This window comes from Humitalea sp. 24SJ18S-53 (genome assembly GCF_050632385.1).
Lineage (GTDB): Bacteria > Pseudomonadota > Alphaproteobacteria > Acetobacterales > Acetobacteraceae > Humitalea.
In genome coordinates this window covers 2,074,139-2,129,333 of sequence record NZ_CP192599.1, presented here as the reverse complement: position 1 = coordinate 2,129,333, position 55,195 = coordinate 2,074,139, and the positions used below count along the sequence as shown (strand labels likewise).

At 68.1% G+C, this 55,195-nt stretch carries 56 protein-coding genes, 1 tRNA gene and 1 pseudogene (2 of these 58 cut by a window edge); 24 read left to right on the top strand and 34 right to left on the bottom strand.

From position 1 onward, the window contains the following. The 11 genes in view from ACQW02_RS10335 to ACQW02_RS10285 are tightly spaced (at most 23 nt apart) and all read right to left on the bottom strand, a layout consistent with a single transcriptional unit that may run on beyond the window. A protein-coding gene (locus ACQW02_RS10335; protein ID WP_431285159.1) for an acetyl/propionyl/methylcrotonyl-CoA carboxylase subunit alpha crosses the window boundary here: on the bottom strand, positions 1-510 show its 5' portion. 1,416 nt of this gene lie to the left of the window's left edge; only the first 510 of its 1,926 coding nucleotides appear in the window; its start codon is at positions 508-510; its stop codon lies off the left edge, out of view. Beyond that, positions 507-2,090, bottom strand: coding sequence for a carboxyl transferase domain-containing protein (locus tag ACQW02_RS10330; protein WP_431285158.1), 1,584 nt, complete (start codon positions 2,088-2,090; stop codon positions 507-509). The genes ACQW02_RS10335 and ACQW02_RS10330 overlap by 4 nt, the downstream gene beginning before the upstream one ends. Beyond that, positions 2,087-3,262 carry an isovaleryl-CoA dehydrogenase gene (locus ACQW02_RS10325; protein ID WP_431285157.1) on the bottom strand — a complete coding sequence of 392 codons (1,176 nt, stop codon included), beginning with the start codon at positions 3,260-3,262 and terminating at the stop codon, positions 2,087-2,089. The genes ACQW02_RS10330 and ACQW02_RS10325 overlap by 4 nt, the downstream gene beginning before the upstream one ends. Positions 3,263-3,264: 2 nt before the next feature. Then, positions 3,265-4,845 carry an acyl-CoA synthetase gene (locus ACQW02_RS10320; protein WP_431285156.1) on the bottom strand — a complete coding sequence of 527 codons (1,581 nt, stop codon included), beginning with the start codon at positions 4,843-4,845 and terminating at the stop codon, positions 3,265-3,267. After that, complete coding sequence (locus tag ACQW02_RS10315; protein ID WP_431285155.1) at positions 4,842-6,029, bottom strand: phenylacetate--CoA ligase family protein; 1,188 nt, start codon at positions 6,027-6,029, stop codon at positions 4,842-4,844. The genes ACQW02_RS10320 and ACQW02_RS10315 overlap by 4 nt, the downstream gene beginning before the upstream one ends. Further along, positions 6,026-6,826: an ABC transporter ATP-binding protein gene (locus tag ACQW02_RS10310; RefSeq protein WP_431285154.1), complete on the bottom strand. Its 801-nt coding sequence runs from the start codon at positions 6,824-6,826 to the stop codon at positions 6,026-6,028. The genes ACQW02_RS10315 and ACQW02_RS10310 overlap by 4 nt, the downstream gene beginning before the upstream one ends. Positions 6,827-6,830: 4 nt before the next feature. Beyond that, on the bottom strand, positions 6,831-8,105 hold the full coding sequence (locus ACQW02_RS10305; protein WP_431285153.1) for an ABC transporter substrate-binding protein: 1,275 nt from the start codon (positions 8,103-8,105) through the stop codon (positions 6,831-6,833). A 23-nt stretch (positions 8,106-8,128) separates the two neighbouring features. Then, on the bottom strand, positions 8,129-9,196 hold the full coding sequence (locus tag ACQW02_RS10300) for a branched-chain amino acid ABC transporter permease (RefSeq protein ID WP_431285152.1): 1,068 nt from the start codon (positions 9,194-9,196) through the stop codon (positions 8,129-8,131). Further along, positions 9,189-10,082 (bottom strand): branched-chain amino acid ABC transporter permease, encoded by an 894-nt coding sequence (locus ACQW02_RS10295; RefSeq protein ID WP_431285151.1) that lies wholly within the window; start codon positions 10,080-10,082, stop codon positions 9,189-9,191. The genes ACQW02_RS10300 and ACQW02_RS10295 overlap by 8 nt, the downstream gene beginning before the upstream one ends. 10 nt (positions 10,083-10,092) lie before the next feature. Further along, entirely contained in the window at positions 10,093-11,970 is a 1,878-nt protein-coding gene (locus tag ACQW02_RS10290) for an AMP-binding protein (protein WP_431285150.1), read from the bottom strand. Next, positions 11,967-12,752 (bottom strand): ABC transporter ATP-binding protein, encoded by a 786-nt coding sequence (locus tag ACQW02_RS10285; RefSeq protein ID WP_431285149.1) that lies wholly within the window; start codon positions 12,750-12,752, stop codon positions 11,967-11,969. Before ACQW02_RS10285 ends, ACQW02_RS10290 begins: the two co-directional genes overlap by 4 nt. A gap of 106 nt (positions 12,753-12,858) precedes the next feature. On the opposite strand from ACQW02_RS10285, the gene ACQW02_RS10280 reads away from it, so the two are divergent. Together ACQW02_RS10280 and ACQW02_RS10275 are read left to right on the top strand one after the other, a co-directional pair. Next, positions 12,859-13,548 (top strand): NAD-dependent deacylase, encoded by a 690-nt coding sequence (locus ACQW02_RS10280; RefSeq protein ID WP_431285148.1) that lies wholly within the window; start codon positions 12,859-12,861, stop codon positions 13,546-13,548. After that, positions 13,545-14,123 carry a uracil-DNA glycosylase family protein gene (locus ACQW02_RS10275; RefSeq protein WP_431285147.1) on the top strand — a complete coding sequence of 193 codons (579 nt, stop codon included), beginning with the start codon at positions 13,545-13,547 and terminating at the stop codon, positions 14,121-14,123. Before ACQW02_RS10280 ends, ACQW02_RS10275 begins: the two co-directional genes overlap by 4 nt. Here ACQW02_RS10275 and ACQW02_RS10270 read toward each other — a convergent pair. Together ACQW02_RS10270 and ACQW02_RS10265 are read right to left on the bottom strand one after the other, a co-directional pair. Continuing rightward, complete coding sequence (locus ACQW02_RS10270) at positions 14,091-15,671, bottom strand: tetratricopeptide repeat protein (protein WP_431285146.1); 1,581 nt, start codon at positions 15,669-15,671, stop codon at positions 14,091-14,093. The two genes, ACQW02_RS10275 and ACQW02_RS10270, sit on opposite strands and share 33 nt — an antisense overlap. A gap of 14 nt (positions 15,672-15,685) precedes the next feature. Beyond that, positions 15,686-16,141 (bottom strand): metallopeptidase family protein, encoded by a 456-nt coding sequence (locus tag ACQW02_RS10265; RefSeq protein WP_431285145.1) that lies wholly within the window; start codon positions 16,139-16,141, stop codon positions 15,686-15,688. Between ACQW02_RS10265 and ACQW02_RS10260 the strand changes: the two genes are divergently transcribed. From ACQW02_RS10260 to ACQW02_RS10250, 3 genes are all read left to right on the top strand, one after another. Further along, positions 16,140-16,433: a 4a-hydroxytetrahydrobiopterin dehydratase gene (locus tag ACQW02_RS10260; RefSeq protein WP_431285144.1), complete on the top strand. Its 294-nt coding sequence runs from the start codon at positions 16,140-16,142 to the stop codon at positions 16,431-16,433. The genes ACQW02_RS10265 and ACQW02_RS10260 overlap by 2 nt on opposite strands. Next, a complete protein-coding gene (locus tag ACQW02_RS10255) occupies positions 16,430-17,011 on the top strand; it encodes a histidine phosphatase family protein (protein ID WP_431285143.1) in 582 nt (193 codons plus the stop codon). Before ACQW02_RS10260 ends, ACQW02_RS10255 begins: the two co-directional genes overlap by 4 nt. Before the next feature lie 85 nt (positions 17,012-17,096). Continuing rightward, the gene (locus tag ACQW02_RS10250) at positions 17,097-17,360 is read left to right on the top strand and encodes a DksA/TraR family C4-type zinc finger protein (RefSeq protein WP_431285142.1); all 264 of its coding nucleotides are present in this window, start codon (positions 17,097-17,099) and stop codon (positions 17,358-17,360) included. On the opposite strand, the gene gluQRS is transcribed toward ACQW02_RS10250, so the two are convergent. Then, a complete protein-coding gene (gluQRS, locus tag ACQW02_RS10245) occupies positions 17,353-18,189 on the bottom strand; it encodes a tRNA glutamyl-Q(34) synthetase GluQRS (protein WP_431285141.1) in 837 nt (278 codons plus the stop codon). The genes ACQW02_RS10250 and gluQRS overlap by 8 nt on opposite strands. A gap of 58 nt (positions 18,190-18,247) precedes the next feature. On the opposite strand from gluQRS, the gene ACQW02_RS10240 reads away from it, so the two are divergent. Continuing rightward, positions 18,248-18,922 carry an alpha/beta hydrolase gene (locus ACQW02_RS10240; RefSeq protein WP_431285140.1) on the top strand — a complete coding sequence of 225 codons (675 nt, stop codon included), beginning with the start codon at positions 18,248-18,250 and terminating at the stop codon, positions 18,920-18,922. A gap of 608 nt (positions 18,923-19,530) precedes the next feature. Continuing rightward, positions 19,531-20,121, top strand: coding sequence for an HNH endonuclease (locus ACQW02_RS10235; protein WP_431285139.1), 591 nt, complete (start codon positions 19,531-19,533; stop codon positions 20,119-20,121). Here the strand turns inward: ACQW02_RS10235 and ACQW02_RS10230 are convergent, their stop codons facing one another. Continuing rightward, positions 20,122-20,253: a hypothetical protein gene (locus ACQW02_RS10230; protein WP_431285138.1), complete on the bottom strand. Its 132-nt coding sequence runs from the start codon at positions 20,251-20,253 to the stop codon at positions 20,122-20,124. 309 nt (positions 20,254-20,562) lie between these two features. Between ACQW02_RS10230 and ACQW02_RS10225 the strand changes: the two genes are divergently transcribed. Then, entirely contained in the window at positions 20,563-22,125 is a 1,563-nt protein-coding gene (locus tag ACQW02_RS10225; protein WP_431285137.1) for a hypothetical protein, read from the top strand. Positions 22,126-22,138: 13 nt separating this feature from the next. On the opposite strand, the gene ACQW02_RS10220 is transcribed toward ACQW02_RS10225, so the two are convergent. Both ACQW02_RS10220 and ACQW02_RS10215 read right to left on the bottom strand, forming a co-directional pair. Further along, positions 22,139-22,687 carry a demethoxyubiquinone hydroxylase family protein gene (locus ACQW02_RS10220; protein WP_431285136.1) on the bottom strand — a complete coding sequence of 183 codons (549 nt, stop codon included), beginning with the start codon at positions 22,685-22,687 and terminating at the stop codon, positions 22,139-22,141. Next, complete coding sequence (locus ACQW02_RS10215; RefSeq protein WP_431285135.1) at positions 22,684-23,166, bottom strand: disulfide bond formation protein B; 483 nt, start codon at positions 23,164-23,166, stop codon at positions 22,684-22,686. The genes ACQW02_RS10220 and ACQW02_RS10215 overlap by 4 nt, the downstream gene beginning before the upstream one ends. 101 nt (positions 23,167-23,267) lie before the next feature. On the opposite strand from ACQW02_RS10215, the gene ACQW02_RS10210 reads away from it, so the two are divergent. The 3 genes from ACQW02_RS10210 (at position 23,268) to ACQW02_RS10200 (ending at position 24,396) form a co-directional block, all read left to right on the top strand. Beyond that, a complete protein-coding gene (locus ACQW02_RS10210) occupies positions 23,268-23,891 on the top strand; it encodes a glutathione S-transferase family protein (RefSeq protein ID WP_431285134.1) in 624 nt (207 codons plus the stop codon). Further along, entirely contained in the window at positions 23,888-24,262 is a 375-nt protein-coding gene (locus ACQW02_RS10205; RefSeq protein ID WP_431285133.1) for a cupin domain-containing protein, read from the top strand. The genes ACQW02_RS10210 and ACQW02_RS10205 overlap by 4 nt, the downstream gene beginning before the upstream one ends. A 49-nt stretch (positions 24,263-24,311) precedes the next feature. Beyond that, positions 24,312-24,396: transfer RNA gene (locus tag ACQW02_RS10200), tRNA-Leu, on the top strand. 102 nt (positions 24,397-24,498) lie between these two features. Here ACQW02_RS10200 and ACQW02_RS10195 read toward each other — a convergent pair. Next, positions 24,499-25,452, bottom strand: coding sequence for a Bug family tripartite tricarboxylate transporter substrate binding protein (locus tag ACQW02_RS10195; RefSeq protein ID WP_431285132.1), 954 nt, complete (start codon positions 25,450-25,452; stop codon positions 24,499-24,501). A gap of 110 nt (positions 25,453-25,562) precedes the next feature. On the opposite strand from ACQW02_RS10195, the gene ACQW02_RS10190 reads away from it, so the two are divergent. Continuing rightward, entirely contained in the window at positions 25,563-26,672 is a 1,110-nt protein-coding gene (locus ACQW02_RS10190; protein WP_431285131.1) for an enolase C-terminal domain-like protein, read from the top strand. 112 nt (positions 26,673-26,784) lie between these two features. On the opposite strand, the gene ACQW02_RS10185 is transcribed toward ACQW02_RS10190, so the two are convergent. The 5 genes from ACQW02_RS10185 to ACQW02_RS10165 are packed head-to-tail and all read right to left on the bottom strand — an operon-like array spanning position 26,785 to position 31,279. Further along, positions 26,785-27,558: an HpcH/HpaI aldolase family protein gene (locus ACQW02_RS10185; RefSeq protein WP_431285130.1), complete on the bottom strand. Its 774-nt coding sequence runs from the start codon at positions 27,556-27,558 to the stop codon at positions 26,785-26,787. Between the two features lie 24 nt (positions 27,559-27,582). Beyond that, the gene (locus ACQW02_RS10180) at positions 27,583-28,551 is read right to left on the bottom strand and encodes a Bug family tripartite tricarboxylate transporter substrate binding protein (protein WP_431285129.1); all 969 of its coding nucleotides are present in this window, start codon (positions 28,549-28,551) and stop codon (positions 27,583-27,585) included. A gap of 40 nt (positions 28,552-28,591) precedes the next feature. Further along, positions 28,592-29,560 carry a tripartite tricarboxylate transporter substrate binding protein gene (locus ACQW02_RS10175; RefSeq protein WP_431285128.1) on the bottom strand — a complete coding sequence of 323 codons (969 nt, stop codon included), beginning with the start codon at positions 29,558-29,560 and terminating at the stop codon, positions 28,592-28,594. Positions 29,561-29,619: 59 nt separating this feature from the next. Further along, positions 29,620-30,279 (bottom strand): RraA family protein, encoded by a 660-nt coding sequence (locus ACQW02_RS10170; RefSeq protein WP_431285127.1) that lies wholly within the window; start codon positions 30,277-30,279, stop codon positions 29,620-29,622. Between the two features lie 31 nt (positions 30,280-30,310). Beyond that, entirely contained in the window at positions 30,311-31,279 is a 969-nt protein-coding gene (locus ACQW02_RS10165; RefSeq protein WP_431285126.1) for a Bug family tripartite tricarboxylate transporter substrate binding protein, read from the bottom strand. 88 nt (positions 31,280-31,367) lie between these two features. Between ACQW02_RS10165 and ACQW02_RS10160 the strand changes: the two genes are divergently transcribed. Further along, positions 31,368-32,321 carry a LysR family transcriptional regulator gene (locus ACQW02_RS10160; protein ID WP_431285125.1) on the top strand — a complete coding sequence of 318 codons (954 nt, stop codon included), beginning with the start codon at positions 31,368-31,370 and terminating at the stop codon, positions 32,319-32,321. Between the two features lie 177 nt (positions 32,322-32,498). On the opposite strand, the gene ACQW02_RS10155 is transcribed toward ACQW02_RS10160, so the two are convergent. Genes ACQW02_RS10155 through ACQW02_RS10125 form a run of 7 tightly spaced genes read right to left on the bottom strand, consistent with a single transcriptional unit; the run spans position 32,499 to position 38,806 of the window. Beyond that, complete coding sequence (locus ACQW02_RS10155; RefSeq protein WP_431285124.1) at positions 32,499-33,464, bottom strand: Bug family tripartite tricarboxylate transporter substrate binding protein; 966 nt, start codon at positions 33,462-33,464, stop codon at positions 32,499-32,501. A gap of 14 nt (positions 33,465-33,478) precedes the next feature. Continuing rightward, entirely contained in the window at positions 33,479-34,267 is a 789-nt protein-coding gene (locus ACQW02_RS10150; protein WP_431285123.1) for an SDR family NAD(P)-dependent oxidoreductase, read from the bottom strand. A 1-nt stretch (position 34,268) separates the two neighbouring features. Then, positions 34,269-35,357 (bottom strand): NAD(P)/FAD-dependent oxidoreductase, encoded by a 1,089-nt coding sequence (locus ACQW02_RS10145; protein WP_431285122.1) that lies wholly within the window; start codon positions 35,355-35,357, stop codon positions 34,269-34,271. Next, entirely contained in the window at positions 35,354-36,730 is a 1,377-nt protein-coding gene (locus ACQW02_RS10140) for an FAD-dependent oxidoreductase (protein ID WP_431285121.1), read from the bottom strand. Before ACQW02_RS10140 ends, ACQW02_RS10145 begins: the two co-directional genes overlap by 4 nt. Then, on the bottom strand, positions 36,727-37,011 hold the full coding sequence (locus ACQW02_RS10135; protein ID WP_431285120.1) for a (2Fe-2S)-binding protein: 285 nt from the start codon (positions 37,009-37,011) through the stop codon (positions 36,727-36,729). Before ACQW02_RS10135 ends, ACQW02_RS10140 begins: the two co-directional genes overlap by 4 nt. After that, positions 37,011-37,925 carry a dihydrodipicolinate synthase family protein gene (locus tag ACQW02_RS10130; protein WP_431285119.1) on the bottom strand — a complete coding sequence of 305 codons (915 nt, stop codon included), beginning with the start codon at positions 37,923-37,925 and terminating at the stop codon, positions 37,011-37,013. Before ACQW02_RS10130 ends, ACQW02_RS10135 begins: the two co-directional genes overlap by 1 nt. After that, the gene (locus ACQW02_RS10125) at positions 37,922-38,806 is read right to left on the bottom strand and encodes an SMP-30/gluconolactonase/LRE family protein (RefSeq protein WP_431285118.1); all 885 of its coding nucleotides are present in this window, start codon (positions 38,804-38,806) and stop codon (positions 37,922-37,924) included. The genes ACQW02_RS10130 and ACQW02_RS10125 overlap by 4 nt, the downstream gene beginning before the upstream one ends. Before the next feature lie 143 nt (positions 38,807-38,949). On the opposite strand from ACQW02_RS10125, the gene ACQW02_RS10120 reads away from it, so the two are divergent. Further along, on the top strand, positions 38,950-40,299 hold the full coding sequence (locus ACQW02_RS10120) for an aspartate aminotransferase family protein (protein ID WP_431285117.1): 1,350 nt from the start codon (positions 38,950-38,952) through the stop codon (positions 40,297-40,299). A gap of 22 nt (positions 40,300-40,321) precedes the next feature. Continuing rightward, positions 40,322-41,311, top strand: coding sequence for a tripartite tricarboxylate transporter substrate binding protein (locus ACQW02_RS10115; RefSeq protein WP_431285116.1), 990 nt, complete (start codon positions 40,322-40,324; stop codon positions 41,309-41,311). A 5-nt stretch (positions 41,312-41,316) separates the two neighbouring features. Here the strand turns inward: ACQW02_RS10115 and ACQW02_RS10110 are convergent, their stop codons facing one another. Further along, positions 41,317-42,144 (bottom strand): IclR family transcriptional regulator, encoded by an 828-nt coding sequence (locus ACQW02_RS10110; RefSeq protein ID WP_431285115.1) that lies wholly within the window; start codon positions 42,142-42,144, stop codon positions 41,317-41,319. 194 nt (positions 42,145-42,338) lie between these two features. Here ACQW02_RS10110 and ACQW02_RS10105 point away from each other — a divergent pair, with 194 nt between their 5' ends. The 8 genes and pseudogenes from ACQW02_RS10105 (at position 42,339) to ACQW02_RS10070 (ending at position 51,048) form a co-directional block, all read left to right on the top strand. Continuing rightward, a complete protein-coding gene (locus ACQW02_RS10105; protein ID WP_431285114.1) occupies positions 42,339-43,304 on the top strand; it encodes a Bug family tripartite tricarboxylate transporter substrate binding protein in 966 nt (321 codons plus the stop codon). Beyond that, complete coding sequence (locus ACQW02_RS10100; protein ID WP_431285113.1) at positions 43,301-44,497, top strand: CaiB/BaiF CoA transferase family protein; 1,197 nt, start codon at positions 43,301-43,303, stop codon at positions 44,495-44,497. Before ACQW02_RS10105 ends, ACQW02_RS10100 begins: the two co-directional genes overlap by 4 nt. 268 nt (positions 44,498-44,765) lie before the next feature. Continuing rightward, the gene (locus tag ACQW02_RS10095) at positions 44,766-45,062 is read left to right on the top strand and encodes an antibiotic biosynthesis monooxygenase (RefSeq protein WP_431285112.1); all 297 of its coding nucleotides are present in this window, start codon (positions 44,766-44,768) and stop codon (positions 45,060-45,062) included. A gap of 479 nt (positions 45,063-45,541) precedes the next feature. Beyond that, the gene (locus ACQW02_RS10090) at positions 45,542-47,923 is read left to right on the top strand and encodes a xanthine dehydrogenase family protein molybdopterin-binding subunit (RefSeq protein WP_431285111.1); all 2,382 of its coding nucleotides are present in this window, start codon (positions 45,542-45,544) and stop codon (positions 47,921-47,923) included. Continuing rightward, positions 47,920-48,900 (top strand): Bug family tripartite tricarboxylate transporter substrate binding protein, encoded by a 981-nt coding sequence (locus ACQW02_RS10085; RefSeq protein WP_431285110.1) that lies wholly within the window; start codon positions 47,920-47,922, stop codon positions 48,898-48,900. The genes ACQW02_RS10090 and ACQW02_RS10085 overlap by 4 nt, the downstream gene beginning before the upstream one ends. A 2-nt stretch (positions 48,901-48,902) precedes the next feature. Continuing rightward, positions 48,903-49,883 carry a hypothetical protein gene (locus tag ACQW02_RS10080; protein ID WP_431285109.1) on the top strand — a complete coding sequence of 327 codons (981 nt, stop codon included), beginning with the start codon at positions 48,903-48,905 and terminating at the stop codon, positions 49,881-49,883. A gap of 69 nt (positions 49,884-49,952) precedes the next feature. After that, positions 49,953-50,717: pseudogene (locus ACQW02_RS10075) on the top strand (IS5 family transposase). Positions 50,718-50,844: 127 nt separating this feature from the next. Continuing rightward, a complete protein-coding gene (locus ACQW02_RS10070; protein WP_431285108.1) occupies positions 50,845-51,048 on the top strand; it encodes a 4-oxalocrotonate tautomerase in 204 nt (67 codons plus the stop codon). A 699-nt stretch (positions 51,049-51,747) separates the two neighbouring features. Here ACQW02_RS10070 and ACQW02_RS10065 read toward each other — a convergent pair. Genes ACQW02_RS10065 through ACQW02_RS10055 form a run of 3 tightly spaced genes read right to left on the bottom strand, consistent with a single transcriptional unit; the run spans position 51,748 to position 54,912 of the window. Further along, positions 51,748-52,731, bottom strand: coding sequence for a Bug family tripartite tricarboxylate transporter substrate binding protein (locus ACQW02_RS10065; protein ID WP_431285107.1), 984 nt, complete (start codon positions 52,729-52,731; stop codon positions 51,748-51,750). 43 nt (positions 52,732-52,774) lie between these two features. After that, positions 52,775-53,953 (bottom strand): enolase C-terminal domain-like protein, encoded by a 1,179-nt coding sequence (locus tag ACQW02_RS10060; RefSeq protein WP_431285106.1) that lies wholly within the window; start codon positions 53,951-53,953, stop codon positions 52,775-52,777. Between the two features lie 29 nt (positions 53,954-53,982). Continuing rightward, a complete protein-coding gene (locus tag ACQW02_RS10055; RefSeq protein ID WP_431285105.1) occupies positions 53,983-54,912 on the bottom strand; it encodes a dihydrodipicolinate synthase family protein in 930 nt (309 codons plus the stop codon). A gap of 126 nt (positions 54,913-55,038) precedes the next feature. Between ACQW02_RS10055 and ACQW02_RS10050 the strand changes: the two genes are divergently transcribed. Continuing rightward, positions 55,039-55,195, top strand: the start of a protein-coding gene (locus ACQW02_RS10050; protein ID WP_431285104.1) for a LysR family transcriptional regulator. 740 nt of this gene lie beyond the right edge of the window; only the first 157 of its 897 coding nucleotides appear in the window; the start codon lies at positions 55,039-55,041; the stop codon falls past the right edge of the window.

The window sequence follows — 55,195 nt, the reverse complement described above, 5'->3', positions numbered from 1 at the left end:
GCCGCGCATGCCCCGCCCGCCGCCGCCGGCGGTGGCCTTGATCAGCAGCGGAAAGCCGATGCGGGCCGCTTCGTCGACCAGGCGCGCGTCGGTCTGATCCTCGCCATGGTAGCCAGGCAGGATCGGTGCCCCGGCCAGGGCCGCCAGGGTTTTGGCCGCCGCCTTGCTGCCCATGGCGCGGATGGCGGAGGCCGGGGGGCCGACGAACAGGATGCCGGCGGCGGCGCAGGCTTCGGCGAAATCGGCGTTTTCCGACAGGAAGCCGTAGCCGGGGTGGATCGCCTGGGCGCCGGTGCGGCGCGCGGCATCCAGGATGACGTCGCCGCGCAGGTAGGACTCCCGGGCGGGCGAGGCGCCGATCGGCACAGCCTCATCCGCCATCGCCACATGTAGCGCGTTGCGGTCGGCATCGCTGAACACCGCGATGCTGCGGATGCCCATGCGGCGCGCGGTGCGGATGATGCGGCAGGCGATTTCGCCGCGGTTGGCGATCAGCAAGGAAGCGATCACATCCGGAACAGTCCAAAGCGCGTTTCGGGGATCGGCGCCTGCAAGGCCGCGGCAAAGGCCAGGCCCAGCACGTCGCGCGTATCGGCGGGCGCGATGATGCCGTCATCCCAAAGGCGCGCGGTCGCGTGGTAGGGATCGCCCTCGGTTTCGTATTTGCGGGCGATCGGGGCCTTGAAGGCGGCTTCTTCCTCGGGCGCCCAGGTGCCGCCCTTGGCTTCGATATTGTCGCGCCGCAGGGTCGCCATGACGGCGGCGGCCTGTTCGCCGCCCATGACGCTGATCCGGCTGTTCGGCCAGGTGAAGAGGAAGCGCGGCGAATAGGCGCGGCCGCACATGCCATAGTTGCCCGCCCCGAAACTGCCGCCGATCAGTACGGTGATCTTTGGCACGGCTGTGGTGGCGACGGCGGTGACGAGTTTCGCGCCATCCTTGGCGATGCCGCCGGTTTCGTATTTGCGCCCGACCATGAAGCCCGAGATGTTTTGCAGGAACAGCAAGGGCACGCGCCGTTGGCTGCACAATTCAACGAAATGTGCGCCCTTTTCGGCCGATTCCGAAAACAGGATTCCGTTATTGGCGATGATGCCGACGCGGATGCCGTGGATATGCGCGAAACCGCAGACCAGGGTGGTGCCGTAGCGCTGCTTGAATTCGTCGAAGTCGCTGCCGTCCACGATGCGGGCGATGACGTCGCGTACGTCATAGGGGGTGCGGACATCTTCGGGGATCAGGCCGTCGAGTTCGGCCGGGTCATACAACGGCGGGCGCGAGGCGATGCGTTCGACAGCAGGCTGCGGCGGAAAGGTCGCGACGATGCGGCGGACGCGGCCGAGGGCGTCCAAATCATCGAGCGCAAAATGATCGGCGACGCCGGACAGGCGGGTGTGGACATCGGCGCCGCCGAGGTCCTCGGCCGTCACGATCTCCCCCGTCGCGGCCTTCACCAGCGGCGGGCCGGCCAGGAAGATCGTGCCCTGGTCTTTGACGATGACCGCCTCGTCACACATCGCCGGCACATAGGCGCCGCCTGCGGTGCAGGAACCGAGCACGGCCGCGACCTGCGGGATGCCCGCGGCCGACATATTCGCCTGGTTGAAGAAGATACGGCCGAAATGGTCGCGGTCGGGAAAAATCTCGTCCTGGTTCGGCAGGTTGGCGCCGCCGCTGTCCACGAGATAGATGCAGGGTAGCCGGTTTTGCGCGGCGATCTCCTGCGCCCGCAGGTGCTTTTTCACGGTCAGCGGGTAGTAGGACCCACCCTTCACCGTCGCATCATTGGCGACGATGACGCAGACGCGGCCGGCGACGCGCCCCAGGCCGGTGATCATCCCCGCACCCGGGACCTCATTGCCATACATCCCGTAAGCGGCGAGTGGTGAAAGTTCGAGAAAGGGCGCGCCCGGATCGAGCAGCGATTCCACGCGATCGCGCGGCAGCAGTTTTTTCCGCGCGACATGGCGATCGCGTGACGACGCCGGCCCGCCCAAGGCGGCGGTGGCGGCGCGTTCGCGCAAGGTCGCGACCAGCGCCCGCATATGCGCGGCGCGTGCCAAAAATTCCGGGGCGCGCGTATCGGTCATGCGGATTCGCGGAACAATTCGCGACCGATCAGCAGGCGGCGGATTTCGCTGGTGCCAGCGCCGATCTCATACAACTTCGCGTCGCGCAGCAGGCGACTGGTGGGATAGTCGTTGATGTAGCCATTCCCCCCTAGAATCTGGATCGCGTCGAGCGAGGCTTTCGTCGCGGCCTCGGCAGCAAAGAGGATCGCGCCCGCCGCATCCTTGCGCGTGGTCTTGCCCGCATCGCAGGCCCGCGCCACGGCATAGACGTAAGCGCGCGCTGCGTTCAACGCGGTGTACATATCCGCGACCTTGCCCTGGATGAATTGGAACTCCCCGATCGCCTGACCGAATTGCTTGCGTTCGTGGATGTAGGGCATGACCACGTCGAGGCAGGCCTGCAGGATGCCGAGCGGTCCGGCCGCCAGCACCGCGCGTTCATAGTCCAGCCCCGACATCAGCACCCGCACGCCACCGTTCAGCGCGCCGAGGATGTTCTCCTCCGGCACCTCGCAATCCGTGAAAACCAACTCACTGGTCGGCGATCCGCGCATCCCCATCTTGTCGAGCTTCTGGGCGGCGGAAAAACCCGGGAAGTCGCGTTCGACGATGAAGGCCGTGATGCCCTTGGGGCCTTCGGCGGGATCGGTCTTAGCATAGACGATGATCGTCTCGGCGTAATGCGCGTTGGTGATCCACATCTTTGTGCCATTCAGTACCCAGCGGTCGCCACGCTTCTCGGCCCGCAGTTTCATCGACACGACATCGCTGCCGGCGCCGGGTTCGCTCATCGCAAGCGCCCCCAGATGTTCGCCGCTGATGAGTTTCGGCAGGTAGCGCGCGCGCTGCGCGGGGGTGCCGTTGCGCTCGATCTGGTTGACGCAGAGGTTGCTATGCGCGCCATAGGACAGGCCGACCGAGGCCGAGGCCCGGCTGACCTCCTCCATCGCCACGCAATGCGCCAAATATCCCATGCCGCTGCCGCCGCGATCCTCGGCGACGGTGATCCCGTGCAGGCCAAGGGCGCCCATTTCGGGCCAGAGGTAGCGTGGGAATTCATCCGACCGGTCGATTTCGGCCGCGATGGGCGCGACGCGCGTGGCGGAGAAGCCGCGCACCGTTTCGCGCAGCATGTCCACATCCTCGCCCAGCATGTGGTCGAGTTGTGGGAAGGTGGAATTCTGCAGCATGGTCAGGCGCCTCCCGGCCCTGTGTTGTCGCGCGCGGCCAGGGTGGCGCGCAAGACGCCACGCATCACCTTGCCCGTCGCGGTCATCGGCAGGTCGGTGACAAAAACCACCTCCCGCGGGTAGGCATGGGCCGCGACGCGGCGGCGGACGTGGTCCTGGATCGCGGCGGCCAGGGCGGGGTCGGGCGAAAAACCCGGCTTTGGCACGATGACGGCGGTGACCCTTTCCGTCCGCAGCGGGTCCGGCACGCCGACCACGGCGGCCATGGCGACGGCGGGATGGCGCAGCAGGCTGTCCTCGATCTCGCCTGGCCCGATGCGGTAGCCGGCCGAGGTGATCACATCATCGTCGCGGCCGATGAAGAAGATGTTGCCCTGCGCGTCCATCCGCCCGCGATCGCCGGTCAGCAGCCAATCGCCCTGGTATTTTGCCGCGGTCGCGGCCGGATTGTTCCAGTAGCCGAGGAACATGACCGGATCGGGCGCGCGCACGGCGATGGCGCCCTCGGTGTCGGTGACCGGCTGGCCGGCGGGGTCCAGGATCGCCACGGTATGCCCCGGCACCGCGCGGCCCATGCTGCCCGGCACGGGCGGGAACAGTGAGGCGCAGCCGCTGACCACCAAATTGCATTCGGTCTGCCCATAGAATTCGTTGATCGGCACGCCAAAGGTCGCGCGGCCCCAGTCCAGCATCGCCGTGCCCAAGGATTCCCCGCCTGAGCCGATGCTGCGCGGCCGGGCGCCGAAGCGGGCGGCATCCGGGACCGTCGCCAGCATCTTCAGCGCCGTCGGCGGCAGGAAGGTGTTGCGCACGCCGTGCCTCGCCATCAGGGTCAGGGCGGATTCCGGATCGAACTTTTGCATCCGATGCGCCAGCACCGGCACGCCGTGGAACAGCGACGGCAGCAGCACGTCCAACAGCCCGCCGATCCAGGCCCAATCGGCCGGGGTCCACATCAGGTCGCCCGGCTTGGGGAAGAAATCATGCGGCCAGGCGACACCCGGCAGGTGCCCGCGCAGGACCCGGTGCCCGTGCAGCGCGCCCTTGGGGTTCCCGGTGGTGCCACTGGTGTAGATGATCAGCGCCGGGTCGTCCGGACCGGTCGCGGCCATCGCATGGCTGTCGCTGGCGCGTGCGGTTTCGGCGGCGAGGTCGAGCGCCCCTGCCCCGCCGCCCAGCGCCAGCACGCAGCGCAGCCCGAGGCCGGCGGTCTTCTCTGCCCCTTCCGTATCCGTGATCAGTGCCACAGCCCCACTGTCGCGCAAGCGAAAAGCCAAGGCATCCGGGCCGAACAGCACGAAAAGCGGCACGGCGATCGCGCCCATGCGATACGCCGCCAAGTGTGCCACGGCGGTTTCAGGGCCCTGCGGCAGCAGCACCGCCACGCGGTCGCCGGCGACGACGCCATATGCCAGTAAGGTATTGGCCAGGCGGGCCGAGGCGGCGCGCAGGCGGTCGAAGGACCAGGTCTCGACCCGGCCATCGGCGTGCAGATGGTGGATGGCGGCGCGGCCGGAGCCATCGGCCCAGCGGTCGCAGGCTTCCTCGGCCATGTTGCAACGGGCGGGGATGTCCCACGTCATGGCGCGGGCCGCTGGTCCTCGATGACGCGGCCGTCGTTCGGCAGGCTGCCGGGGGGCACGATTTCGACGGTGCCGCGCAGCTTGGTGGCATCGGCCAGGGCGGCGGCCAGCGCGTCGGCCACGGTTGTGTCGGTGGCTTCGGCACGCAGCAACATCACGTCCCGCGTCCCGTCCAGACTGATGATCAGCCGGGCGCGGGCGACGCTGGGCACGGCGCGCAGCGCGGCGGCGACCTGTTCCGGCCGCACGAACATGCCGCGTACCTTGGCCGCTTGGTCGGCGCGTCCCATCCAGCCGCGCAGCCGCATGTTGGTGCGGCCGCAAGGCGATTGGCCCGGCAGGACGGCTGAGAGGTCGCCAGTGGCAAAGCGCACCAAAGGCCAGGCGGTGGTGGCGGACAAGGTGGTGACCAACACTTCCCCGACTTCGCCATCCGGCACCACATCGCCGGTCCCGGGACGCACGATCTCGACGATCACGCCGTCATCGACCACCAGGCCGTCATTGGCCTCGGTTTCATAGGCGATCACGCCGGCATCGGCACTGGCGTAGGATTGTCGCACGGTCAGACCGCGCGCGGCGTAGAAGGCGCGCAAAGCCGGCAGATAGGCACCGCCGGAGACATGGCCCAGGCGTAGCGACGACACGTCCAGCCCGAGTTCATCGGCCTTTTCCAGAATGGCCTTGAGGAAATCCGGCGTCCCAGAATAGGCCACAGGACGAAGTGCGGCCATCGCCCGCGCCTGCTGGTCCGTATTGCCCGTGCCGGCCGGAAACACCGGGCAGCCGAGCGCATGGGCCCCACCCTCCAGCATGAAACCCGCCGGCGTAAAATGGTAGGCGAAGCAGTTGTGCAGCAGATCCCCTGCCCGCAGCCCCGTCGCGTGCAGCGCGCGGGCGAAGCGGAAGGGGTCCGGGCCAAAACCACTGCCCTCGACAATCGGGCCCGGCGAGACAAAGACCCGCGCGTAACCACCCATCGGCACAGGGTTCATGCCGCCAAAGGGCGGCGCGGCGGCCTGGGCCGCGATCAGGTCGGCCTTGCGGCTGACAGGCAGGCTGGCAAGCGGGCCATCCGGCAGATCGCGATACGCCGCTGCCCGCCGCGCATGCGCCAATGCGAGCGGCAGTTCGCGGAAAATGTCGGTGGCGCGTTGATCGGCGCTGCGGAACTCCGCGCTCACAGCCAACGCTTCCGGCGCTTGAAGGATTTCAGGTTGCGGAAGGATTTGCGCTCCGCGCCATGGCCGCCGAGGTAGAATTCCTTCACGTCCTCATTGTCGGCCAGCGCCGCCGCGGGTCCATCCAGCACCACCTTGCCTTGCTCCATCACATAGCCATAGGACGCGACGGACAATGCCATGCGGGCATTCTGTTCGACCAGCAGGATGGTGACGCCCAGGTCCTGGTTGATCTTCTTGATGATGCCAAAAACCTCCTTCACCAGCAGCGGCGACAGGCCCATCGAGGGTTCGTCCATCAGGATCAGCTTGGGCCGTGCCATCAGCGCGCGCCCGATGGCGAGCATCTGCTGTTCGCCGCCGGACAAATAGCCCGCCAGGCCCGTGCGTTCCTTCAGGCGAGGGAAATAGTCGTAGACGCGATCGATGTCCGACCCGACCTCCCGATCGCTGCGGGTGAAGGCGCCGAGGCGCAGGTTTTCCAGCGCCGTCATATCGGCGATGATGCGGCGGCCCTCCATCACCTGGAAGATGCCGCGACGCACGATCCGATGGGGATCGATGCCGTCGATGCGTTCGCCGGCAAAGCGGACTTCGCCGCGCGTGACCTCGCCATCCTCGGTCTTCAACAGGCCGGAGATGGCTTTGAGCGTGGTCGATTTCCCCGCGCCATTTGCGCCGAGCAGGGCGACGATCTCGCCCTGCGGCACGTTCAGCGACAAGCCGCGCAGCACCAGGATGACATCGCTGTAGACCACCTCGATGTTGTTCACCTCAAGCAGGGGCTGCGCGGCACTCATCACATCACCAGCCGAGCCAGTCGCGGCGCCGGTCGAGTTCGATGACTGTGACCGGCTCCAGTTTCATCGTGCCATTGTCCATCAGCTCGCCGACAGACCCCTGCGAGGTATTGCCGTTGACGACCGCACGATAGAGCGCCACCCGCATCGTGCCGCGATGATCCTCGGCCGTGAAGGTCGATGGGTTGCACAAGCCGGCAAATCCCTCGGGCACCCAGTTCTGACGAGCGTAGAAGCCGTCGCGGATACGTTCGCCGGTGATCGCCCCGCGATTCTGGGCCGCGGTCTCCATCGCCTCCACCATCAGCATCGCCGCGCACATGCCGGACAGGTAGTGCACCGTGCGATAGGCGTTCGGATCGGTCGTGCGGCTGATTGCCTGCGCCGTCACCATGCCTGGCGCCGCCTGGCCCCAGACGACGCCGGTGCGGACCGGGAAGACCACGCCATTCGCCGCGGTGCCCGCGGCCTTCATCGCGTTCTCGTCCATGCCCCAGACATTGCCCAGGAACTGCACCTGCACGCCGGCCGTCTGGCAGGATCGCAGCACCGACAGGTTCGATCCCGCCGTATTGCCGAGGTAGGCGTAGTTGGCCCCCTGGTTGCGCAGGGTCAGGCATTGCGCGGTGTAGTCGCCCGGCGTCAGCGCGAACTGGATGGCGGGCAGCACGTCGAAGCCGAGGTCTCGCGCCAGGCTTTCACCGGCTTCCTTGGGCGAATTCGGATAGGGGTGGTTGGCACCCATATGGACGTATTTCGGCCGCCCGCCACGGCCGCTGCGGTCCCAATCCTGCTTGGCCCATTGCAGCATCCCGCGCAGCGCGTCGCTGTAGGATGGGCCGTAGAAGAAGTTGTACGGCGTCGCCTCGACACCCTGCCGCCCGCTGCGCCCGGCCGCATCGGTCAGCGCGGCGGAGTAGGAGCCGGAAATATATGGGATGCGATCGCGCGTGACGAAGCGGGTCAGCGCTTCGGTATCCGCAGTGCCCCAGCCCTGGATCGCGACGACGCGATCGCGCGACCAGGCCTGATACTGGCTGACCGCGCGCGGCGCGGCGTAGCCGTAGTCGAAGCCCAACACGTTCAGCGGACGCCCGGCAACGCCACGCCGGGTCGCATTCACCCAGGCGAGCGTGTCCTGCACGCCCTGGCCATAGGGCAGGCCGACATCCGATGTGGCGCCGGAATTGTCCATCAGGTGCCCGACCGGGATCGGCTGGGCCGCCAATGGCCCGGCGACACATGCCACCATGGCGGCCAGCAGGAAGGTCTTTTTCATTCTTGGTTTCCTCCTTCGTCGTCTCAGTGCGAATAGGGATAGAGTTTCCAATACGCCTTGATCAGGCGCCATCGATGCGCGAGCCCATTGGGTTCGAACACCAGGAACAGGATGATCGCCGCGCCCACGGCCATTTCCCGCAGGAAGGAGATGTTCGCGCCGAGCTTGATCGCGCGATCGAGGGAACTGCCGGCGAGTTGATCGGCCAGCGCCTGCACCACCTCCGGCAACAGCACCATGAAGGCGGCCCCCATCAGGCTGCCCATCACGCTGCCGAGGCCCCCGATGATGACCATCCCCAAGAACTGGATGGAGAAGAGGATGTTGAAAGCCTCGACCGACACGAACAACAGGTAATGCGCGTAAAGTGCACCGCCAATGCCGGCGTAGAAGGAGGAGATCGCGAAGGACAGGGTGCGGTAATAGGCGAGGTTGATGCCCATGACCTCCGCCGACAGGTAGTGGTCCCGCACCGCCACCAGCGCCCGCCCATCGCGCGTGCGCATGAGGTTTGCGGCACCGAGGAACATCACCACGACGAAGGCGAGCACGATGTAGAAATACGTCTCCTCCCGATCGAAGACGAAGCCGGCGATGGTGACGCTTTCGGTCATGCGCCCGGCGACACCGCCGGTGAACCAGCGGGCACGTGCAAAAAAGTCCTCCAGGATGAACTGGGCCGCCAGGGTGGCGATGGCGAGATACAGCCCCTTCAACCTCGCGGCCGGCAGGCCAAAGACCAGCCCCACGACAGCCGTCCCCAGCCCCGCCAAGGGGATGCACATGATGATCGGCACGTGCAGGGATTCATGCAGCCAGGCCGACAGAAACGCACCAAAACCGAAGAAGGCCGCGTGGCCGATGCTGATCTGTCCCGTAAAGCCCACCAGGATGTTCAGCCCCAGCGCCGCGATCCCCAGGAAGCCGATGTTGATCATCAGCCCCAACTCATACCGCCCAAACGCCAGCGGTGCGGCGCAGGCCAGCGCAATGCCGGCCAGCATCGCGAGACGGCTGTTCCGCGTGGGGAATACCGTCATGTCGGCGGCGTAGGAGGTGCGGTAGTCGCCCGCCGGCCGAAGTTCAGACACGTTCGATGTTCTTCGTGCCGAACAGGCCATAGGGCTTGATCAGCAGGATCAGCACCAGCGCGTAGAAGGGCGCGATCTGGGTCATGTTGCCCCAGTGCAGGAATTCGCTGTCCACCCATTGCGCCAGGTTTTCCAGCACGCCGACGATCAGCCCGCCCAGTACAGCGCCCACGATGGAATCCAGCCCGCCCAGGATGACCGCCGGAAAAACCTTGATCCCGTAGAAGGACAGCGCCGAGGACACCCCGTTCACCACCCCCACCACCACCCCCGCGACCGAGGACACCACGGCCGAAATCGCCCAGGACATGGCGAAGACTTTTGGTACGGATACGCCAAGCGACTGCGCCACCTGCTGGTCAAACGCCGTCGCCCGCATCGCCAGCCCGTGCTTGCTATAGGTGAAGAACCACCAGAACCCGGCCATGATGAACAGCGAAACAGCGAGCGACAGCAGGTAGACCGGCTGCACGTGCAGCCCCATCACATCGATCCGCTCCGCCTCGAAGATCGGCGGAAAGGGTTTAGCAAAAACCCCAAAGATCCACTTCATCAGCGCCTGGAAGAAGATCGACAGCCCGACCGTGGCCATGATGACGCTGATGACCGGCTCCCCGATCAGCGGCCGCAGCACGACAACCTGCAGGATGATGCCGAACAGGGTCATGAAGGCCATGGTGACCAGGAACCCCGCCCAGAAGGGGATCGGATATTCCGTCAGCAGCCACCAGCACACCCAGGCGCCGACGAGCAGAAACTCGCCCTGGGCAAAGTTCACCACCTGCGACGCCTTGTAGATCAGCACGAAACTCATCGCGACCACGCCATAGAGCGCGCCGACGATCAGGCCGTTCAGCAGCAGCGGGAAGACCAGGGTGAAATCCATCGACGCCTCCTCAGGCCGCCAGGGGTGAGGCGACGGTCAGGCTCGTCCGTACCCGTTGCTTCGTGCCGTCCTGGAATTGGATCACCGTGTCCACGGGGATCGACGCATCGCCGCGATAGATCGCATCGATGATCTCGCCATACTTCTGATTGATGACGCCGCGGCGGACTTTTCGCGTGCGGGTCAATTCGTCATCGTCGGCGTCCAACTCCTTATAGAGCAGGACGAAATCACGGATGCGCTGTGGTTCCGGCAGGGTCGCGTTCACCTTCACCACCTCCTCCTTCAACAATTCCAGCACCTGCGGCCGGGATGCCAGGTCGCTGTAGGTGGTGAAGGCGATCCGGTTGCGTTCGGCCCATTTGCCGACGATCTGGAAGCGAATGCAGACCAGCGCGGTCAGGTAGGGGCGCGCATCGCCCAGCACCACCGCCTCGGCGACGAAGGGGCTGAACTTCAGCTTGTTCTCGATGAACTGCGGGCTGAAGCGCTCGCCGCCGCTGGTGGTCGCGATATCCTTGATGCGGTCGATGACGACCAACTGGCTGTCCTTGTCGAAGTACCCGGCATCCCCGGTATGCAGCCAGCCGTCCCGCAGGTCCGGCGTCTCCGCGACGTTGAGGTAGCCGCGGAACATATTGGGATGGCGGGTTACGATCTCTCCCACGCCGTGGCGGTCGGGATCGTCGATGCGCAATTCGACTTCCGGCCCCATCGGCACGCCGACCGTGTCGAAATTCACCGCACCGGCGCGATGCAGGGTATAGGCCCCCAGCAATTCGGTCTGGCCGTAGAGCTGCCGCAGCGGCACGCCCATCGCCTGGAAAAAGCGGAAGGTGTCCGGCCCCAAAGCAGCGCCGCCTGTCGCGGCCGACACCAGGCGTGAAAACCCCAGCCGATCACGCAGCGCGCGGAACAGCAGCACATCCGCCAACCACGACCGCTTGCCCTGCGCCAGCGCCGCCAGGCCGAGCTTCATGCCCCAGTCGAACATCCGCCGCTTCAACGGGCTGGCATCCATGACCTTGGCCCGCACCTCGGCGGCCAGGCTTTCCCAGACGCGCGGGGCGAAGAGCACGAAATGCGGCCCGATCTCGCGGAAATCGGCCATCATCGTCTCGGGCTCCTCGACGAAATTGACCCGCATGCGCGCGACCAGGCCAAAGCCCAGAACGTAGATCTGCTCCATGATCCAGGGCAGCGGCAGGACCGAGACGTAATCCTCGCTCGGCCCCCGCGGGTCGAAGCGCAGGTACATCTCCACATGCCGGATCAGGCTGGCCGCCGGCAGCATCGCCAATTTTGGGCGCGCCGTGGTGCCGGATGTCGTGCAGAGGATCGCGGTCTCCTCGCCGTCGCCGGCTTCCAGCAACTGCTGGTAGAGGCCGGTATCGGCGGCGTGGAGCGCCTCGCCCTCCTCCAGCATCTCCGCCAGTGGGCGTAGCCGCCTGTCCTCGTATTTCCGCATGCCACGCGAATCGCCGTAGATGATGTGGCGCAGCAGCGGCAGGCGGTCGGCCACGTTCAGAAGCTTGTCGACCTGCTCCTCGTCCTCGGCCAGCACGATCGTGGCCTTGGCGAATTCCAGCAGGTAATGGACCTCATCCTCCAACACGTCGCGATACAGGCCGAGCGATCGTGCGCCGACGGCATTGGCCGCGACCTCTCCCATCACCCAATCCGGCCGGTTGTCGCCGATCAGCCCGACGACATCGCCATCGCCCACGCCCATCGCGTGCAGCCCGAGCGCCATGTTCCGCGTGCGGTCCTGCACCTGGCTCCAGGTCATCGCCGTCCAGATGCCGAAGCGCTTTTCGCGCATCGCCGTTTCGGCGCCATGCTCCTTCGCGTTGCGCGCGAGGATCTTTGGCAGGGTGTCGGCGATCACGCCTCCACCTCCTCGCCCAGATAGGCGCTGCGCACGCGCGGATGGGCCATTACCTCGTCGGGCGTGCCTTCGGCGATCTTCCTGCCGAAATCCAGCACCATCACCCGCGTGGAAATATCCATCACCACGCCCATGTCGTGCTCGATCATCAGCACGGTCATGCCCCATTCCTCGTTTAGGTCGACGATGAAGCGGGCCATGTCCTCCTTTTCTTCCAGGTTCATCCCGGCCATGGGTTCATCCAGAAGGATCAGCTTGGGCTGCAGCGCCATGGCGCGTGCCAGTTCCACCCGCTTGCGCAAACCGTAGGACAGCGTGCCGGCGGGCGCCTTGCGCACGTGCTGGATCTCCAGGAAATCAATGATCTCCTCCACATGGCGCCGATGCGCGATCTCTTCCTTCTGGGCGCCGCCGATCCACCACAGCATGCCCTGCAACACGCCAGATTTCAGCAGGTGGTGGCGGCCGACCATGATGTTGTCCAACACGCTCATGTGCCCGAACAGCGCCAGGTTCTGGAAAGTGCGGCCGATGCCGAGCGCCGCGCGCTTGTTGGTCGGCACACGGGTGATGTCCTGGCCCTGCCAGATCACCCGCCCCTCCGTCGGGCGATAGCGGCCGGAGACGCAGTTCACCATCGAGGTCTTACCCGCGCCATTCGGCCCGATGATGGAAAAGATCTCGCCGCGCTTTACCGAGAAGGACACATCGCTCAGCGCCCGCACCCCGCCGAAGCGGAGCGACACGTTTTCGGCGGCCAGTATCGGCTCGTCCTGCGCCACGCTGCGCTCCCTCGGATTGTTCTCCCGCCGCCATGATGGGGCTGCCATGCGCCAACCGCAACGGCTGCTGTTGACCAGGGGTGGTGGTGCGTGGCGTTCTGCCCGGATGAACATCGTCATCCTGACCGGCGCCGGCATCAGCCAGGAATCCGGCATTGCCACCTTCCGTGACGCCGATGGGCTGTGGAACAAGATGCGGGTCGAGGATGTGGCGACGCCGGAGGCCTTTGCCCGCGACCCGGCACTGGTGCATGGCTTCTACAACGCCCGCCGCGCCCAACTGCCCAGCGTCATGCCCAATGCCGCGCATCTGGCCCTGGCCGACCTCGATGCCCGCTGGCAAGGTGGGCTGCTGCTGGTCACGCAGAACGTGGATGATCTGCACGCCCGCGCCGGCAGCCGCCGCATGGTGGCGATGCATGGCGCGCTGCGCCGCGCCCGCTGCCAGGCTTGCGACGCCGTGCAGGACTGGGACGCCGACCTGTCCACCGCCACCCCCTGCCCCGCCTGCGGCGCCGTCGGCGGGATGCGGCCGCACATCGTCTGGTTCGGCGAAATGCCGATGGGCATGGACCAGATCGAGACGGCGCTGGCGGCCTGCGACCTCTTCGTCTCGATCGGCACCTCGGGCAATGTCTATCCCGCCGCGGGCTTCGTCGCCGGCGTGCGCGGCCGTGCCCGTACCCTGGAATTGAACCTGGAACGCTCGGCCGGCACCCGGCTGTTCGACGAGGCGCGCCACGGCCCGGCCACATCGCTGGTCCCGGCCTGGGTCGCCGAGGTGCTGGCGGGGTGACGCTGGACGAAGCGGCCGCCGCCGCGCGCGCCTGCGCGATCTGTGCCGCGCATCTGCCGCTCGGCCCGCGGCCCATCTTGCAGGTCGGCGCCGGGGCGCGGCTGCTGATCACCTCCCAGGCGCCGGGCACCAAGGCGCATATCTCCGGCATCCCCTTCGAGGATCCTTCGGGCGAACGGCTGCGCGACTGGCTCGGGCTGGATCGGTCGGTATTCTACGACACCAGCCGCGTCGCGATCCTGCCGACCGGGATGTGCTATCCTGGGCGACTGCCGAAGGGGGGCGATGCACCGCCGCGGCCGGAATGCGCCCCGACCTGGCACCCTGTGATCATGCCCTTGCTGGACTCGGTGCGGCTGCGCCTGTTGGTCGGCGGCTATGCGATCCGCCTGGTGCTTGGCCCTCGCACGCGGCTGGAAGACGCCGTGCGCAACCATGCCGCCTATCGGGAAGAAGGCCTGTTTCCCCTGCCGCACCCCTCCTGGCGCACCATCGGCTGGGCCCAGCGCAACCCGTGGTTCGAGGCCGAGGTCCTGCCCGCGCTACGCGCCGAAGTGGCACAGATCCTCGGCTAGGGCCGCGATCACACTGGCCCAGTCGTCCGGTGCCGGTTGGCGGAACAGCCGCGCGGTCGGGTACCAGGGGCTGTCCCGGCGTTCCAACTGCCAACGCCAGTCCACACCCCTGAACGGCAGCAGGATCCACACCGGTTTGCCCATCGCGCCGGCCAGATGGGCAATGGCGGTATCCACGGTGATGACTAGGTCCATCGCCGCGACAAGGCTGGCGGTATCGGCGAAATCGCGCAGTTCCTCGCCAAAATGCCGGTCCGCCAGATGCGCTGCGACCCAAGCCGCGTCGTCGGGCCGCAGGTCGCGTTGCAGGCTGAAGACCGTGCCCGCCACCCCCAGCAGAGGCGCCAGCATCGCCGCCGGTAGCGACCTCCGCGAATCGTTGCGATGCGCCGCATTGCCCGACCAGGCCAGCCCGATGCGCGGCCGCCCACCAGCAACCGGCCGGGGCGCGGCGGTCAGGTAGGGCACGGCGGCCGGAATAGTGGCCTCGGTGGTGCCAAAGGCGCGCGGCAGGCTCATCAAAGGGCACTGCACATCGAAGGGAGGTAGGGGATCGCCCCGCGCCACCACCGTCCCAAGCCCGGACAGCAGGCGGACAAGGGGCGGCTGCACCTCCAGCACCACCCGCGCCCCACGGGCCGCGACCAGGGGCACGTAGCGGCAGAATTGCAGCGTGTCGCCAAACCCCTGTTCGGCATTCAGCAGGATGGTACGGCCGGCGATATCCTCGCCACGCCAGGGCGGCGTGTCGCGGGCCAGGCCCTTATGGGCACCGCTGCGCCAGCGCGCCTCAAACCCCTCCCAGCCGCGCTGCCAGTCGCCCCGCATGAGGCGCAGCAGGCCGTCGTTGAAGCGGGTTTCACCGTCGTTGGGGCGGATCGCCAGCGAACGGGCGAAACTGATGGCGGCTTCGGGAAGGCGCTGCATGTCGACCAGCAGGCTGCCGCGGTTGTTCAACGCCTGGGCGTAGTCGGGCTTATGGGCGATGGCCTGGTCGTAGCCGGCCAGGGCCGCATCGGCCTGGCCCAGATCGGCCAGGGCATTGGCGCGGTTGTAGAGGGTGCGCGCATGCCCGGGGCGCAGCGCCAGGGCGGCGTCGAAAGCCGCCAGCGCATCGGCGGGGCGGGCCAGTCCCGCCAGCGCCAGGCCGCGGCTGGCCAGCGCCTCGGCGGTGGGCGTGGCGCGGTCCAGGATCGTCAGGGCCTCGGCGAAGCGTCCGAGTTCGGCCAGCAGCCGACCCTGTTCGGCCAGCAGTGCCTCCCCCGGCACGGCCTCCAGCGCCGCCAGCGCCTCCGCCGGGCGGCCCAGGAGCCCGAGCGCGGTCGCGTGGTTGGCCCGTGCTTCCGCATCCGCGGGGTCGCGCCGCAGCGCATCGGCCAGCAGGGCCTCGGCCTCAGCCACACGCCCGCGCTGGAGTTCCAGCGCACCCAGCAAGGCCATCGCGCGCGCATGACCCGGATCGCGCGCCAGGACATCGCGGTACAGCGCCGCCGCCTCGGCCAGGCGCCCCTGGCGATGGGCCGCGATGGCGCGCGTCAGGCCCCGCATGCCGTCGGGCGGCGCTATTCGCCGCTTTCGAGCCGGCCGATTTCCTCATCGGAAAAGCCGAAATGGTGGCCGATCTCATGGATCAGCACGTTGCGGACCAGGCGGAACAGATCCTCGCCGGTTTCGACCCACTCGACCAGGATCGGCTCGCGATACAGAATGATCGCATCCGGCTGCATCGGTACGTCGCCGAAGGATTTTTCGGTCAGCGGCGTGCCGCGATACAGCCCGGTCAATTCCCAGGGGTGTTCCAGCCCCATCTCGACCAGGGTCTCGTCGTCCGGCACCTCCTCGACCAGGATCGCGGTGCCGCGCACGTGGTGGCGCAATTCCGCCGGAATGGCGCCAAGCGCGCGCTCGGCCAGTTCCAGGAGGTCGTCGAGCGAGGGGGGGGTTGTGTACTGCATGCCCGCATCGGCCCCGATGGGGGCCGCCGGGTCAATGGGCAACTGCGTGACGGAGGCTTCCATGCTCGAAAAACTCTCCCCGGCCGACCGTGCAACCCTGGCGACCCGCCTGCCGCAGTGGCGCCTTCTGGACAACAAGGACGCGATCCACCGCTCCTGGCGCTTCGCCGATTTCTCCGAGGCTTTTGGCTTCATGGCGCGCGTCGCCCTGTTGGCCGAGGCGCAGGACCACCATCCGGACTGGTCGAACGTGTACAACCGGGTGGAGATCACCCTGACCACGCATGACGCCGGCGGGCTGTCGGCCCGGGATCTGCGCCTGGCCGAGGCGATCGACCGGATTTCGGCCGCGTGAGCCGACGGGTTCATCTCATCACCCATCCCGACGTGCTGATCGACCCCGCCGTGCCGGTGCCGGACTGGGGCCTGTCGCCACGCGGCGTTCTGCGCACGCAGGCCATGCTGGCCAGACCCTGGGTCGAGGGCATCGGCGCTGTCTTCAGCAGCGCGGAACGCAAGGCGACACAGACCGCCGGGATCCTCGCGATGCACCTCGGCCTGCCGGTCGGGATCGACGCGGGCCTCGGCGAAAACGACCGCTCCGCCACGGGCTACCTGCCCAAGGTCGAGTTCGAGGCGATGGCCGATGCCTTCTTCGCCCGCCCCGGGGAACAGGTCAGCGGCTGGGAAGCGGCCCTGGCCGCGCAGGCACGGATGCTGGCGGCGGTGGACCGCGTGCTGCTGGCGGTGCCGCCCGGTGGCGATGTCGCGATCATCGCCCATGGCGGGGTCGGAACCCTGTTGCTGTGCCACCTGCGTGGGGTCGCGATCAGCCGCGCCCTGGACCAGCCGGGCACCGGCGGCGGCAATCGCTTCGTGTTCACCGACCCGGGGCGGCTGGTTCTGTCGGCATGGCAGCCGATCGAAACCTGACGCGGCCGGTGTCGCCTGCCTTGGAAGCCGCCGCGCTCATTCCCATGTCAGGTCGTTCGGAAGCCGGGTGAATCGGAACGCGACAATGGCAAGCGGCTGGGCCCCGGACGGGGCGGTACAGGACCAGATCCACGATACCGTCATGGACGGCGTCCTGCGCGCCCGCGCCCGGATGCCGACCGGTGAGGGCGAGACCCATTGCACGGAATGCGGCGAAGAAATCCCCGAAGCCCGTCGCCGTGCCCTGCCCGGCGTCCGGACCTGCGTCACCTGTCAGTCCGCGCGCGACCGTCGCCCGGCGAATTTCGGGTTCAACCGGCGGGGCAGCAAGGATAGCCAGCTCAAGTAGGCGTCTCCGGCCACCCCGCCATCGCCCGCACCTCGGCCGGGCTATGCCCCGCCTCGCGCAGCGCCGCCAGGCTCAGCGCCCCGTCGCGCTTGGCCAGGCGCCGCCCCGTCGCGTCGGCCAGCAGGCCGTGATGCGCGTAATCCGGCACAGGCCAGCCCATCAGCGCCTGCAACAGCCGGTGCAGGTCGGTCGCGGGCAACAGGTCCTCGGCCCGCGTGACCAGCGTCACGCCCTGCAGCGCGTCATCATGCGTCACGCAAAGGTGGTAGGACGCCCCCAACCCCTTCCGCGCCAGCACCACGTCGCCAAAGCGCGCGGGGTCGCAGCGCAGCCGGCCGCGCCCCGCTTCGTTGAAGCAGAGCGGCCCCGGCACCCCGGCCATCGCGCGCGCCACATCCAGCCGCCAGGCATGCGGCAGGGCCAGCCGCGCCGCGCGCTCGGCGGTCGTCGGGTTGCGGCAGGTTCCGGGGTAGAGCGGCCCCTCGCCCCCCTGCGGCGCGCCGGCCGCCTGGGCGATGTCCGCACGGGTGCAGGTGCAGGGATAGGCGAGGCCGCGGTCGATCAGCCGGTCCAGCACCGCCTGGTACTCGGCCAGGTGTTCCGACTGCACCCGGACCTCGCCATCCCAGTCCAGGCCCAGCCAGGCCAGGTCGCGCAGGATCGCCACGGTAAAGGCGGGGCGACAGCGTTGCGTGTCGATATCCTCGATCCGCAGCAGGAAGCGCCCGCCGGCGGCGCGCGCCGCCGTCCAGGCATGCAATGCCGCATGGGCATGGCCCAGATGCAGCAGCCCGGTCGGGCTCGGGGCGAAGCGGGTGCAAAGGGTCATGTTGCGGGACAGCCTGACCCGCGTTAGCGGAACAGCACCAGAGGGGATTTTTGGACCGATGCCGACACTCGACGGACCACGCTGGGGCCCCAAGGAGGGCGCCGCCGAACATCTCGTGCTTTTGCTGCATGGGGTGGGCGCCGACGGGAACGACCTGATTGACCTGGCCCCGGGCTGGGCCGCGGCCGCGCCCAAGGCGCGTTTCTGGTCACCGCACGCCCCCGCGCCCTACGACATGGGCGGCGGCGGCTTCGGCCGGCAATGGTTCAGCCTGGCCGATCGCAGCCCGGCGATGATGGCCGCGGGGCTGGCCGCCATCGCCCCCGTGATCGATGCGGCCATCGCCGAGGAATGCGCCGCCATGGGCATCCCGGAAACCCATGTGGCACTGTTCGGCTTCAGCCAGGGCGCGATGACGGCGCTGTCCTGCGGCCTGCGCCGCGCGATCCCGCCGGCGGCGATCCTGGCCTATTCCGGCGCCCTGCGCGATGCGGGCACGCTGGCGACCACGATCCGCGCCCGCCCCCCCGTGCTGCTGGTGCATGGCGAGGATGACGAGGTGGTGCCCGCGGCCGCCTCCCGCGCCGCCGAGGCGGCGCTGCGCGCGGCGGGCGTACCAGTCGAGGCGATGTTCTGCCCGCGACTCGGCCATGGCATCGACCAGGCCGGGATCTCGCGCGGCGGGCTGTTCCTGCAGCGTGCCTTTGCGTTGCTGGACGCCGCAGAAGCGTGAGGGCCTGACCAAGGCCCCCACGGCTCCGCCCAGACCTGCATCGTCCCTTGCGCGCGCTGCCCGGCGTTGACGTATGTGTCGTCGCCCATGCCCCATCAGCCCGTTCGCATAGGCGCTGATGTTGGAAACCCCGATATCGTCGCCGAAGACAACGAGGATGTTGGGCTTGCGGCCTGCCGCCGCTGCTGCGCGCTTCGTCCTGGTGGCACCAGGCCGCTGGCGCCGGCACCCGTATCTCCTGACCTCGTCCCGCTTCCTTCCCCAGACTGCCATGGGCATGAGCGGCGTAGATCGCGGTGCGCGCCCTGGTGGAATGTAGCCAGGACGAACGAGCCGAATCGGCCAGCACGCGCCCGACTTGTCCATGACAACAACCACCCGGAATGCCGCCCGGCGGAATGTTCCCAAGGCGTGGCTTTCCCCTGCTGGAATCGGCCGCTCCGTGACGGCCTAGTGAAACCCCGCATACGCCCGGTTGACCACGGCGCGCGGGCGCTGGCATGTAGTCTCCAGATCACGGCGGCACCACCATTCTTGGGGCCTTTCCGCCGGTCAGGCCCCACGGCGTGTGGTTCGCTGCCGCTTCACTGCGGTGGATGGAGCAACCCTTGCCCGACGGCGGAACAGCTCTTGGCGTGCAAGCCTTTGGTGGCCAGGCCTATCCGGCCTTGGTGCTGAACGCGGATTTTCGGCCACTCTCGTATTTCCCGCTGTCGGTCTGGTCCTGGCAGGACGCGGTCAAGGCGGTCTGGCTCGACCGTGTGTCGGTGCTGAACGAATACGATACGGCGGTGCATTCGCCGCGCATGACGATGCGACTACCCAGCGTTATCGCGCTGAAGGATTATATCCCTTCGGCCCGGCGCCCGGCGTTTACGCGGTTCAACGTGTTCCTGCGGGATGAATTCGCCTGCCAGTATTGCGGCGACGAACGTGCGGCGCCCGATCTGACCTTCGACCATGTGATCCCGCGCAGCCGCGGCGGGCGCACGACGTGGGAAAACGTCGTGACCGCCTGCGGACCCTGCAACCTGCGCAAGGGGTCGATGCTGCCGAAAGAATGCCGCATGCACCCGCGCCAGTCGCCGCGGCAGCCCACCTCCTGGGAATTGCAGGACAATGGGCGGTCCTTCCCGCCCAATTACCTGCACCAGTCCTGGCGCGACTACCTGTACTGGGACAGCGAGTTGGAAAGCTGACTATCGCCCCTGGACGGTAACGCCGTGGCCGCCGATGGAAATCTCCAGCGCCGGCTTCTGGCGTTCCTGGTACAGCGCGTAGCCGCCACCGATCACGAGCACGCACAGCGCCCCGATGGCCACGTAAAGCATGTTGCGGTTCATCATGGGCTTCGACCTCGACAGCCGGCGCGCCGGTTCCGGCACCACGCCGGACCTCATGGGAAAACGCCGCGCGCGCGGACATGCCGGTCTGAATGCCGCCGCCCCGCCACGGGTTGCATGTCGCGTCAAAAAATTTCCCGGACGGCAATCGCACCGCCCGACTTTACTGACGCCGCGAACCCAGGACCAAGATCACGACTTTTGGTTGAACCATCTCGGTGACACGATTATTATCACATTAATCACCTGTGGGAGGGTGCGGTGGACGGGACGTCCAAACCGTCGACAGACACGTCCTTGGCGATCGCTGTCGAGACGCCACCGGTCCCCCATGCCCAGCCTCCCGATGCCAATGCCCGGGGCGCGAAATCCCTCGATCCGGCCCCCGATCCACACAGCACGACGCACCGCATGCTGCTGCTGGTGGATGATGTCGACCTGCTGATCGATCACCTCGGCCGCCATCGCCCCGGCCGATTGGACGCCTGCTTCGAGGACAGCCGTGGCGACCTGCCCCGCCCGGCCAACGTCCCCTTCCCGCCGCAACTGCGGCCGGGCACCGTGCCGTCGAAGGCCGAGTTCCTGCGCCGCTGGGCGGACATCAGCACCCGCGCCGACGTGTCCAAGGCCGTCCCCCCGGCAGGCTGGGACGGTCAGGTCGACGACATGGTCTTCCTGGTCGCCGCGCGCGACTTCCTCGCGGCCCTGGCCCTGCCCGCGACCGTCAGCATGATCCGCCTGACCAATGCCTATGTCCGGCGCTGCGCACAGGGGGCCCTGTCCCGCGCGGCGCGCAAGGCCGCCCAGGCCGCCAGCAGTGTCGACCTGCGCTCCGACGAGGCGCTGGGCTACCGGCTCGCCACCACCGCCACCGTGTTTCGCTGGATCTGCCTGTTCACCGTGATCCTCACGCTGCTGGTGTCGCTGATGACCTTCGGCGGCAAGCGCCTGCTGGAGGAGCAGGACCGTTGGCTCACCTTCCTCGGCACCGTCACCAGTGAAATCGCGACCGAACAATCCGCCCCCATGCGCGCCACCACCCCGGCCCCCGATGCTTCCACCGCATCGCGCATTCCGGAACTCGCCTATTGCGACGAACCCTTCCTGGATGCCGGGGGGGCCGTGCTCTACCGCACGGCGCGGCAGGATGTGCTGTGCAACCGCCTCTGGGGCATCAACCGCACCGTCAACCAGTTGAACGGCCACCTCGAAGCCTGGGGCGATACCTGGATCGCGACCCCGTTCATGTGGCTGACGGGGCTGTCATCCAGCGGCAGAGAGGGGCGTGTGCGCGTCTATGCCGAGGCCGCGCGCCCCGCGAGCCTGCGCGACGCCCTGGTGACCCTGGGCTGGACGCCCGGCACGCCGGTGCCGGAGGAGATGCGCGCCCAGGCGCTGGGCCTTGCCGCCCGCAGCCAGGAAAGGTTCGATCTGCTGAAGTATCTGAGCGAACAGCATCGCGTCGCCGGCGGCACCAGCCCGACCCAGGCCAAGGCGATGATCGAGGCGCTGAGCCTCTATGTCATGCCGTGCTTCTACGCGCTGCTCGGCGCTTTCGTCGCGGTCTTCCAGGGGCTGAAGCGGCGCGCCGCCAGCTTCACGCTGGAACGTTCGGAACGCGACCAGGCGATGGCGACGCTGTTATATGGGGTGGTGTTCGGGGCGCTGGTGGGCATTCTCGCCGATATGCTGCGGGCGCCACCAATCAGCGGGGCCGCGGGGGATGAGGTGGTGCTGGGTGTCAGCGTGATCGCCCTGCTCGCCGGCTACTCGGTCGCCCATGTGTTCCGCTTCCTGGACAACTTCGCGGACCGCATTTTTGGCGCGGCGCGGCCGGAGCGGGAGGGAGCGCTGGCCTGACCGGGCGGACGCACTACACCCTTTCGCTGACCTTGATCGCGACCTTGCACCCCGCCTTGATGGCCGCCGACAACAGGCGATAGGCCGGCGCCAGCTCGGCTTCATTGGCCAGGCCGATATCGCGGTGTTCCTGCTCCTCGGCGCGGAACTGGGTGATGTGGGCGCGGAGTACCGCCTCATCCTCGCCCAGCGCCGCTTCCTGGGTCGCGTAGTGTTCGTCGATCGCTTCCTCGACCGCGACGGTGCAGGCCATGGCGGCGCGTTCGCCCAGCAGCGCGGTCGCCGCCCCCAGCGCGAAACCGGCGACATGCCAGAAGGGCAGCAGCGCCGTCGGGCGCACGCGGCGCTGCGCGATCAGGCGGGAGAAGGTGTCCAGGTGTTCCTGCTCCTGCGCCTGCATATGGCGCAGCGTCGCATCGTGGCGGCCGCCCTTCAGGATGGCCAATTGGCCTGCATAGATGCGCTGGGCGCCGTATTCCCCGGCGTGATCCACCCGGATCGTGCGTTCGACCATCTCACGTGGGGTCAGGTCGCCCGGAAGGGCGCGTGGCGTCTGGCTCATGAAATCCTCCGTCGGGCGCCGGTGAAGGCGAAGCCGGCCAGCGCCAGCGCGTAGATAAGGTTCATGGCGGCCATCGATACCGGCAGGCCGGGAATGAGGTAAGCCGGCTCGTCGCAGGGTTTTGCCGGGCGCGGCGCCATGGCGGCCAGCATGTCGTCGATGCTCATCGCGCCGCCGGAGGTGGCGGCCTGGCACGCCGCCAATGGCGAAGGCCAGAGCCCCTGTTCCACCCCCACATGCATCACCGCGACGCCAGCCGATGCCAGCACGGCCAGCCCCGCCAGCACCAGCAGCCAGCGCCGCCCGCCCGGCCAGGCCACCGCCAGCGCCGCCAGCGCCGCCGCCACCCAGTATGGCCAACGCTGCCACAGGCACAGGGCACAGGGCGCAAGCCCGGCAAAGCGCTCCGAGGCCATCGCCATCAGGGGGGCGGCCGCGGCCAGGACGGCGACAAGGCCGGCGACAAGGGCTCGGTTCATGGCCGCCGTTGTGCCGCCCGCGCGCCGCGCCGGCAAGCGGTCTGGACCGCATCGCCGGCCGCTCCTAGCTTTGGCGCCATCCATCGGGGGAACGCCAGCCAATGCTCAAGATCCTGGGCCGCAAGACCAGCAGCAACGTGATGAAGCTGCTCTGGCTCTGCGAGGACCTCGCCATCCCCTACACGCGGGAGGATTTCGGCGGCCCCTTCGGCCGGACCCACGAACCGGACTACCTGGCCAAGAACCCCAACGCCCTGGTCCCGACGATCGAGGAGGACGACGGCTTCACCCTGTACGAGAGCAACGCCATCCTGCGCTACCTCGCCAGCACCCGCGGGGGGGAAGCGCTGTATCCGACCGATGCCCGCAAGCGCGCCAAGGTGGACCAGTGGCTGGACTGGCAGTTGGGCACCAACAACCGGCCGATGACGGTGATGTTCCTGACCCTGATCCGCACGCCGGAAGCCGAGCGCAACATGACCGCCGTCGCCCGCGCGCGTGACGAGGCCGAGGCGCTGTGGCGCATCGTGGAGGCACAACTGGCCGCCCACCCCTATCTCTGCGGCGACAACCTGACCCTGGCCGATATCGCGCTGGGCATTTTTGTCCATCGCTGGTTCGTGCTGCCGATCGCACGCCCCGACTTGCCGCACCTGGCCGCCTGGTATGCCCGTCTGAAGACCCACAAGGGCTATGCCGACAACTGCCTGGCGCCGCTGGTATGACCGGCACCACCGTCAGCCGGGCCGAAGGCGCCCATTTCGAGGAAGGGCTGCGCGCCTTCTTCGCCTATCGCGACCTGGGGGTGAAGGCGGCGACGGGCGGCGCCTTCGCTGCCCATGTGATCCGCGCCATCCCCGGCCGCCATTCGGTCGCGCAATGGCATACCCATGACCTCGGCTTCCAGTTCACCATCGTGCTGAAGGGCTGGGTACGCTTCGAATACGAGGATATCGGCGAAGTCACCTTCCGCCAGGGCGATTCCGTCTACCAGCCCCCGATGGTGCGGCACCGGGAACTGGGCCATTCGGAGGACCTGGAACTGCTGGAGATCGTCAGCCCGGCGGAGTTCGTGACCAAGGCGGACGCGGACTGACAGGGCCGCCCTTCCCTTCCGGCCCGGGCACGGCTATTTGGGCGGAACTGCGGGCGTGGTGGAACTGGTAGACGCGCCGGACTCAAAATCCGGTTCCGCAAGGAGTGTCGGTTCGATTCCGACCGCCCGCACCACTTTCTCTTGAACTGGCGGATCAAGGGGCATGCTCATCGGGTGCCCCCTATGGCCTACGCCGCGGTCTTCGGAAGGCCGGGCCAGGCCGCGGCATCCTGGACCTACTCCGGCTTGATGCCGGCTTCACGGATGACCTGTCCCCAGCGCTCGATCTCGCTGTTGAAGAAGGCCGCGAAGTCTTCCGGCGAGCCACTGCCTGGCTGGACGCCGAGCGCTTTGAAGCGCTCTTGCAGATCGGGCGTCTGCAGCGCCGCGTTCACTTCGCGGTTGATACGCGCGATGATCTCCGGTGGCGTGCCGGTTCGCATGAACAGGCCGTGCCAGGATGTGACGACCAGATCGCGCAGGCCGCTCTCCCGCGCCGTCGGCACTTGCGGCAGTTCCGGAATCCGTTCGCCCGTGGTGACGGCGATCGGCCGAACGCGGCCGGCGGCGATCAGCGGAAGTGCCGTCTGCGGATTGTCGAACATGAAGGCGATCTGGCCGGCGACCAGATCGGCATTGGCCGGCGCCGCGCCGCGATAATGCGCCGCCGGAACCGGGATCCCGGCGAAGCGAATGAACATCTCGCCGGCCAGATGCGACGAGGTGCCGACGCCGCCGGTCCCGTATGTCAGCGGCCGCTGCTTCGCCAAGGCGATCAGTTCCTGCAGAGTCTGCACTGGCAGGCCTGGGTTGACCGTCAGGATCAGCGGCACCCGCGTCACCTGCGCCACGGCCGTCAGGTCGCGTTGGGTGTCGAAAGGCAGGTCGTTGAACATTGCCGGGTTGGCCGCATTGGAAAAGCTGCCCATCAAAATGGTGTAGCCATCCGCGGGGCCGTTCGCCACGGCGGCGGTGCCGATGTTGCCGCCACCGCCCGGGCGGTTCTCGACGACGACATTCTGACCCAGTGCCGGCCCCAGAGGGGCCGCGATGATACGCGCTGCGATGTCGGTGGGGCCCGCCGGCGCGACCGGCACGATCAGGCGCAGCGGCCGGTCCGGCCAGGCGGCGCAGGCTTGCCCGGCGATGAGAATAAGGGGCGCGGCAAGCACTGCGCGACGCTGGAACATGATGTCCTCCAGATCTTTTTTCCGAGCGTCGCTGAAGACGCAGGAAGGCGTCAAGCCACACGTTGACCGCTGTTACGACCCGTCGCAGCATCGATGCGGGGGAAACGAAAATGCGCATCGACGACGCCAGCGTGACCATGTTTCGCTGGGACGACATCCCGCCGGCACAATACGGCCATCTGAACCCGTCAGCCGGCGGATCCGAACTTGGGTTGCTGGAACTGCGGACCGACCAGGGCATCGTCGGACGCGCGTTTCTTGGCGCCTCGTTCCGCTCGGCCCGGCTCGATGTCGAGGGCCTCGTGCGGCACCTGCTGCCGATGTTGCAGGGTGAGAACCCGCTGGAGCGCGAGCGTCTTTTCGCGCGGCTCTATGGGATGCGGCGGGCCGCGACCTTGCGTGCGATCGGCGCGGTGGATGTCGCGCTGTGGGACATTTTGGGCCAGGCGGCCGGGCTGCCGCTGCACGCGATCATGGGCACGTCGCGCCGCAAGATCGCCGCCTATGCGTCCTCCTCCACCTTGAGCAGCGAGGGCGCCTATCCCGAACAGGCGTTGATGCTGAAGGCCAAGGGCTACACGGCCTACAAGATCCACCCGCCGAAAGGCGGCGTCGAAGCGGCGATCCGCGTCTGCCGCGCGGTGCGCGACGCGGTGGGGCCGGAGATGGTGCTGATGATCGACCCGGCTGGCGCGTTCCGGTTGCCGGATGCCGTCCGCCTCGGCCGCGTGCTGGAGGAGCTACGCTTCCACTGGTACGAGGACCCCCTCGGCGAAGACGACCTGCACAATTACCCGGCGCTTCGCGCGAAGCTGGATGTGCCGATCCTCGCAACCGAATACGCCTCCGGTGGCTTCGAGATCATGGGCACATGGATCGAACGCGGGGCGACGGATTACCTGCGCGGCGACGTCGCGGTGAAAGGCGGCCTCACCCCCTGCCTGAAGGCCGCGCACCTGGCCGAAGCCTTCGCGATGAACTTCGAGGTCCACCACGGCGGCAATAGCTGGAACAACGTGGCGCAGCTCCACCTCATCATGGCGATCCGCAACACCGAGTATTTCGAGGTCCTGCTGCCGGAAGCCGCGCAGAAATACGGCCTGCTCCGCGATATCGAGGTGGATTCGGAGGGTTTTGTTCATGCCTGGGACGCACCCGGCGTCGGGGCGGAGCCGGACATGGATTTGATCAAGGCGAAGACGACGACCGTCCTGCGCTAAGCAGGCGGACATGTCCAATTCGCTCAGCGCCCTACCGACCGGCGCTATCGGCCAAGGCATGCCTCGTCGATTGTTTCAGAATATCAAAGACTTGTGACGTGTCTCCCTTCCTTCAGGCCTTGAGGTGCTTCATCGCCTTGGTGAAGCCGTCGTGCAGCATGTCCACGTCGCTGGAATAGGCGAGCAGCAGGGCCCCCGCGTCCTTCCACTGCTTCACCTGTTCCGGGCTGAAGCAGAGCATGGCGCAGGTCTTCCCATGCCGCCGCGCCGCGTCGAGGATCAGGTTGCGCTTCTCATCCATCACCTTCGCCTGGTCCGGCGCGCCGAAGACGCCCAGATCCTGCGCCAGGTCGGCCGGACCCAAGGTCAGCGCGTCGATGCCATCCATCGCGGCGATCTTGTCCAGGTCCTTGAAGGCATCGGCCGTCTCGATCATCACCGTGACGAAGACTTGGCAATTGGCGTGGGCGCGGCGTTCCGCCACCGTGCCGCTGGTGTCGAAGTTCGTCGCCGCACTCAGCCCGCCATTGCCGCGCAGCCCGCGCGGGGCGTAGCGCGACGCCGCGACGATCTCGGCCGCGTGTTCGGCGGATTCCACCTGCGGGCAATGGATGTTCCAGACGCCGACATCCAGCAGCCGCGTGATCCATTCGCGGTTCGCCTTGGGCGGGCGCACGGCGATCGGGTAGTCCATCGCCCGCGCCATGGTCGCCATGTCGCCGATGGTGTCCATCGTGGTCGCGGTGTGTTCCATGTCGATCCGCGCGAAATCGACGCCAGCCGCCTTCAGCAGCATCAGGATCGCGGGGTTCTGCACCATGGTGACCCAGGTGCCGATCTGCACTTCGCCGCGCTCGATCCCGGCACGCATCCTGTTGACCTGCATCACTTGCTCTCCCAGTTTCTCGTTCTACTCAGCCCGAATCTGGGCCTGCCGTGCGACGGCACCCCAGCGGGTGGTTTCCGCCACGACGAAATCCCGCACCGCATCGGGCGAAAGGACCGGGGTCGTGATGCCGAGTTCGGCGAAGCGCGTCGCCACCTCCGGCGATTGCAGCGCCGCGGTCACATCGCGATTCAGGCGCTGAATAATCGCGGCCGGCGTTCCCGCCGGCGCGAAGAGCACGCCCCAGGTCAGGGATTCGAAACCAGGCAAGGTCTCGGCGATGGTCGGCGCATCCGGTGCGATGGCGACGCGGGTGGGGCTGGCGACACCCAGAAGTTTCATCTTGCCATCCCGCACATGCGGCAGGCCGGAGGAGATGTTGTCGAAGGCCATCTGCACATTCCCCGCCATCAACTCCGTCATGAGTTGGCCGGAGGAACGGTAAGGAACGTGCTCCGCCGTGGTGCCTGTCATCTGGGTGAACAGGGCGCCCGCCAAATGGATGGAGGTGCCGACACCGGAGGAGGCGTAGTTGAACCGCCCCGGCTGCGCCCGCATCAGCGCGACCAGCTCCGCCACGTTATTCGCGGGCGAACTCGCCGGCACGAACAGCGCGTTCGGCTGCACGCTGATCATCGCGATCGGCGAGAAATCGCGCAGATTGTCATAGGGCATGCGCGGATAGACGGCGTTGTTGATGGCATGGCTGCTGATCGTGCCGATGCACAGCGTATAGCCATCGGCCGGCGCCTTGGCGCAGGCCTCGCTGCCGACATTGCCGCCGGCACCGGCCCTGTTTTCCACCACCCAGGGCTGGCCCAGGCGCTGCGACATCTGCGCGCCGATCAGCCGCGCGGTCAGGTCGGTCGTGCCGCCGGCGCCGAAGGGAACGATCACGCGGATCGGGCGGCTCGGCCAGGACGCCTCCTGCGCGCCGACCGGCAATGCGATCAGGCAACAGGCCAAGATGGCGGCAAAACTGCGACGGAACATGGTGTCCTCCCTGCGTGGCGCCCTTTGCGGGCGTTCTTGTTCAGCGCGCGGCTTCTTCGCGTTCCAGCCCGACGGCGCGTGCCGTATCGGCCCATTTCTCCGCCTCGGTGCCGACGAAGCGGGTGGCCTGCTCGGGCGTCATGGTCCAGATCGCCGTGCCCAAGGTCGCGTGGCGCTGCACGATGTCAGGGCGCTGCAGGATCGCGACGACGTCGGTGTGGATTTTTGCCAGTACCTCCGGCGGCAAGCCGGCCGGTCCCATCAGGATGCCCCAGACGGTGCTGGTGAAGCCGGGGATGATGGTCTCGCCGACCGTGGGGACCTCGGGGATCTGCGGTGCGCGCTCGGCGCCGCAGGTGGCCAGCATCTTCATCCGCCCGGCGCGCACATGCGGCAGCGTCGGTGTCACCGTATCCAGCATCGCATTCACCCGGCCGGACATCAGGTCGGGATGCCCCTGGGTCGATCCGCGATAAGGCACGCGCGTCATCCGCAGCCCGGCCTGCTGGCACAGCAATTCCATGCCAAGCGCGCCGAAGGTCGCGTAGCTCGTCTGGTCGGGCCGGGCCTTCACATAGGCCACGAATTCTTCCGCGGTATTCGGCGGAAAATCCGGCGCCACGATCAGCGCCTGCGGCGTCTGCGACGTCGTGGTGATGTAGGTCAGGTCCCGCATCGTGTCATAGGGCGTGCGATACAGCGCCGGGCTGATCGTATGCGCGGTGCCTGCCAGGCATAGCGTCGTGCCATCGGGCGTGGCGCGCGCGGTCGCTTCCGCGCCGATCATGCCATTGGCGCCGGCGCGGTTTTCCACCGTCACCGCCTGACCCCAAAGCGGGGTCAGGTTCTCCGCCAGCAGCCGCGCCGTGATGTCCGACACGCCACCCGCCGGATAGGGCACGATGATCCGCACCGGACGCGTCGGATACCGCGCGCCCTGGCCGAATGCCGTCCCGGCCCCCAGCAGCAAGGCTGGTGCGGCCAGGAGCCCGCGTCGTTCGAACATCATGATCCTCACTCCCGTGATGCCGCCCCGCGTCGTGTCGCGCGGTTCCTGCGGCGGTGGTGTCAGACGGCCTTGGCGAGCCGCGCGGCTTCGCGCAGCCCCTTGCCGGAACGCACATGTTCGAAGATCACCTGGTCCATCGCCTCGGCCTTCTCGGCGCGGGTGAAGACGTCCATCAGGCGGGCGCGGGGGATGCAGACCACGCCGGTGCTGTCGCCGACCAGGATGTCGCCCGGATTGACCGTGACCTTCTCCAGCGTGATCGGAACCTGCGTCGCCGCGGTGCGGACGCGGGTGCGGCCGCTGACCGGCACGGCATGCTTCACGAACAGGTCCATGCCGCTGTCCACGATCTCGGCCAGGTCGCGCACGCCGCCATCGACGACGATGCCCGCGACGCCGCGCAGTTTTGCGGCTGTCGCCGCGGCGCCGCCCATCATGGAGACCATCGCCCCACCCGCATCGATCGCGATGACATCGCCCGGGGCCGCGTTGTCGACGTACGCGGGAATGTCGAATTCCTCCGGCGCGAAGGTGCCGAGCGCGCCAACCGCGACATTCACGGTGAAGGCCGGGCCGGCGAACTTGCGATCGGCAGCGACGGGGCGGATCGGCGGCACCACCAGCCCATCGATGCCGAGCGCATCCAGCGCACCGCCCACGGTGCTGGGTCCGATCTCACGCAGGCGGGCGCAGATGGCGGTCAGTTCATTGTCAGTCATGCCGGTTCCTCGCTTGTGAAAAATGCGGTCGTCATTGCGGTTCGATCCGCGCCAGGCGCACCAGGTCGCCCCAGCGCGTGGTCTCGCTGCGGATGAAGGCGCCATAGGCTTCTGGTGTCGGCGACAGATCGACCTCGAAGCCCAGCGCCGCGTAGGTCCGCCGCACGTCGGGCGTGTCGTAGCGGCTGCGCAGCGCGTCGAAGATGCGCTGGATGATGGCGGGGTCGGTGCCGGCTGGCGCCGCGATGCCCTGCCACGGCACCAACTGGAAGCCGGGCAATCCCGCCTCCGTCAAGGTCGGCACATCCGGCGCCAGCGGCGTGCGCTGCGGCGCCGTCACGCCAAGCCCGATCGCTTGGCCGGAACGTATGTGCTGCAACGCATTGCTGGGGTCGGCGAAGGTGAAGGAGATCTGCCCACCCAGCAGATCGGTCACCGCCGGCGGGATGCTGCGATACTGCACCCCCACCGCATCGAACTTGCCGTCGTTCGTCAGCATCACGGCAGCGATCTGCGACGAACTGCCGGAATAGCCGTAGGTCAGCCGTCCCGGATTCGCACGGCCGTAGTCCACGAGTTGCTGCAGGTTGCGCACCGGCAGCGCGGGATGGCTCAGCAGGATCAGCGGCCCGGTCGCGAGGTTCGAGATCGGCACGAAATCCGCTACCGGATCATACGGCAGGTTGTTGAACAGCGCCTTGTTGGCGGCATGCGTGGAATTGGTGACGATCAGCAGCGTGTGCCCATCCGGCCGCGCCCGCGCGACCGCCTGGGTGCCGATGATGCCGCCGGCGCCGGTGCGATTTTCCACCACGACCTGGGCGCCAAGAGCCTCCCCGATCGCGCGCGCCGCCTGGCGGCCGACCACATCCGTGGAACTGCCAGCGGCGAAGGGCACGATGATGGTGATGGGACGATTGGGATAGGTTTGCGCACGGGCGCCGCTGGCCGTCGCAAGCAACAGGCTGCCGCCCAGCAGGGACCTGCGGGTGCTGTGCATGTTCGTTTCCTCCGTATCCGGGCGGATCTAAGGCGCGGTTCAACTGATTGACAAATCGAATTATTCAAAGGTTTAATTGGTTATTCTTATGAGCCCGACACTCCGCCAATTCGCCGCCTTCACGCGCATCGCGCGCCTCGGCTCCTTCGCGCGCGCGGCGGAGGCGCTCGGCATGTCGCAACCCGCCTTGAGCCAGGCCATCGCGCAGATGGAACTGCTGCTCGACCTGAAACTGTTCCAGCGCACCACGCGCGCGGTTCGGCTGACCGTGGAGGGCGAGCTGCTGCTACCGCGCGCCGAGGCCATCCTGGCCAGCGTGGACGACGCGGTGTCCGCCGTGCAGGAACAGTCCCGCCTGCGGCGCACCCGCATCGCCGTCGGCTCCCTGCCATCCATCGCCAATGGCTTCCTGCCGGAGATCCTGCGCCTGTACCGCGAACGCTTCCCGGCGGCGCAGGTCGCCGTCACGGATGGCACGTCGGATGCGCTTTATGCGGGGATCGCGTCGGGGCAGCTCGACCTGGCCATCGGCAGCCGCCTGCGTGGGCATGCCGGGGTGACCTTCCTGCCGCTGCTGCACGAGCGTTTCGCGCTGGTGCTGCGCCGCGACCACCCGCTGTCGCGGCGGCAGTCGGTGCCCTGGAACGAGGCCCTGCTGCACGACTTCATCGCCTTTCCGCCCGGCAGCGGCGGCGATGCGGCGATCCACGACGCGCTGGAACGCGCGGGGCTCGCGCTGCATCCGGTGATGACACTGGCGCAGTCGCACACGGTGATGAGCATGGTCGAGGCAGGGGTGGGCGTGACCGCGCTGCCGGCCCTCGGCTGCCCCCCGGCGGATCACAAGGGCCTCGCCGTGCGGCCGCTGACCGATCCGGTGGTGGAGCGCGAAGTCGGCATCCTGCGGGCCGCCGCCGCCGCGCCGACCGACGGCATCCTGGCGTTGCAGGAGATCATCCTGGAATGCGTCGCCCGCAGCACCTTGCCCGGCATTGTCCTGGACCTTGCGCTCACATCACGACGGCTGCGCCGGCCGGCGTGAATGGTCCGCATCGCGGAAAGCCCAAACGCGCTTCCAGCGTCGGTCGCGCGGCGTTTTGCCGTGCCGCCTGAAACGGCGGCGCGGCCTCACATGCTACGCATTCATCTGCAGCACATGGACAGACGTGCCACCACGCTTCATCAAAAAATCGTACCAGGACATGCTGGGCCTAGGCACCTAGTCAACCGTGATGCCCGCTTCCCTGATGACCTTGCCCCAGGCCTCGGTATCGCGCGCCAACAGGGCCTGCATCGCCGCACCGTCGCCGCCGAGCAAACTCACGCCCTGCGCCGCAAGCCGTTCCTTCAGCGCCGTATCCTGCGTCGCACTACGCAGCGCCGCTGATAGCCGCGCCGTGATGGCCTCGGGCGTACCGGCCGGTGCGAAAAGCCCCATCCAGAATACCGCATCGAAGCCTGGCAAGGTCTCCGAAATCGCGGGCACATCCGGCAGCAGCGCCAGCCGATTCAGCGACGACACGCCAAGCGCCCGGGTGACACCCCCAGCCAGCAACGACTGCGCCTCCAACGGCGAATTGAACATCGCCTGGATGCGGTTCGACTGAAGATCCAGCATCGCCGGCGCGCCGCCGCGATAGGGCACATGCTCCGCCTCGATCCCCGCCTGGCGCAGCAACATCGCGAACATCAGGTGATTGACCGCACCGATACCGGCGCTGCCGTAGTTGATCTTGCTGGGATTGGCTCGCGCATAGGCGATGAACTCCGCGACTGTCGTCGCTGGCACGGACGCATGCACCTGCAACACCAGCGGATTGCTGTAGACCGGGCCGATCGCGATCAATTCTCGCAACGGATCGCGCGGCGTCAGGTTCGGCTGCAAGGCCGGATTGATGGCAAGCGAACTGGCCCCGAGCAACAGCGTGTACCCATCCGGCCGCGCCTGCGCGACATAGGTGGACCCGATGGAGGTCGCGGCCCCCGCACGGTTCTCCACCACCAGGGGGCGGCCCAGATCCCGCTCCATAATGGCCGCAACGGCGCGGCCGACCACGTCGGTCCCACCGCCAGGTGCGAAGGGCACGACGACGCTGATCGGGCGATTGGGAAAGCCCGGCTGGGCCATGGCGGTGCCAGCCGCCAGCAGCGGCGTGGCGAGGAAGGCGCGGCGTGGCACGAACATGGTGCGGTATCCCTTCAAAAACGGCCGGCATCGACCTTGATGCGATCCCCGGTGACGGAGGACGACGCGTCGCTGGCGAGGAAGAGTGCGGCGCGCGCCACCTCCTCCGGGTCAACCCAGCGGCGCAGCGCCGCGACATCGGTGTAATTCTCGCGGATGATCTGTTCCGCCGGCCGGCCTTCGGCCTCCGCGCGGCGGGCGATGACGCGGTCCATCAATTCACCACTGACGGCACCGGGGCATAGCGCGTTCACGCGCACGCCAAACGGACCGACTTCGCGCGCCACGGCTTCGGTCATGCCGATCAACGCGAATTTCGTCGCCGAATAGGCGCTGCGCATCGGGTAGCCCTTCAGCCCCATCAACGACGACATGTTGATGATGGATCCGCTGCCCTGCGCCGACAGCACGCGGGCAGCGACGCTCAGCACATGCATCGCGCCAAACAGGTTGACCTCGACGCAGGCGCGCCAGGCAACGAGGTCCACCTCCGCGATCGGCGCCACCGGCCCGCTCATGCCCGCATTGTTTACCACGACATCGACGCGGCCGTGCAGCGCGATGGCCTTGGCAAAAAGCCTTTCGACATCGTCGATGTCGCAGACATCCGTTACCACCGCCGTGCCCTGTATCGGCCCCGCCACGGCCTCCAGGCTGGCCTGCGTCCGCCCCGCCAGCACCACCTTGGCCCCGGCACGGGCGAAGAACTCGGCACAGGCCTGGCCAATGCCGCTGCCGGCACCGGTCACGATGGCGACCTTGCCGTCGAGGCGCAGGATGGGATCAAGCGAGGCTGTCGTCATGTCATGTTCCATCAAATTGGCGGCCGGGATCGAACAGCGGCAGTTCGGTCTGGCGTTGCAGGATCAGGTCCCCCATCAGCCGGCTGATGTAGGGGCCAATGGTATAGCCGCCGCGGACGCAGCCCAGGATGAAAGCGCCGGGCACCCCGGGCGCCTCACCGGCCAGTGGGTAGAAGTCGGGCACATTCGCCTCGAACCCCGTCCATGTCCGCACCACGCGGCAGACAGCCAGGCCCGGCACGGCGTATTGCGCCAGGCGCAGATTGGGCAGAAGCGTGTCCAGGTCGGCAACGGTGTGGCCATCGTCCGGGCTGCCAAGCCCCTGCCAGCCACCACCGATCAGCACCGTGCCATTCGGCTTCTGCTTCATGGTCAGCAGCCCGGTCGCATGGCCGATGACGCCATGCATCAGCGGCGGCGCACGTTCGGTGACCGACACGGTATTGACCCGCGCCCGCACAGGCAGGTCCAGGCCGATCATCGCGCCCGCGGCCCGCAACCAGCCGCCGCAGGCCAGCAACAGCCGTTTGGCGGAGATACGCTCCTCACCCACGCGGATGGTGAATCCCGCCGCATCGCGGTCGATGGCGGTGACGCGCGTTTGTTCACGCATAACCACCCCGGCCGCCGCCAACCCCAAGCGGTAGAAGCGCCCCGTCAGACTGGAATTGGCGTAGCCATCCGCCGCGCACCAACTGGCCGCGACGATGCGCCGAGTGACATGCGGCTCGGCCTCGGCGACGCGTGCCGGCGACACCATCTCGATCGGCGCGCCGGCGGCGGCCTTCATCGCCATGCGCTCTTCCAGCAACGCCGCCTCGCGCGCGTTGAAGGCCAGGGTGAAGCCGCCGGTCTCATGAAACCCCACCGCCGCGCCCGCCTGCTTCCACAAGGCATGGCCCCGCAACGCATAGGGCATCAGTTTCACGCGCTTGATTTGCAGGGACAGCGTGCCGGCATTCACGCCCGACGCCCCGCTGCCGATGTCCCCCTGTTCCAGCACAAGCACGCGCATGCCGCCCTCGGCCGCGCGGATCGCGGCGCCGCAGCCCATGATGCCACCGCCTATGACGACCAGGTCGTAGGTCACAGCGGCGCCGGGGCCGGGATCGGCAGGCTGTCGTAGTCGAAATCCCCCGCCAGCAGATCGATCGGCACGGGGCGCAGCGGCGGCCGGCCGGTGCCGGGGCCAATGGCCTCCCGCGACCGGCCGGTGCGGGCGGCGATCAGCATCGCGGCGGCCTCGGCGCAATAGCGCCCGCCGCAGGGGCCCATGCCGCAACGGGTCGCGGCCTTCAGCGCCGTGAGGGTGACGGCGCCGGCATCGATCTCCGGCTCCAGTTCGGCCCGGCGCAGCCCCTCGCAGCGGCACAGGATGGTGTCGGGCGTCGCCAGGTCCAGCAGCGCCGCGGGCGGCGTCGCGATGCGCGTCATCGCCGCACCGAAGCGGCGGGTGCGTGCCAGCCGCGCGGTCAGCGCGATCACCTCGGCATCGGCCACGCCAAGCCCGCAGGCGCCCAGCGCCGCCAGCCGCCCGGTCAGCGGCGCGGCATCGGCGCCCAGCACCCCGGCGCCATCGCCGCAGGCAAACAAGCCGGGCACCGAGGTCCGGCCCAGCGCGTCGATGACCGGCACCCAGCCCCCCAGCGCCGGATCGTGGCGGTGCTCGGCACGCAGCAACCGCGTGGCCTCGGTCGCCGGCAACAGTCCGTGCCCCAGGCACAGCGCATCGGCGTCAAAGCGCCGCGCGGGGCCGCCGTGCAACGGCACGACCTCCACCGCCGTCACACCGTCGTCGCCAAGCACGCGGGCGACGGCATGGCCGCGCAGCACCGGCACGCCCGCGCGCTTCACCCGCGCGGCCCAGCCCAGGCCCCGCGCCAGCAGGTCAGGTCGCGCGGCAAGGTGTGGTGCCAGCCGCAGCCAGTCGCTTGTGTCGGCGGCATCCACCATCGCCGCCACCTGGCCGCCACCGGCCAGGATGGTGGCGGCAACCAGCAACAACAGCGGCCCGGTGCCCGCGACGACCACGCGCCGGCCAGGCAGGATTTTTTGGGATTTCAACAGGACCGTCGCCGCGGCCAGGCCAATGACGCCAGGCAGCGTCCAACCCGGCACGGGCAGCACGCGTTCCTGCGCGCCGCTGGCCAGGATCAGCGTCCCGGCCGTGTGTTCCTCCTGCCCCTCTGGCCCGACGCAGGCGACACGGAAACCGGGGGCAAGGAACCAGACGCGGCGGTCGAACAGGCAGCGCACGCCACTGGCAGCCAGGGTGGCGCGCAACGCGGCCCCTGGTTCCGGCGGGCCGCGCAGGATGGACGCTGCGGGAGCACGAAAAACCTGGCCGCCCGCGGCGGGCGCCTCGTCGATCAGCAGGGTGGACCGGCCACGCGACGCGGCCTCGATCGCCGCAGCCACGCCGGCCGGCCCCGCCCCCAGCACGATGACGTCGTGGCGAGTCACGGCGGCGTTTGCCGGCGGACATCCAGCCCCGCGCGCACCGGCACGCGGCAGGCTTCGGCCAAGTGGTCGTCGATCAGCACCACGCATTCCTGGCAAGCGCCCATGGCGCAGAACATGCCGCGCGGACCGCCATCGCCGGGGGCGGTCCGCAAGGCGCGGATGCCCGCCGCCAGCAAGGCCACCGCGACGCTTTCACCGGCAATGCCCTCGATCTCGACGCCATCGAAGCGGAAGCGCACCGGTGCGGCCCGCGCGATGCCGGTCGTGATGCGCAGGCCCATCAGCCCAGCAGCCCGACCTCGGACAGGCGGCGCTTCAGGGTCTCCAGCGCATCGGCTTCCAGCGGCAGCACAGGGTCACGCGGCACGCCGGCCGGCAGGCCCATCAGGTTGAGCGCGGCCTTGAAGGCCGCCGGCCAGGTGCCGATGCCCATCAATACCTGGTAGGCCACCGTCAGCTTGTGATGCAGCGCCGCCAGTTCCGGCCCGGGCGCCTGGGCACCCACCTGCATGATGCGCCCGGCATCATGCCCCAGCAGTTCCGGCCCCGTGGCGATGAACCCGGCCGCCCCCAGCGCCACGCCAGGGAAAATGAAGTGACAAGGCCCGACCATCACCGCCAGCCGGTCGCGGAAGCGGTGCAGCAGGTGGCTGTGATGGAAGAAGTCGCGGTTGCTTTCCTTGATGCCGATGATCGGCGCGATCCCGGTCAGGCTTTCCAGGTCATCCAGCGACAATTCGACGCCACCGGTGCGGCGCGGGGAATTATAGGCGACGATCGGCAGCGGCACGGCCTTGGCCACAGCCTCGAACCGCCGCAGCAGTTCCGTGCTCGTGGCCTTCAGCACATAGGTCTGCGGCATCATCAGCAGGCCATCGGCGCCGGCCTCCATCGCCGCGCGCGCATAGGCGACCGATTGGGCGGCCGATGGCGCGGTGCAGCCGGTCATGACAGGCACGCGGCCCGCCGCGACCTTCAGCGCGATGACGGTCAGGCGCGCGCGTTCGGCGGCGCTCAGTGTCCAGCTCTCGCCATTGTCGCCGGCGACGCAGATGCCGCGTGCGCCATGGTCGATCAGCCAGCCGACGATTTCGGCAAAGCCATCCTCCATGATCTCGCCGGTGGGCGTGAAGGGGGTGACGACGGCGGGGACGTAGCCGCCAAGGGTGGTGCGATCGAGGGGGAATGCGGTCACGCGATGGGCTCCTCAGCCAGGGCTAGCTCAAGTTGGGCCTGTTCAAGATCCACGCGATGGAGTGCGCCGGCCTGCGCCTCCACGATCATCAGGAACCGCCCATCCGGGCTGAAGGCGACGCTGGTTGTCCAGAGCCCCCCCGGCGTGCGGATACGCAGCAGAGGAAAGCCGATGGCGTCGAACAGCCAGACCGTCCCGGCCTGGGCATGCGCCACGGCCAGGCGGCCCTGCGCATCCATGGCCAGACCATCCGGCCCCAGCCCGCCCGAAAGTTGCACATAGGTGCCGACCATCGGCAGCAGCGGATCCGGCGCGTCGGCCAGCAGGCGCCAGACCGCGTTGGCCCGCGTCGCCGCCAGATAAACAAAGCTGCCACCGACCACGACGCCGTTCGGATAGGGCACATTCGGCAAGACCAGGTCCAGTCGCCCATCGGGCCACCGCCGGAACAGCCGGCCGGTTGGGTCCGACAGGCTGGATCGCCCGGAATCGGTGAACCAGATCGACCCGTCCGGCCCGCGGCACAGGTCGCTCAGGCCGCGAAAATTCTCGGTATTCACGCCGGCGCAGAGCGTGCTCAGCCGCCCCTCCGCCAAATCCAGCCGCAGCAGGCCGCGGCGGTAATCGGCAATCACCCAGGCATCGTCCGTCAGGCGGCACAACCCATGCGGTTCGCCATCATAGGCAAAGGCGACATCCCATTGCCCATCAGGGGTGACACGCAGGATGCGGCCATGCGGCACATCGACCATCCAGGCCGTGCCATCGGCGTCGACGCTCAACCCCTCCAGGAAGGAATGCAGCCGCTGCCCGGGGCGCGTCGTGCGCACCCAGGCGGTCGGCTCGCCTTTCCAATGCAGGGCCTCCGGTAAACGGGTCACAGGGGTCGCCAGCAGGGTTCGCATGCGGGTGAGCATCTGCCTCCCAAGCCCATTCCGGAAGCCGTCTCGCCTCGGCTCTTGTTTCCTATACGGTCTAGTGTTTAGCATATCAACCACAAGACACCGATCTTCCGGATATCTTCATGCCGAGCGCCATCCTTCACCGCGACCTTCGCACCACGCCCCCGCTCGTCGAGCGGGGTGAGGGTGCGTATCTTTTCGACACCACAGGCAAGCGCTACCTCGACGCCTCCGGCGGCGCCGCCGTGTCCTGCCTGGGGCACAGCCACCCGCGCGTGATCGCGGCGATCGAGGCGCAACTGCGCCGCATGCCGTTCAGCCACACCTCGTTCTTCACGAACCAGCCGGCGGAAGACCTGGCGGCGCTGCTGATCGACCGCGCCCCCGCGGGCTTCGGCGCCGGACGGGTCGCCTTCCTCGGCAGCGGGTCGGAGGCGATGGAGGCGGCGCTGAAACTCGCGCGCCAGCATTTTTGGGAAAAGGGCGAACCCAAGCGCGCCCGCTTCATCGCCCGGCGCATGAGCTATCACGGCAATACCCTGGGCGCGCTGGCCATCGGCGGCCATGCCGGGCGGCGCGCGCCCTATGCGCCGATGCTGATGGACGTGGCGCATGTCTCGCCCTGCTTCGCCTACCGTTTCCAGGCGCCGGGCGAGAGTGACGACGCCTATGCCACTCGTCTGGCCGATGAACTGGCCGTCGAGATCGAACGCCAGGGGCCAGAGACCGTGGCCGCCTTCATCGCCGAACCCGTCGTCGGCGCCACCATCGGCTGCGTGCCGCCGGTGCCCGGCTATTTCCGGCGTATCCGCGAGGTCTGCGACCGCTACGGCGTTCTGCTGATCGCCGATGAGGTGATGTGCGGCATGGGCCGCACCGGTAGCCTTTTTGCCATCGCGCAGGAGGATGTCTGCCCGGACATCATCACCATCGCCAAGGGCCTGGGCGCCGGCTACCAGCCGATCGGCGCGTTGTTGGCCAGCGAAACGGTGATCGCCCCCCTCGCCGCCGGCAGCGGCACGTTGCAGCACGGCCATACCTACATGAGCCACGCCATCGCCTGCGCCGGATCGCTGGCGGTGATGCGGGCGCTGGAGGAAGAACAACTGCTCGGCGCCGTCCAGCAACGTGGGCGCGACCTGGAAGCGGCCTTGCGCGCGCGTTTCGGCGACCATCCGCATGTCGGCGATATTCGCGGGCGCGGCTTGTTCTGGGCGATGGAACTCGTGGCCGACCGGGCCACCAAGGCGCCCTTCCCCAAATCCCTGGGCCTCGCCGCGCAGATCAAGCGGGTGGCGCTGGCGAATGGGCTGATCTGCTACCCCTCCGGCGGCACGGCCGATGGCGAGAATGGCGACCACGTCCTGCTGGCGCCGCCCTTTATCCTCAGCGCGCCGCAGATCGACGAGATCGTGGACAAGCTGGACGTCTCCCTGAAACAGGCGCTCGGCGCCCGGCCGTTGGCGGCCTAACGTGACGCGAGGAGACAGCCCGATGGCCCAGAGCAGCATCATCCCCCGCCGCGCCTTGTTGGCGGCGCCGCTGCTGGCGATGGGCCGGGGCGTCCAGGCCCAACCGGCCTATCCCGATCGCCCGATCACTGTCGTCATCCCCTATCCCCCCGGCGGGGGTACCGATTCCTTCGGCCGGCCGGTGTCGCAGTTGTTGGGGCAGGCGTTGGGCCAGTCCGTCGTCGTGGAAAATCGCGGCGGGGGCGCCACTTCCATCGGATCGACCTATGTCGCGCGGGCGCGGCCGGATGGGTACACGCTGCTGCTGGGGTCGAATTCGCTGGCGATCAATCCGGCGCTGGACCCCAGCCTGACGCCGCGGGACCCCATGCGGGAGTTGTCCCCCGTCGGGCTGGTCTATCGCAGCCCCTTCCTGTTGCTGGTGCAGGATGCCGTGCCGGCCCGCACCCTGGCCGAGTTCATCGCCTACATGCGGGCCAATCCCGGGCGCATCAACTACGCCAGTTCGGGCAACGGCTCCGCCAACCATCTGGTCTTCGCCCTGTTGGCCGAGCGCGCGGGGGTGGAGGCCGAACACGTACCCTATCGCGGCCTCGCGCCCGCGCTGCTCGACCTTTCGGCCAATCGCGTGCAGGCAATTTTTTGCTCAGCCCTGCTTGCCAGGCCCTTGCTTGATCGCGGCGTGGCGCGGGCGATCGCGGTATCCTCGGCCGAACGCATGGCGGCGCTGCCAGACTTGCCGCCGGTCGCCGACACGCTGCCGGGATTCGATGCCGTGTTCTGGCAGGGCTTGTTCGCCCCAGCCGGAACGCCGCAGCCGATCATCGATCGGCTGCACGCGGCGCTGATCGCTGCGACATCGGACAGCGCGCTGCAGGCGCGCGCGGTCGCGGATGGCAGTGAAATCCGCGCCAGCGATCCGCAGGGGTTGGAGCGCTTCCTGGCCGAGGAGACACGCACCTGGGCCGCGCTGGTGCGCCAAGCCAAGCTGACCGCCGACCCGGCGCCCTGACGATGTCAGGCCGCGGGGAAGTAACCCAGGCGTTCGGAAATGGCGCGCGCCGCCTTCAACACTTCCGGCACGTAGAAACTGTCCATCTCGTCGAACCGGAACGCGACATCGGGGCCGGAGATATCGATGGCCGCGACCACATGGCCCGACTGGTCGAAGACGGGCGCCGCGACGGAACTGCCGCCGCGGTCCACCATGCCACGGCTGACGACATGCCCCAGGGCCGCTGCCTGCGCGACGTTGCGCATCAGCGTGGCCAGGTCGGCCGGCGAATCCGGCGTGCGCGCCGGCAGGGCGCCATCGCGATACAGGTCGGCCATCTCCCGCGCCGACATGTCGGAAAGCAGCAGCCAACCCATGGGCATGACCGACGCCGGCAAACGCGTGCCGGTGTTGAAGGTCGTCAGGTAGCCACTGCGCGACTGCACGCAATCCAGGAACAGCACGTCGCGCCGGTCGCGGATGGCCAGGTGCGCGGATACGCCCGTGGCATCGCGCAACGCCTCCAGCACGCCCTGCGCCACCTGGATCAGGCTCTGCCCGTTCAGATACGCGAAGCCCAGGTTCAACACGCGCGGGCCAAGCCGATAGACGCGTTCATCCGGGCTGCCTTCCAGGAAGCCCATGAAGCGCAACGTATAGACCAGGCGGAAGGCGGACGACCGGCCAATGCCGATGCGCTGCGCCAATTCGCGGACCGTCAGCCCACGCTCGGCCGCGGCCAGCACTTCCAGCACCCGCAGCCCACGCTCCAGCCCCGGCACGAGGTAGCTCTCGTGGTTTTCGGCCGGGACGCCGGGGATCAATTTTTGGCGGTCGATAGGTGCGGTCATGGTCCCTGTTTGGGGTCCTGTATGGCTGGGCGGCCGCCACGTGGTGCCCGCCGGATGACGGGCACGGCCGGTCCACGCCGCCACGCCTTCCCGCGCGCCCATGATCGGGCGCGCGCCCTTCTGCTTAGCCACGCCGCCGCCGCAAGACAAATGCGGTCGGCGTCCATCGTCCGATCCAACAAGGAGCATCCGTGATGAGTATCGCCCGACGCAGCCTGCTGCCCGCCCTCGCCGCGCTGCCTTTGCTCAAGGCCCAAGCTCAGACACCGGCCTGGCCGACCCAGCCGCTCCGCTTCATCGTGGCCTATACCGCCGGTGGCACGATCGACGTCACGGCGCGGCTGATGGCCGACAAGCTTTCCCCGGTCTGGGGCCAGCCGATCGTCGTGGAAAACCGCACCGGCGCCGCCGGCACCCTGGGTGCCAATTTCGTCGTCCGCTCCCCGCCGGACGGCCACACTTTGCTGATCGCCTCGGCCGCCGAGATCGTCGTGGCCAAGCTGACGCAGCGCAGCCTGCCCTATGACCCCGAGACCGACCTGGTGCCGATCACCCTGATCGCGCGCAACCCATTTGCCCTGGTCGTGTCCCCGACGGTGCCGGCAAAGACCCTGCCGGAGTTCCTGGCCTATGCGCGCGGCCGGCAATTGTCCTACGGCAGCTCGGGCGTCGGGACGACGACGCATTTCGGGTCGGAGCTGTTCAGGCAGCGCACCGGGCTGGACCTGGAACATGTGCCCTATCGCGGCAGCGCCGCACTGATGGCCGACCTTCTGGCCGGGCGCATCCAGATGTCGCTCGACGCCATCCCGGCCGTGCTGCCCTTCATCAGGTCGGGCCAATTGCAGCCCATCGGCGTCGCGACCCTGAACCGCAGCATCCTCGCACCCGAAATCCCGACGCTGAGCGAACAGGGGCTTGAGGGCTTCACCGCCGGCGGTTGGGTTGGCGCCCTGGCACCGCGCCAGACGCCGCCGGAGGTGACGCAGAAAATCGGCCAGGACATGATCGCCGCGATGCGCCAGGGCATCGCGACCGAGTTGGAGCAGCGCGGCTTCGAACCGGTCGCAAGCGACGCCGCCGCCTTCCGTACCTTCATCACAGCCGAATCCGCGCGCTGGGCGGAAGTCGCCCGCCGCGCGAATATCCAACCGGCATGAGAGCCTTCGACGGTATCCGCGTGCTGGATTTCAGCCACGTCATCGCGGGTCCGTTCTGCACCTACCAACTCGGGCTGCTGGGCGCCGACATCATCAAGGTGGAGGAGCCCGGCGTCGGCGATTACATGCGCGGGCGCGGCAGCCTTGAGCCGCTGCGCCAGGCGCTGATGGGCGACCACTACGCCGTGCAGAACGGCAACAAGCGCTCCATCGTGATCGACCTTGCCACCCCGGCGGGGCGCGACGTGGCGCTTCGCCTGGCCGACACGGCGGACGTCGTGGTGGAGAATTTCCGCCCCGGCGTCATGGCGCGGTTGGGGCTGGACCATCCCAGCCTGTCGGCACGCAACCCGCGCCTGGTCACCTGTTCGCTGAGCGGATTTGGCCAGCGGGGCGACCTCGCGGAGCGGCCGGTCTACGACAATGTCGTGCAGGCCTTCAGCGGGCTGATGGCGATGACGGGCACGGCCGATTCCGGCCCGTTGAAGGCGGGCGCCCCGGTGCTGGACTATGCCTCCGGCACCATGGCCGCCTTTGCCCTGACGGCCGCTCTGCTGCGGCGGGAACGGACCGGGCTTGGCCAACATGTGGACGTGTCGATGCTCGACACCGCCTTCATGCTGATGGGCCCGACGATCTCCGGCCTGCTCAATGGCGGCAAGCATCCCGTGCCGCATGCGAATGAACACGCGCTGGCCGGGGCCAGTTGCTACGCGGCATCGGATGGCGCGCAGATCATGCTGGGCGCCTGCAACCAGCGGCAGTTCGACGCGCTATGCCGCCTGATCGGCCGGCCGGACCTGCTGGAGGACCCGCGCTTCGCCGACGTGCGGCGGCAGGACCCGCATCGCGCCGCCCTGCGCGCCGAACTGGCCGAAACCCTGCGCCAACGCCCCGCCCATGCCTGGGAGGCGATCCTGGCCGGGGTTGTGCCGGCCGCCCGCGTGCGGACCCTGGCCGAGGCGCTTTCCGACAGCGATGCCGCCGGTCGCGGCGTGGTGGCGCGCGTGCCCTGGCCGGGGATGGACCAGGGCCTGGCCGTCCCAGTCGCGGCCTTTGCCGCCGCCGAGGACGGACCCGCGTTGGACGTTCCGCCCCCGGGGTTGGACCAGGACCGGGCGAGCATCCTGGACGAGGCGGGGTTCGATGCCGCGGCGATCGCGCTGCTCGAACAGGCCGGCGCCTTCGGGTGACCGGAATCGGCGTATGCCCTCTCAGGGCGCGAGGGCGCTGGGTCCGGTCTCGCGCGAGTGCGGAATGTTTTGTAGCGGCAGCCAAAAGCGCGGTAATCTCTGGGTGGTCAACAGCTTCCGATGTCGCATGGCGCTCTCGAATGGCGGCCGCCTTCCACCACAGCCGTTTGGCCGCGCCCGCCGGAGACACCGAAGCTGTGGACCGGCCCGCCGAGCCAGGCGCGGCGGAGGAGAGGTTCCAGTTTCGGCAAGAAGGACTGAGAAAGCGATGACCGCATTCAACACCGTCCGGTTCCGAGTCAAGCCCGGCCGCGATCAGGATTTCCTCGACGCGCACAGGAACGTCCGTCCGGAATGGCCGGGCCTCGTGCACGCCAACATCATCAAGACGGGCGATCACAGCTACTGCATCATCGCCGAATGGACCGACGCGGAGGCCCTTGCAGGGGCGCGGCCCCATATGATCGCGACACTCAACTCCTTCCGCGACACGCTTGAGGATCTCGGGGGCGGTCTTGGGGTCACCGACGCCGTATCAGGGCCCGTGGTGATGGCACTGAAATAGTCGATACCCGCCGGCATCAGCCGCGCCAGGCTGCGCGGCCACGCCATGCTGCGCTGGCGGATCGCGCGCGACGATCAGGGACTGAAACAAGACATCGGCCTCGGCCACGACGAGGGGCGAGGCTGCGGTGGAGTGCACCGCCACGCCACCCTCCGCACAGATCACCCAATAGCGGATGTTCGCGGCACAGCAGTTCCAACTCCCTCGCTCACCTCATCTTGCGCTGAGCCCTTTCCACGGCCGCGCGCGGCGCAGCATATACGGCGATGATCCAGGGCCTGGCGCAGGTCATGGCCATCGTCCATCCTCTTCGCATGCCACATTGGTCCATGGACCTGAGGCTCAATAACCTGCTCCCTTCCCGCCGGCCTAGCGACCCTGCCGCAGCATGCCACACGGTTGCCAGCCGGCGCCGCGCCTGGAAGAAGTGTTCCCTGCGCCACGATCCATTCTCCAACCCAAGGCAGTTGTGAATTACGATGGCTGATCGCTTTGGACACCCCGCTCGCCGGCCTCGGCGGGAAGATGACCGCCTGCTGCGCGGCCTCGGCCATTTCACCGCCGACCTCGTGCCGTCCGATGCACTTCGCCTTCATGTGCTGCGCTCCCCACATGCGCATGCGCGCATCGCCGCGATCGATATTTCGCAAGCGCGCGCCATGCCCGGCGTGCTGGCCATCGTCACGGGCGCGGATCTCGAAGCCGCTGGCCTCGGCACCATTCCCTGCGTCAGCCGTCCGCGCGATGCGACCGGCCGCCCGCGAGACATCCTGGAACCGCCGCATCGCATCCTCGCGACGGACCGCGTGCGTCATGTCGGCGACGCCGTCGTGGCCATCGTCGCCACCAGCCGCATCGCCGCGCTGGATGCCGCAGAGGCCGTGGAGGTGGATTACGAACCGCTGGATGCCGTGACGGATACGGCCTTGGCAGGCAGCCCCGATGCGCCGCGTCTTTGGCCCGACGTGCCGGATAATTGCAGCTTCATCTACGACATCGGCGACGCGGCGGCGGCGCGGCAGGCGATGGCGAGCGCGCATCACGTCACGCGGCTGCGGCTGGTGAACCAGCGCGTCCATGCCAGCCCGATCGAGCCGCGCGTGGCGATCGGCGCCTGGGACGAGGGCGCAAAGCGCTGGCACCTGACCGTGCCATCGCAGATGCCGCACCAGGTGCGCAGCGTGCTTGCCAATACCGTGCTGAAAGTGCCGGAACGCCAGCTTCGCGTCACCTCGCCGCCGGATGTCGGGGGCGGCTTCGGGCTGAAGGGCGGGCTGTTCCGCGAATACGCCTTGGTGCTGTGGCTGGCGCGGCGGCTTCGCCGCACCATCGCCTGGATCGGTGACCGCAGCGAAAGCTTCGTCGCCGACGACCATGCGCGCGACAACGTCACCGAAGCCGCGCTGGCGTTGGATGAACAGGGCCGCTTCCTCGCCATCACGGTCGAAACGGATGCGGCCATCGGCGCCATGGTGGCGCTGCGCGGCGCGCATTCGATGACGAACAACCTCGGCTCCCTCGCTGGCGTCTATGCGACGCCGGTGATCCATGCGCGGGTGCGCGGGCTGTTCAGCAATACCGCGCCGACCGCGCCCTATCGCGGCGCCGGGCGGCCCGAGGCGACCTATGTCGTGGAACGGTTGATCGATGCCGCCGCCGCCGAGATGGGGCTCGACCGCATCGCGCTGCGCCACCAGAACCTGATCCCCAAGGCGGCAATTCCGTTTCAGACGGCACTGCTGTTCAACTACGACAGCGGCGATTTCGCCCGCGGCATGGCCTTGGCCGAAAGCGCCGCCGATCTGGCCGGCTTCCCGGCGCGACGGGCGGCGTCCGAGGCGCAAGGCAAGCTGCGCGGCCTAGGCCTCATCAACGCCATCGAACAGGCGGGCGGCCCCTTTGGCAGCCCGGCCGAGGAACGCGCCGACATCCGCTTCGAACCCGATGGCGGCATCCTCCTGACCCTCGGCACCGCCGCCGCGGGCCAGGGACATGAGACGGTCTTCGCGCGCATGCTCGCCGAGCATCTGGGCGTGGCGGAGGACAGCATTCGTGTCGTGCAGGGCGACACCGACCTCGTTGCCTTCGGTCGCGGGACTTTTGGCTCCCGCTCCGTCGCCGCCGCCGGGTCGGCGCTGGCGCAGGCGGCGGACAAGGTCGTCGCGAAAGGGCGCCTGATCGCGGCGCATCTGCTGGAAGCCGCCGAAGCCGACCTGGTTTTCCAGGACGGCGCCTTCGCGGTGGAGGGCACGGACCTGCAGGTCACCTTCGCCGAGGTGCTGCGGACCGCCTTCGCACCAACCCGCCTGCCGCAAGGGCTGGAGCCTGGCCTCGACCAGGCGGCGATCTTCGCCGCCAGCGCACCCACGTATCCCAATGGCTGCCATGTCTGCGAGGTGGAGATCGACCCGGAGACCGGCATGCTCGCCATCCAGCGCTACATCGTCGCCGACGATGTCGGAACGGTGGTCGACCATGCGATGCTGGAAGGCCAGGTGCAGGGCGGCGTGGCGCAGGGCATTGGCCAGGCGTTGATGGAACAGATCCTGCATGACCCCGTAAGCGGCCAACTCCTGACCGCGTCCTTCATGGATTATGCGATGCCGCGCGCGGCCGACATTCCTCCGGTGACGCTGCTCGACAATCCGCAGCCGACGCCGGTCAATCCGCTTGGCGCGAAAGGCGGCGGTGAGGCCGGGACGATCGGCGCGCCGCCCACGGTGATCTGCGCCATCCTGGATGCGCTGGCGCCCTTCGGCATCACGCACATCGACATGCCCGCCACGCCGGAGCGCATCTGGCGCGCCCTGCACGCCACGCGTTCCACGTCCTCCCCTGTTTCCCTGGAGTACCAAGCATGACCCTTCGTCTTCCTATGCTCGGCCGCCGTAGCCTGTTGGGCGCCGCCGCCCTGCCGCTTCTGTCGCAGGCGGGGCATGCCCAGGCCTGGCCGACCCGCCCTGTCCGCGTCGTCATTCCCTATCCACCCGGCGGCGGCACCGACGCGATGGCGCGTATCACGGCCCAGCACCTGACCCAGCGGCTCGGCCAGCCCTTCGTCGCCGACAATCGCGCGGGTGCGAATGGCCAGTTGGCCGCCGAATACGTCGCGCGCACGGCGCCCGATGGCTACACGCTGCTGTTCTGCGGCAATACGCAGACCGCGATCCTGCCGCACCTGCAGCCGGTCCAGTACGATCCCGCGAAGGACTTCGTGCCGGTCAGCATCGTCGGCATGAATTCCGCGATCTTCGCCGTACATCCCTCCGTGCCGGCGAATACGCTGGAAGAACTGGTGGCGCTGATCCGCGCGGAGCCGGGCAAGTACAACTACGGCTCGCCAGGTCGCGGCACGATCACGCAACTGACCGCTGCGCTCTGGCTCCACCGCCTCGGCCTCAATATCGAGCATGTGCCCTTCCGTGGCGGCGCGCAGAGCCTGACCGAGGCCATTTCCGGTCGCGTGCAGATGTTGACCGGCGTGCCGGGCGACCTGTTGCCGGCCTCGCTCGCCGGGCAGCTTCGCCCGCTTGCCGTCGCCTCCGCCGAGCGCATGCCGCAGTTGCCGAATGTGCCGACCGTGTCCGAGAGCATGCCGGGCTTCGTGGTGCTCAACTGGAATGGCTATGTCGCGCCGACCGGCACGCCGCAGCCGATCATCGACCGCCTGGCGCGTGAGATTGGCGAGATCGTGCGCATGCCGGATGTGGCGCAGCGCCTGGTCATGTTGGGCAACACGCCCGTCGGCAATTCGCCCGCCGAAATGGCGGCGGTCATGCAGGCCGAAGCGCCGGTGCTGCGCGACGCGGCACAGAGCCCCGGCGTGCAGGATAGCTGATCGTGGCAGACGCACGGCGGCTCAGCCTCGCCATTTCTGACTATGATCATGTGCGGGACCTGATCGCCGGCGTCGTCTCGGCGCCCGGCATCGCGCTGGATGTCGATCAGCAACCGGTCGGCGAGATCTTCCAGCGCGCCATGCGCGGCCAGCCGTGGGACGTGCACGAAATGTCGCTCGGCATGTATGTCGCGCGGCTGGGCCAGGGGGATCGCAGCCTGACGGCGATCCCGGTCTTCCCCTCCCGCATGTTCCGCCTGTCGTCCTGGTACATCCGCGCGGATGGGAAGGTGAAGCGGCCGGAGGATCTGCGCGGCTGCCGCATCGGCGATCCCGACTGGGCCACCACCGCCGGCATCTACGCGCGCGGCTGGTTGCAGCATGAGGTCGGCATCCCGCTGACCCAGATCGAATGGGTGCAGGCCGGGCTCGACACTGCTGGGCGGAAGGAGAACCTGACCTTCCACTACCCGCCGGGATTGCGGCGCACGGCGCGGCCGGATTCTTCGCTCGATGCGATGCTGCTGTCGGGCGAACTCGATGCCGTGATGGGCCCGCAGCCGCCGGCGAGTTTCAACGCGCCCGGTGGGCTGGTGAAGCGGCTGGTCGATGATGTGGCCACGCAGGAACGCGACTATGCGCGCCGCACCGGCATCTTCCCGATCATGCATGTCATCGCGCTGCGGCGTGAGGTGGCGGAGGAGCCCGGCGTCGCCGCGGCCCTGCTGGCGGGCTTCGAGGCCGCGAAGCAGCGCAGCCTGGCGCGGCTACGCGACAGCCTCGCCTCCCGCTTCCCCTATCCGTGGAACTGGACGACGGCGGCGAAAGCCGAGGCGCTGTTCGGCCCCGACCCCTGGCCCTACGGCGTGGACCGCAACCGGACGACGCTGGAAGCCTTTCTGGACTATTGCGCGGAGCAGGGCGTGTCGGCCCGCCGCGTCGGTATCGAGGAGCTGTTCGTGCGTGGGGCCGAGGAGCCCTAGGTGGTGTGGACTCTAGGGATTCCTGAACTGTGTGAGGTGTGATTCAAGGCTGCCTTTGGGGAGGCGGCCTTGGGCGTTCTGGATCGTCTGGTGTTGAGCGATGCTGCGTGGGAGCGGATGGCGCCGTTGATCATTGGCCGGCCTGACCAGAAGGGCTCGACCGGCCGCGACAATCGGATGTTCGTCGAGGGGGTGCTGTGGATTGTGCGCACGGGCTCTCCGTGGCGCGATCTGCCGGAGGTGTTTGGCGAGTGGAACAGTGTCTTCCGTCGCTTCAGCCGCTGGAGCGACAAAGGGGTATGGCGGCGCATCTTCGAGGCGATGTCGGATGATCCGGACTTCGAGTACCTGATCGTCGACAGCACCATCATCCGCGCCCACCAGCACGCCGCCGGCGCAAAAAAAGGGGGTCTGAAGATCAGGCCCTCGGCCGTTCCCGCGGTGGGCTGAGCACCAAGATCCATCTGGCGGTGCGCGGTCTTGGCGCCCCGGTGCGCCTTGCCCTGACCGGCGGCCAGCGCGGCGATTGCCCGCAAGCCTACGCGCTGATCGACGGGCTTCCCGCCGATGTCGTCATGGCCGATGCCGCCTACGACGCCGATCCCCTGCGCAAGGAAATCGCCGCCAAAGGCGCGATCGCCGTCATCCCGAACAACCCGTCACGCGCGCGCAAGCAACCCACTCGACAAGCACCTCTACGCCCAGCGCCACCTGGTCGAATGCTGCTTCAGCAAGCTCAAGCAGTTCCGCCGCGTCGCAACTCGCTTCGAGAAGACCGCACGGCACTACCTCAGCGTCGTCACTCTCGCCGCGACCATCCTGTGGTTGAGGTGAGTGTCCACACCACCTAGCAGGCGGCTCTCCCGCGCCCACTTGCGAGGGGGCAAAATATCTTTAGTGATTTCATCGTGTTGGCCTTCGGCCAGCCGCTTCCCAACCCGACGTCCAGGAGAAATCGCCCGTGCCCGTCATTCGCGTCGAAATGTTCGCCGGTCGCACGCCTGACCAGAAGCGGGCGCTAGCGAAGGCACTGACCGAAGCCTTCGTCGCGGCTGTCGGCGGCGCGCCACAGTCGGTGCAGATCATCCTACAGGACGTGGAGAAGTCGGATTGGGCGACCGGTGGCGTGCTGGCATCGGATCGGCCCGCCCCCACCGGCTCCTGAAGGACTGGTTGGTGGTTATCTCGCCGCCCGAGGTTGCGGCCCCTTAGCAGGCAACGGACGTTCGCCTTGAGATCGGCCGCTTTCCTTGTTTTTTGTGCCGCCACTGCCTGGGTTTTTGCCCGCACCCGACGCAACTCGAGCGTGGTCATGCCGCGGCCCCCAGCAACTTCGGCAACCGCACCAGAGGGGACGTGTTCCAGCTGGTTTCCCGCTCGCGGGGCGAACAGAAGCGGCGCCAGGCGCACCGCGCCGCCGGTTCCGGGAAAGGTGACGCCAGGATTGCGCTTCGCATGCTCCACCAGTTCCGCCGGCGTATTGGGGGAGAGGCGCAGAGCACGAGCGGCATCGCCGTGGTCTGGGTGACGAAGGTGACGTCGCGGATCGTGTCGTAGGGCCGTTGATAGAAGGCGGCATTACGAGGGCGATGGTGTGCCCATCCGGCGCGCTTCGGGTGACGAGCTCGGTGCCTCTGACGCCATCCGCGCCCGTCCGGTTCCCGACCGGTACTGGCTTGCTCGGGAAACGCGCACCTTGGCCCCAGGCGCGGCCGCTGCGTACCGCGAAAAGCAGGGCCGGCGCAGCAAGGGCAAAGCGCCGATTCACATGCCTTTTTTCCTCCTCTTCAAGGTTGCGGCGGCCAAGCCGGGTCGGCCGCGCCGGAAATGCCAGGCAGGCATGGCCGAGGTGCCTCGCGGCGCCCTACTCCGGGGTGATGCCAGCCGCCTGGATCACGCGACGCCAGCGCGTGATCTCGTCGGCCTGGAACGTGGCGAACTCCTCCGGCGTGCTGGCCACGACCTGGAAGCCGATCTGATCCAGCCGCTGCACCGTGGCTTCATCGCGCAGCGCCTTGGCGATTTCCGCGTGCACCTGGCGGAGGAGTGACGGCGCCATCCCCGGCGGCGCCATCACGCCCTGCCAGGACGAGACGACCAGGTCGGGGATGCCGGCTTCGGTCGCCGTGGCGACGTCCGGCAACAGGGGCGACCGTTCGCGCGACGTGATGAAGATGGCGCGCAGACGCCCGGACTGGATGTGCGGCGTCAGGATGCTGAGGTTCGTCACCATCATCTGCACGTTTCCAGCGAAGAGGTCCGTCAGCGCGGCACCGCCGCCCGGATAGGGCACGTGCGTGGGGTCCGTCCCCGTTACCTGCTTGAACAGCTCCATCGTCACCTGATCCGAGGAGCCGACGCCCGAGGTTCCGTAGGAGGTTCGGCCGCGGTTTTCCTTCAACCAGGCAACGAGGCCCGTCACGTCGCGGGCGGGAACGCGTTCCGGATTGACGACGAGCACGTTCGGCGTCGTCGCGGCCAGGGTTACATGCGTGAAGCCGCGTTCGGCATCGTAGCCGAGGTTCGGACGCAGTGCCGTGTTGATGGACCAGGTGCCGATCGAACCGATCATGAGGATGTGCCCGTCGGGCGCGCTGCGGTTCACGGCGCGCGCCGCCACCTCGCCATTGGCGCCGGGGCGGTTCTCCACCAACACCGGCTTGCCGATGGCGCGCTGCATCGGTCCGGAGATGGCCCGCGCGATGAGATCGGATGAACCGCCCGGCACGAAGGGGGCGATGATGGTGACCGGCCGCGAGGGCCATGCCTCCTGGGCGCGGGCGGATGGCGGCAAGGTGGCCAGGCCACCGAACCCGAGAAGGCCCTTGAGGGCCTCGCGACGGTCCATGATCGTTTCCTCCTTTATTGTTTTTGCGCGGCCGAGGCGTCGTTCAGGGGGCGTCGATCGTCACCGTCGTCGGGTTCGACCGCGCGATGAGGTCGAAATCGTAGGACACGCCGATGCCAGGTCCTGCCGGCACGGGCAGGGTGCCGCGGGCGCTGATGCCGTCGACATGGTCGCTGTAGCCGCAGGTGTAGATCTCGGGCGACGGGTTCAGCCAGGCCGGGGAGACGTTCGCCACCTCGTACATGCCCGTCGACTGCATGGCGGCGACAAGGTGCCGGTGCACAGGGCTGGGCTGATGGATCTCGGTGCTGACGCCGAGCGACTCTCCGAAGTGGATCGTCTTGAGGCAGCCCGTCACGCCGAGATCATAATGGGCGTCGACCCGCAGCAGGTCGGTGCCACCATTGAGCAGAAAATCCGCTTTCGCCTCGGGCCCTGCGACATGCTCGGTTTGCAGGATCGGGATGTCGAGCGCCTCGCGCAGCTGCTTGTGCGCGTAGATCCCGAGGCCGGTCGGGCGCAGCGGATCCTCGAACCAACGGAAACCGGCGTCCTGCGCGGCCTTGCCGACAAAGATCGCGTCGGAGATGTTGTTGAAGACGCAGGCCGGATCGAGCATGAGCTCCGCCCGCTCGCCAAGCTTCTCACGCATATGCGCGACGTTGGCGGCTTCCTCCCATTTGTCGCCCTCGTGCCAGGAGTGCATCTTGAAGCCTGCGAAGCCCTTCTCCTTCAGGCCCAGGAAGAAGTCGGCGACAGCCTCCTTGCTCGAGAGATTCCCCTTGCGATCGCCATTGTGGCAGGAGGCATAGGCGGGCACTTCGCTGCGCCAGCCGCCGAGCATCTTCGTGAGCGAGACGCCCTGCGCCTTGCCCGCGAGGTCCCACAGCGCGCAGTCGAGGAAGCAGAGACCATAGGAATGCGCGGGCCGCGAAGCCCGGCGCGCCGTGCGCCAGATCAGTTCCCGTGCATGCCAGGGCCGACCCACCGCCGTGCGCGCCGCGACGACAGCCTGTTCGGCCGCGCCTGGCAGCGTCCAGAAGGCATATTCGCCGGTGAGCCCGTCATCGGTGACGATCCGGATCATCAGGACCGGCCGCTTCGTCACCTTGCCTGGGTCATAGACCAGGGAGCCGCCGACGACGTTGTCGCCAAAATTCCGTGCGAAATCCTTCACGTCATTGGTGAAGGTCGTCACCTCGATCTTCTCGATCAGACCCATGATGTTCTCACGTTCCTTGCGTTGCTGTGTCAGGTGCGCAGGCGGTCGGTGCCCTCGGGCAGCCCCCAGTCCCTGAGAAGGGCGCGGATCCTTGCCTGCGCCTGATCTGTCAGGGGCCAGCCGGCGGGTGGACGCGGTGCGCCACAGTCGTCGCCCAGGGCGATCAGCGCCGCCTTGACGACCGAGACATTGGTCCCGTTCTGCTCCTCGGCCCTCAGCGCCTCGAAACCGGACATCGCGTCGATGAGGGCATTCGCCCGGCGGTAGTCACCAGCTTCCAGCGCGGCGTTGATCGCGACCGAATGCTCCGGCCATACGTTGATGAGGCCGGAGGTGAAGCCGCGCGCACCCACCGCGTAGAAGGCGGGCGCCCAGACCTCCGCCAGTCCGCCGACCCAGATGATGGTTGGATCAGCGCGGCGCATGGCCTCGGCGAGCCGCAATGGCGTCGGCGCCGCCCATTTCACGCCGACAACGCCAGGCACGTTGCACAGCGCCTCGATAGCGTCGAGGCCGATGCCGTCGTTCCGCAGATAGAGCAGGAGAGGCAGGCCGCCGCCGGCTTCGGCCACCCGCTCCACGTAGCGCACGACGCCGCGCGGCGAGACGAACGGGTCCGGCGGCTGATGGACCATCAGGGCCGAGGCGCCGGCCGCCCGCGAGGCGCGCGCCAGCGCACAGGCGTCACCCACGCTGCGGCCGACGCCGCCAACCAGCGGTATGCGCCCGCCAACCTGCTCCGACGCGGCGTGCACCATCGCCTCGGCCTCGGCCGTGGTCAGGCTGTAGAACTCTCCGGTGTTGCCGTTCGCGACGAGAAGCTGGACACCGGCCGCGACCGCCCGGTCCACCACCGGCTTCAGCTTCTCCGGGGCAAGGCGATCGTCAGCATCGAAGGGCGTGACCAGGATGCCGGACACACCGGTCAGGGCTTCGGCAAGGCGCGTATCTGGAGCCATGTCCCGCTCACTTCCCCCAAGAATTGGACGCCGGTCCGAGCCGCGTCTTCTCCTCCTGGGATAGCGCTGGCTATCGTTCCTCGTCCAAGACTAGTTTGGTATCTGATCGATACTGGAGACGCATCAATGTTCGAGATCGGGCAACTCCGTTCCTTCATCGCCGTGGCGACCGAGCTCCACTTTGGCCGTGCGGCCGAGAGGCTGAACATTTCGCAGCCTCCCCTCAGCCGGCAGATCCAGGCGCTAGAGCGGGAAATCGGTGTCGAACTGCTGAAACGCAGCA

What these genes read in the sequence shown, in the direction of transcription:
- ACQW02_RS10330 (WP_431285158.1), bottom strand. Translation starts at nt 2,090, where the DNA reads ATGACCGATACGCGCGCCCCGGAATTTTTGGCACGCGCCGCGCATATG.
- ACQW02_RS10325 (WP_431285157.1), bottom strand. Translation starts at nt 3,262, where the DNA reads ATGCTGCAGAATTCCACCTTCCCACAACTCGACCACATGCTGGGCGAG.
- ACQW02_RS10320 (WP_431285156.1), bottom strand. Translation starts at nt 4,845, where the DNA reads ATGACGTGGGACATCCCCGCCCGTTGCAACATGGCCGAGGAAGCCTGC.
- ACQW02_RS10310 (WP_431285154.1), bottom strand. Translation starts at nt 6,826, where the DNA reads ATGAGTGCCGCGCAGCCCCTGCTTGAGGTGAACAACATCGAGGTGGTC.
- ACQW02_RS10305 (WP_431285153.1), bottom strand. Translation starts at nt 8,105, where the DNA reads ATGAAAAAGACCTTCCTGCTGGCCGCCATGGTGGCATGTGTCGCCGGG.
- ACQW02_RS10295 (WP_431285151.1), bottom strand. Translation starts at nt 10,082, where the DNA reads ATGGATTTCACCCTGGTCTTCCCGCTGCTGCTGAACGGCCTGATCGTC.
- ACQW02_RS10280 (WP_431285148.1), top strand. Translation starts at nt 12,859, where the DNA reads ATGAACATCGTCATCCTGACCGGCGCCGGCATCAGCCAGGAATCCGGC.
- ACQW02_RS10270 (WP_431285146.1), bottom strand. Translation starts at nt 15,671, where the DNA reads ATGCGGGGCCTGACGCGCGCCATCGCGGCCCATCGCCAGGGGCGCCTG.
- ACQW02_RS10260 (WP_431285144.1), top strand. Translation starts at nt 16,140, where the DNA reads ATGCTCGAAAAACTCTCCCCGGCCGACCGTGCAACCCTGGCGACCCGC.
- ACQW02_RS10265 (WP_431285145.1), bottom strand. Translation starts at nt 16,141, where the DNA reads ATGGAAGCCTCCGTCACGCAGTTGCCCATTGACCCGGCGGCCCCCATC.
- ACQW02_RS10250 (WP_431285142.1), top strand. Translation starts at nt 17,097, where the DNA reads ATGGCAAGCGGCTGGGCCCCGGACGGGGCGGTACAGGACCAGATCCAC.
- gluQRS (WP_431285141.1), bottom strand. Translation starts at nt 18,189, where the DNA reads ATGACCCTTTGCACCCGCTTCGCCCCGAGCCCGACCGGGCTGCTGCAT.
- ACQW02_RS10240 (WP_431285140.1), top strand. Translation starts at nt 18,248, where the DNA reads ATGCCGACACTCGACGGACCACGCTGGGGCCCCAAGGAGGGCGCCGCC.
- ACQW02_RS10230 (WP_431285138.1), bottom strand. Translation starts at nt 20,253, where the DNA reads ATGCTTTACGTGGCCATCGGGGCGCTGTGCGTGCTCGTGATCGGTGGC.
- ACQW02_RS10220 (WP_431285136.1), bottom strand. Translation starts at nt 22,687, where the DNA reads ATGAGCCAGACGCCACGCGCCCTTCCGGGCGACCTGACCCCACGTGAG.
- ACQW02_RS10215 (WP_431285135.1), bottom strand. Translation starts at nt 23,166, where the DNA reads ATGAACCGAGCCCTTGTCGCCGGCCTTGTCGCCGTCCTGGCCGCGGCC.
- ACQW02_RS10210 (WP_431285134.1), top strand. Translation starts at nt 23,268, where the DNA reads ATGCTCAAGATCCTGGGCCGCAAGACCAGCAGCAACGTGATGAAGCTG.
- ACQW02_RS10205 (WP_431285133.1), top strand. Translation starts at nt 23,888, where the DNA reads ATGACCGGCACCACCGTCAGCCGGGCCGAAGGCGCCCATTTCGAGGAA.
- ACQW02_RS10195 (WP_431285132.1), bottom strand. Translation starts at nt 25,452, where the DNA reads ATGTTCCAGCGTCGCGCAGTGCTTGCCGCGCCCCTTATTCTCATCGCC.
- ACQW02_RS10190 (WP_431285131.1), top strand. Translation starts at nt 25,563, where the DNA reads ATGCGCATCGACGACGCCAGCGTGACCATGTTTCGCTGGGACGACATC.
- ACQW02_RS10185 (WP_431285130.1), bottom strand. Translation starts at nt 27,558, where the DNA reads ATGCAGGTCAACAGGATGCGTGCCGGGATCGAGCGCGGCGAAGTGCAG.
- ACQW02_RS10180 (WP_431285129.1), bottom strand. Translation starts at nt 28,551, where the DNA reads ATGTTCCGTCGCAGTTTTGCCGCCATCTTGGCCTGTTGCCTGATCGCA.
- ACQW02_RS10175 (WP_431285128.1), bottom strand. Translation starts at nt 29,560, where the DNA reads ATGATGTTCGAACGACGCGGGCTCCTGGCCGCACCAGCCTTGCTGCTG.
- ACQW02_RS10170 (WP_431285127.1), bottom strand. Translation starts at nt 30,279, where the DNA reads ATGACTGACAATGAACTGACCGCCATCTGCGCCCGCCTGCGTGAGATC.
- ACQW02_RS10165 (WP_431285126.1), bottom strand. Translation starts at nt 31,279, where the DNA reads ATGCACAGCACCCGCAGGTCCCTGCTGGGCGGCAGCCTGTTGCTTGCG.
- ACQW02_RS10160 (WP_431285125.1), top strand. Translation starts at nt 31,368, where the DNA reads ATGAGCCCGACACTCCGCCAATTCGCCGCCTTCACGCGCATCGCGCGC.
- ACQW02_RS10155 (WP_431285124.1), bottom strand. Translation starts at nt 33,464, where the DNA reads ATGTTCGTGCCACGCCGCGCCTTCCTCGCCACGCCGCTGCTGGCGGCT.
- ACQW02_RS10150 (WP_431285123.1), bottom strand. Translation starts at nt 34,267, where the DNA reads ATGACGACAGCCTCGCTTGATCCCATCCTGCGCCTCGACGGCAAGGTC.
- ACQW02_RS10135 (WP_431285120.1), bottom strand. Translation starts at nt 37,011, where the DNA reads ATGGGCCTGCGCATCACGACCGGCATCGCGCGGGCCGCACCGGTGCGC.
- ACQW02_RS10120 (WP_431285117.1), top strand. Translation starts at nt 38,950, where the DNA reads ATGCCGAGCGCCATCCTTCACCGCGACCTTCGCACCACGCCCCCGCTC.
- ACQW02_RS10115 (WP_431285116.1), top strand. Translation starts at nt 40,322, where the DNA reads ATGGCCCAGAGCAGCATCATCCCCCGCCGCGCCTTGTTGGCGGCGCCG.
- ACQW02_RS10110 (WP_431285115.1), bottom strand. Translation starts at nt 42,144, where the DNA reads ATGACCGCACCTATCGACCGCCAAAAATTGATCCCCGGCGTCCCGGCC.
- ACQW02_RS10105 (WP_431285114.1), top strand. Translation starts at nt 42,339, where the DNA reads ATGAGTATCGCCCGACGCAGCCTGCTGCCCGCCCTCGCCGCGCTGCCT.
- ACQW02_RS10100 (WP_431285113.1), top strand. Translation starts at nt 43,301, where the DNA reads ATGAGAGCCTTCGACGGTATCCGCGTGCTGGATTTCAGCCACGTCATC.
- ACQW02_RS10095 (WP_431285112.1), top strand. Translation starts at nt 44,766, where the DNA reads ATGACCGCATTCAACACCGTCCGGTTCCGAGTCAAGCCCGGCCGCGAT.
- ACQW02_RS10090 (WP_431285111.1), top strand. Translation starts at nt 45,542, where the DNA reads ATGGCTGATCGCTTTGGACACCCCGCTCGCCGGCCTCGGCGGGAAGAT.
- ACQW02_RS10085 (WP_431285110.1), top strand. Translation starts at nt 47,920, where the DNA reads ATGACCCTTCGTCTTCCTATGCTCGGCCGCCGTAGCCTGTTGGGCGCC.
- ACQW02_RS10065 (WP_431285107.1), bottom strand. Translation starts at nt 52,731, where the DNA reads ATGGACCGTCGCGAGGCCCTCAAGGGCCTTCTCGGGTTCGGTGGCCTG.
- ACQW02_RS10060 (WP_431285106.1), bottom strand. Translation starts at nt 53,953, where the DNA reads ATGGGTCTGATCGAGAAGATCGAGGTGACGACCTTCACCAATGACGTG.
- ACQW02_RS10055 (WP_431285105.1), bottom strand. Translation starts at nt 54,912, where the DNA reads ATGGCTCCAGATACGCGCCTTGCCGAAGCCCTGACCGGTGTGTCCGGC.